This is a genomic window from Klebsiella sp. CN_Kp073 (assembly GCF_040065495.2).
In the GTDB taxonomy this organism is placed as follows: domain Bacteria; phylum Pseudomonadota; class Gammaproteobacteria; order Enterobacterales; family Enterobacteriaceae; genus Klebsiella; species Klebsiella aerogenes.
The window spans coordinates 1492728-1549821 of sequence record NZ_CM198051.1 but is presented as its reverse complement, the minus strand read 5'-3'; the positions used below and the strand labels follow the sequence as shown (position 1 = coordinate 1549821).

The following is a 57094-nucleotide window of genomic DNA, read 5'->3' as shown; positions in this document are numbered from 1 at the left end:
TTCGATGTCGCCAGGCTGGCCTTCGCCGCGCTCCAGGGCGCGCAGGATCTTCACGCTCCACGGCAGACCGTCGCGGCAAGGCGTACACCAGCCGCAGGATTCACGGGCAAAAAATTCTTCGAGGTTGCGCACCAGCGGAACCATGCCGATCTCGTGGTCGACGGCCATCGCCAGCGCGGTGCCCAGACGGCTCCCTGCCTTACCAATGCTTTCAAACTCCATCGGCAAATCGAGGTGCGCTTCGGTCAGGAAGTCGGTACCGGCGCCGCCCGGCTGCCAGGCTTTAAACTTCAGGCCATCGCGCATGCCGCCAGCGTAATCTTCGAGGATCTCGCGCGCGGTGGTGCCGAACGGCAGTTCCCAGACGCCCGGATTCTTCACGCGCCCGGAGAAGCCCATCAGCTTGGTGCCGGCATCTTTGCTGGTTGAAATATTCTGGTACCACTCCACGCCGTTGGCGAGAATGGCTGGCACGTTGCACAGGGTTTCAACGTTGTTGACGCAGGTCGGTTTGCCCCATACGCCCGAGCTCGCCGGGAACGGCGGCTTGGAGCGCGGGTTCGCGCGGCGGCCTTCCAGCGAGTTGATAAGCGCCGTCTCTTCACCGCAGATATAGCGCCCTGCCCCGGTATGCACGAACAGCTCGAAGTCAAAACCGGTGCCGAGGATATTTTTCCCCAACAGGCCCGCTTCGGTGGCTTCGGCGATCGCGCGACGCAGGTGCTGCGCCGCTTCGATATATTCGCCGCGCAGGAAGATGTAACCGCGGTAGGCCTTCAGCGCAAAGGCGGAGATCAGCATACCTTCCACCAGCAGGTGCGGCAGCTGTTCCATCAGCAGACGGTCTTTATAGGTGCCCGGTTCCATTTCATCGGCGTTACACAGCAGGTAACGGATGTTCATGGACTCGTCTTTCGGCATCAGGCTCCACTTCAGACCGGTGGAAAAGCCCGCGCCGCCGCGCCCTTTCAGGCCGGCGTCTTTTACCGCATTGACGATTTCATCCGGCGCCATGCCGCCTAAGGCCTTGCGCGCCCCTTCATAACCGTTTTTGCTGCGATACTCGTCCAGCCACACCGGCTGCTTGTCATCGCGCAGACGCCAGGTTAATGGATGCGTTTCGGCAGTACGAATAATGGTTTTCATTTATACCGCTCCAGGAGGTCAGGAATCGCTTCCGGCGTCAGATAACTGTGCGTGTCGTCATCAATCATCATGGTCGGCCCCTTGTCGCAGTTGCCAAGGCAACAGGTCGGCAGCAGCGTGAAGCGGCCATCAAAGGTGGTTTGACCCGGTTTGATGTCCAGCTTTTTCTCGATAGCCGACTGGATCCCCTGGAAGCCGGTGATATGGCACACCACGCTATCGCAGTAGCGGATCACGTGACGGCCAACCGGCTGGCGGAAGATCTGGCTATAGAATGTCGCCACGCCTTCGACGTCGCTTGCCGGGATCCCCAGCACATCGGCGATCGCGTAGATCGCGCCATCCGGCACCCAGCCGCGCTGTTTTTGAACAATTTTCAGCGCTTCGATGGACGCCGCACGCGGGTCTTCGTAGTGGTGCTTCTCGTGCTCAATAGCCTCACGCTCTGCCGCACTCAGCTCAAAAGCCTCGGTTTGTGGTTGTTGATTCTCGTGCATAATTAGCGGTCCACGTCTGACATAACAAAATCGATACTACCCAGATAGACGATAAGGTCGGATACCAGGCTACCGCGGATCGCCGCCGGGATCTGCTGCAGGTGCGCATAGCTCGGGGTACGAATACGGGTACGGTAGCTCATGGTGCTGCCGTCGCTGGTCAGGTAGTAACTGTTAATCCCCTTCGTCGCTTCAACCATCTGGAAGGATTCGTTGGCCGGCATCACCGGGCCCCAGGATACCTGCAGGAAGTGAGTAATCAGGGTCTCAATGTGCTGCAGCGTGCGCTCTTTCGGCGGCGGCGTGGTCAGCGGGTGATCCGCTTTGAACGGGCCTTCCGGCATATTATCGAGGCACTGCTGGAGAATGCGCAGGCTCTGGCGCAGCTCTTCCACTTTTAGCATCACGCGGGTGTAGCAGTCGGAAACGCCGCCGCCGGTCGGGATTTCAAAGTCGAAGTTTTCGTAGCCAGAATAAGGACGCCATTTACGCACGTCGAAGCCGATACCGGTCGCGCGCAGACCTGCGCCGGTGGTGCCCCACTCCAGCGCTTCTTTCGCGGTGTAGGCGGCAACGCCTTTCGAGCGGCCAATCAGAATGGTGTTGCGCAGCGCGGCTTTCTCATAGGAATCCAGGCGCTTCGGCATCCACTCAAGGAATTCACGCAGCAGGCGATCCCAGCCGCGCGGCAGGTCGTGGGCGACGCCGCCGATGCGGAACCACGCCGGGTGCATACGGAAACCGGTGATCGCTTCGACCAGATCGTAGATTTTCTGACGGTCGGTAAAGGCGAAGAAGACCGGCGTCATCGCGCCGACGTCCTGAATAAAGGTCGAGATATACAGCAGGTGGCTGTTGATGCGGAACAGTTCGGACAGCATCACGCGGATCACGTTCACGCGATCCGGCACGGTGATCCCGGCCAGTTTTTCCACCGCCAGTACGTACGGCATCTCGTTGACGCAGCCGCCGAGGTATTCAATACGGTCGGTGTAAGGGATGTAGCTGTGCCAGGACTGGCGTTCGCCCATCTTCTCCGCGCCACGGTGGTGGTAGCCGATATCCGGCACGCAGTCGACGATCTCTTCGCCATCCAGCTGCAGAATGATACGGAATGCGCCGTGAGCGGACGGGTGGTTCGGGCCGAGGTTGAGGAACATAAAGTCCTCGTTTTCGGTGCCGCGCTTCATGCCCCACTCTTCCGGCTTGAAGGTTAACGCTTCCATTTCCAGATCCTGCTTGGCTTTAGTCAGCTCAAACGGATCGAATTCGGTGGCGCGCGCCGGATAGTCTTTACGCAGCGGGTGGCCTTCCCAGGTCGGCGGCATCATGATGCGGCGCAGATTCGGGTGACCGTCAAAGGTCACGCCAAACATTTCCCAGGTTTCACGCTCATACCAGTTGGCGTTAGGGAAAAGTTTGGTGAAGGTCGGCAGATGCAGATCGTTTTCAGACAACGCCACCTTGAGCATGATATCGCGGTTGCGGTCTACTGAGATCAGGTGGTAGAAAACGGAAAAATCCGCGGCTGGCAAGCCATCGCGGTGCGTACGTAAACGTTCGTCCATGCCGTGCAGGTCAAACAGCATCACGTAAGGTTTTGGCAATCTCTTCAGGAAATCACCCACCTCAAGCAGCTGTTCGCGCTTCACCCATACCACCGGAACGCCGGTACGGGTAGGCTGAACGGTAAAGGCATCCGGCCCAAAACGGTTGCGCAGTTCGCCGATCACCGGGTCATCAAGGTGATCGCGGGTTTGCCAGGCTGGTGCGGCGTCATGCGCGGTTAAATCAGTCATATTGTTCACCATTGCAAAAGGTCCGTGGTGACTGCCGGGCGAGGCTTCGCTGCTTTTGTAGATTGATTTGCGAAGTCTGGTTCCCGCCCGCAGGCGCAAGTTAAATCTCGTCCGGAGTCCGCAGATTGGTCACCGCAATTCGTTCGCCGCGTTTACGCTCGCGCTCGGATTGCATGTTGGCGCGATAGACGCCCTGATCGCCAACCACCCAGGAGAGAGGACGGCGCTCTTTACCAATGGATTCCTGCAGCAGCATCAGCGCCTGCATATAAGCTTCCGGACGCGGCGGACAGCCCGGGATGTAAACATCAACCGGAATAAACTTGTCCACGCCCTGCACGACGGAGTAGATATCGTACATCCCGCCGGAGTTAGCACATGCGCCCATAGAGATAACCCACTTCGGCTCCAGCATCTGATCGTACAGGCGCTGAATTACCGGGGCCATTTTGGTGAAGCAGGTGCCGGCGACCACCATCAGGTCGGCCTGACGCGGAGAGGCACGCAGTACTTCCGCGCCAAAACGCGCAACGTCATGCACCGCAGTGAATGACGTCACCATTTCTACATAGCAGCAAGACAGGCCGAAGTTGTACGGCCAAATCGAGTTCTTACGGCCCCAGTTCACCATGTCATGCAGCGCATGTTCGAGTTTCCCCATATACACGCTTTTATTGACTTCTTGCTCCAGGGGGTCGGTTACGATCTCCTGTTTTTGCAGGGGGTAACGGTCGTTCTCACCGTTAGGATCTATGCGGGTGAGCGTATAATCCATCTTATTGCCTCGCTTTTACTGCATATGACGGTTAGTGGGACTGTCTGTTTCCGGGTTAACCAGCGTGCGACGGGAACGCGCAGGCGTCCAGTCCAGTGCGCCGATGCGAACGAGGTAAACCAGACCAGCCAGTAGCACTAAAATGAAAATTGCGGCTTCCACAAAGCCAACCCAGCCGCTTTCGCGAATGGAGGTTGACCATGCGTAGAGATACAGGGCTTCCACGTCGAAGATAACGAAGAACATGGCGACCAGATAAAACTTCGCAGAAAGACGTAAGCGGGCCGAACCAACGGAGTCGATCCCCGATTCAAACGGCGTGTTTTTGCTACGCGCGCGCGCGCGACCGCCGAGGTACCAGCCGCCGACGAGCATCAGGCAGCACAGACCGATAGCGATGATGAGAAATATAGCGAATGCCCAATGATGAGCGATGACTTCAGTGGATGTTGACATACGCATTGCTTAACCAAAAAAGTGTAGCGCCAAAACCCTCTGCTCTTGATGGCAGATGAACGCCACAGCGTTTCACGGGAGGAATAAAAAAATGACCTTGCAAAAAAGCGTCCCTGGTTGATGAGGAAGCCCAAATGCCGTGGCTTTTTACCCCTTTCTTTAACCTTTTGTCAACTTTAACAAAAGTTTTAACTACATTAATTTACATTGGAATCTTTTCATTAACATTAAATGCCCTTTGTTGCGTAATAACCTTGCATATCATTCGGATTTAGTGTTGTTGAATCGTGTCCGTTTTAGACGTAAATCAGTTTCGCCAATCTATTTTGACAGGATTTGGCCGCGATTCCTCCCCCCAAGTAGGGGTATTTTCTTGATCTGTGACACGCTTTTGTTAATTACATCTGGAAAACGGCAACAATCCGTCCGGTTTTTTAACATTAGCAGGAAGTATTGAAACTGCAGCTAAAAACAGGGAAACAATGGCCGCTTCCTGGCCAACCTATTGATTCATATATCAATAAATTATTAAACTGCTTAAAATCCTTGTAAAATATAAAAAAAAAGAGCCACTGACCTCATTTTGTCGATCGGCGGCTCTTTTTTACACTTACATTTTGTTACCGGATTATTGTGATCGATATATGATAATTTGGCTTTATGAAACCAGGGAGCCGTCTCCCCCTTCCGGGGTATAGAGCGTTTCTGTTTTCCACGGGTTATGGTCCTGGCTCAGCGACTGAAAAATTGCCTGCGCCAGCTCGTTTTCTCGCTGTGGATTACAGCTCAACACATAATGGGTATCCGGCAGGCCGGGCAAACCGTCGCTTTTACCCGGCACGCGCAGCTCAGGGCTCATCATTTCAACCGGTCGCGCGGTGACGCCAAGCCCCGCCTTCACCGCGGCTTTTACCCCGGCCAGAGAACTGGCGGCATGCGCCAGATGCCAGGGGACCTGCGCGGCATTAAGCGCGGAAATGATATCTTCACGGAACGGCCCTGACTCTTCGAGCAGCACCAGCGGAACGGATTCTCCGTGCGCCAGTACGTAATCCGCGGCGCAGTACCACAGCGTCGGCGAGGTACGCAGCGTCAGGACGTCAAATTCGCCGGTTTGATGGGTAGTTAACGCCAGGTCAATCTCGCCGCTGCCCAACTTCGCGACGATATCGGCGTAATTCAGGACCTTAATTTCCAGCGTCAGTTTGGGATAGAAGCTGCCGATTCGATTGAGCAGATAAGGCAGGATGGTATCCGCCGTTTCATCGGCAGCGCCGATAGTCAGCGTCCCCTGCAGGCTGCCAAACATTAGCGACATGCAGGCTTCATCATTAAAACGCAGTATTTTGCGCGCGTAGCTGAGCAGTTGGATCCCCTGCTCGGTCAGTAATTTATTACGCCCATGGCGAGCGAAAAGCTCTTTGCCAACCAGTTGCTCCAGGCGCTGCATCTGCTGACTGACGGCGGACTGGGTACGACATACCGCGGCAGCGGCCGCCGCAAAGGTGCTCAGATCGGCGACGGCGACGAAGGTCCGCAGCAGATCGAGATCGAGATTCAGTATCGGACGATTTGCATTTATCATATTTCTTCACTTACAGGCGCTGATGCTGGCCTGCCTTGTTGATGCTGTATCCAGGTTTCCGGCTATTCCATGAGCCTCGTGCCGAGCGGACAATTGCCGCGGATGACAACTGGAAGAACGTCATTGCATGTGAAAGCACTCGTTCGCGACAAATGTGCGAAAAATTTGAGTAATATTTTGTTCGTAGCTCTACGCATTTTTAATTACTGAGACTTACGTTATGTGATGAATCTCAAACAAAGTCTGCAATAACAAATCTCGTTACGCCCGGAAGCCCGACACGCATAACAACGCCTGCTGGAACACAAACAAAAAAGCCTGCAATAACAATATATTAATAAAATCACGCCGTTAAACAGAGGTTTATACGTCGATATTAACCGTCATATCCTAACCGAAAACCACAATATTTATAAGCGCTAATCAGTATTATCTAAGGTAATTTTAAACATTTTTGCAGCACTATAATTAAATTAACAAAACCCGAAATAATCTATGCAATCAAATATACCTGATTCATTAATTGGCATGTTTTATTAAAAAAAATTAACATAGTTGCTACAGTTATCAGCACCCTCTTTCTTATTAGCATAGTGTCTTTTAGCGGTTAAAATTCAGGCAACCCGCTTTTTCCATCAGCAACAAACCAGATAAATATCCATGTATCTGCGCAATATGCGCAACATAAAACCATTCCAAAACCCATATCAGGCACATTATATAAAGAATAACGCCATTACACAGATAAATTCATTACTCTAAAAAAATACCATTCGCAAAATCTTCTCCTGTTAACCCTTCAAAACAGCGGGGATGCGGAGTACATTGTTCCGTGCTGACTTCCACGGCAGGGAGTGGCGATAACAGCTAAAAGGTCAAAGGTTCATGTCCCCTATCGAAAAATCCAGCAAGTTAGAGAATGTCTGTTATGACATCCGCGGTCCGGTTCTGAAGGAAGCGAAACGCCTTGAAGAAGAAGGCAACAAAGTACTCAAGCTGAATATCGGCAACCCGGCGCCGTTCGGCTTTGATGCGCCTGACGAAATCCTCGTCGACGTTATCCGCAATCTGCCGACCGCCCAGGGCTACAGCGACTCAAAAGGTCTCTATTCCGCCCGTAAAGCAATTATGCAGCACTACCAGGCGCGCGGAATGCGCGATGTTACCGTGGAAGATATCTATATCGGTAACGGCGTTTCTGAGCTGATAGTCCAGGCCATGCAGGCGCTGCTCAACAGCGGCGACGAAATGCTGGTTCCAGCCCCGGACTACCCGCTGTGGACCGCGGCGGTCTCGCTTTCCAGCGGCAAAGCGGTGCACTATCTGTGCGACGAATCCTCAGACTGGTTCCCGGATCTCGACGATATCCGCGCCAAAATTACGCCACGCACCCGCGGGATCGTCATCATTAACCCGAATAACCCAACGGGCGCCGTTTATTCCAAAGAGCTGCTGCAGGAGATCGTCGAGATCGCCCGTCAGCACAACCTGATTATTTTCGCCGACGAAATCTACGACAAGATCCTGTATGACGACGCCGAACATCACTCTATCGCCGCGCTGGCGCCGGATATGTTAACCGTCACCTTCAACGGGCTGTCGAAGACCTATCGCGTCGCTGGTTTCCGCCAGGGCTGGATGGTGCTGAACGGGCCGAAAAAGCACGCCAAAGGCTATATCGAAGGGCTGGAAATGCTGGCCTCGATGCGCCTGTGCGCCAACGTCCCGGCGCAACACGCTATCCAAACCGCGCTAGGCGGCTATCAGAGCATTAGCGAGTTTATCATTCCGGGCGGGCGCTTGTATGAGCAACGTAACCGCGCCTGGGAGTTAATCAACGAGATCCCGGGCGTCTCCTGCGTCAAGCCAAAAGGCGCGCTGTATATGTTCCCGAAAATCGACGCCAAACGCTTTAATATCCACGATGACCAGAAAATGGTGCTCGATTTCCTGCTGCAGGAGAAAGTGCTGCTGGTCCAGGGTACCGCCTTCAACTGGCCGTGGCCGGATCACGTACGTATCGTCACCCTGCCGCGTGAAGATGACCTGGAAATGGCGATTTCCCGCTTCGGGCGCTTCCTCTCCGGCTATCATCAGCTTTAATCGCGCCGCCGCCGGTATTTGCATCCGGCGGCGATCCCTGCGCACAATGGAACCCGATGTTGTCACTGCTTAAGGGTTCCTATGAGTCAGAGTCATTTCTTTGCCCACCTCTCCCGCCTGAAACTAATTAACCGCTGGCCTTTGATGCGCAATGTGCGCACCGAGAACGTCTCCGAGCACAGTTTGCAGGTGGCGATGGTCGCCCATGCGCTGGCGGCAATTAAGAACCGCAAGTTTGGCGGCCAGGTCAACGCCGAACGCATTGCCCTGCTGGCGATGTATCACGATGCCTCCGAGGTCCTCACCGGCGATCTGCCCACGCCGGTGAAATATTTCAATTCGCAGATTGCCCAGGAATATAAGGCGATTGAAAAAATCGCTCAGCAAAAACTGGTCGATATGGTTCCCGATGAGCTGCGCGATATCTTTGAGCCCCTGATTGATGAACACCATTACAGCGAAGAAGAGCAGTCGATTGTGAAGCAGGCCGACGCCCTGTGCGCCTATCTGAAATGTCTTGAAGAGCTTTCTGCCGGCAATAACGAATTTCTGCTGGCGAAAGGTCGGCTGGAAAAAACGCTGGAGTCGCGCCGTAGCCCGGAGATGGATTACTTTATGCAGGTATTTGTCCCGAGCTTCCAGCTGTCGCTCGATGAAATCAGCCAGGATTCACCGCTTTAATATTCAGGCCGGGCAGCCCCTGCCCGGCCTGAATGAATTAAAACGGAAAGAGTACCGGGATCAGCAGTACGCAGACCACCATCACCAGTACGGTGAAGGGCACACCGATTTTGACAAAATCACTGAACGAATATTTACCGGGTCCGAGCACCAGCGTATTAACCGGTGAAGAGACCGGGGTCATAAACGCCGCCGAAGCCGCCATCGCCACCACCATGGCAAAAGGATATGGCGATACTCCCATCGATTTCGCCGCCGCCAGAGCAATTGGCGCCATCAGCACCGCCGTCGCGGTATTCGAGATAAACAGACCAATCGCCGCGCACATCACAAACAAACAACCCAGCATCAAATAGGGGCCTTTACTTCCGGCGACGTCCATTAATCCCTGCACCACTAAATCCACGCCGCCGGTTTTCTGCAACGCCAGGGCGAAGGGCATCATACCCACGATCAAAATGATGCTCGGCCAGTGGATCGCCTTATAGGCGCTCTCGGCGTTAATACAGCGAAACTTGCCCATCAACAGGCAGGCGATGATTGCGGCGATAGGGTTGGGGATTTCATCGGTAAGCATCAGCGCTACCATTAACACCAGGCAGAAAATGGCGTGCGGCGCCTGGCTGTGCGCGGGCGAAGCATCGTTGACCTCTACCGGCATATTCAGCACCACAAAATCGCGGCCGCGTTTTGCCAGCATGGCTATCTGCCGCCAGTTGCCAACTACCAGCATAATGTCGCCTAACTGGAGTTGTTCATCGACTACCGCGCCGTCGAGCGCTTTACCATCGCGCTTCAGGCCAACGATATTCAGACCAAAACGGGTACGGAAGGCCATCTCGCGCACCGTTTTGCCGATAAGCTCTGAGTCAGGGATTAACGAAACTTCCGCCATACCGACGTCCAGCGCCTGGTCGGAAAAGTATTCGCCGCGCAGCACCATCGGCTCAAGCATCTGCTCGCCGCAAAACTGCCGCAGATCGACGTCGGATGCCGACATATCGATCAGCAACACGTCGCGGGCGCGAAACTCCGACACCCCGTTAACGTTGACGATCACCCGGCGAAAACGCCGCCAGCGTTCGACGCCGATAACGTTGGCGCAGTAGCGTTCACGCAGCTTTAAATCATCAAGCCGCTGGCCGATCATCGGCGAGCCCGGACGAATCGCCAGCCGGCGCGCCCTACCGGTGAGGTGGTACTCTTTGATTAAATCGCGGAAGGTGCTTTTCTTGCGGCCATCGCGGGCGGCGCTGTCATCTTCGCCCTTCAGCATAAAGCGCATCACCAGCATATAGACGATACCCAACACCAGCACCACCAGGCCAATCGGGGTCACGCTGAAGAAGCTGAAGCCATGCAACCCCTCGCGCAGCAGCTCACTGTTGACCACCAGGTTCGGCGGCGTCGCCACCAGCGTCATCATGCCGCTAATCAGCCCGGCGAAGCTTAGCGGCATCATCAGCCGCGACGGCGAGGTATTCATACGCAGCGAGACGCTGAGCACTACCGGAATAAATATCGCCACTACGCCGGTTGAGCTCATAAACGCCCCCAGTCCGGCAACGGTGAGCATCAGGTAGACCAGCATTTTGGTTTCGCTATTGCCGGCAACCTTGACCAGCCAGGAGCCCATTTTAGTCGCCACGCCGGTGCGCACCAGGCCGTCGCCAATGATAAATAAAGCAGCAATGAGAATAACGTTCGGATCGCTAAAGCCGGAGAAGGCTTCGCTGAGGGTTAAGGTACCGCTAAGCACAAACGCAACTATCACCATCAGCGCGATGGCATCCATGCGCACCTTGCCGGTCGCAAACAAGACAACCGCGATGGCCAGTAGCGATAACACCCAAATCAATTCACCGTTCACAACTTATCCTTGTCTGAAGAGGGAGCCGAAATTGTGGCACAAAAAGCCCCGGCAACGCGGGGCTAAGTCATGAGATTATGCTTTAAGATTCACCTGAACATTGCCATCCGCCTGCCGCTCAATGCGCAAGCTTTCGAGGGTCGTCAGCACCAGATCGGCCTCATCAAGGCGCGGCGCATCGGCCGGAACGTTGACGGCGATGGTGCGGCATCCGGCAGCCAGCCCGGAAAGCAGCCCCGCCGGCGCATCTTCCACCACCGCGCACTGTTGTGCCGGTATGCCCAGCAGTTCGGCGCCGAGCAGATAGGCATCCGGCGCCGGTTTCCCCTTCTTCACCTGCTCGGCGGTAACGAACACTTTCGGCATCGGCAGACCTGCCGCGCGGTGGCGGGCGTGAGCAACCGGAATGGAACCCGAAGTCACGATAGCCCACGGGATCCCCGCTTCATTAAGCGTATTCAGCAAGCTTAACGCGCCCGGCAGTGCGACAATGCCGTCGATATCGGTGGCTTCAATCTGCTCAAGGAAGCGGAACTCGGCCTGAATATCCTCTTCGCTGCGCCCCGGCATAAAATGACGAATCGAAGTGATGGCCTGTTTACCGTGAATGAAACCGAGAATCTCATCGTGCGGAATGCCGAAACGATCGCCCCATTTACACCATGAACGCTCGACCACCGGCAAAGAATCCACCAGCGTCCCGTCGAGATCGAACAGGAAACCTTTACACTGCACGGGCACCTCCATCAGGCATTGATAATTTGGTTAATTTCGTTACTACTCAAGTGATACTGGCGCGGGCAGGAGTGCCAGGCGGCCAGCATACGCTGGTATTTTTCCCACATCGGCGTCTGCGAGTTAAAGCCGTGAGTACCGGCATCGAAGTGGCTATAGCGCCCTTCTACATTGACCATAAAGCGCACGTAGCCGAGATAGCGGGCCTCGGTGGCGACGTCAAAACCAAGGAAGGTCACCCGACGTTCATCGATAGCGGAGGCGTCCTTCAGGTTGGTCCACGAAACGTGCAGCGCGTGGTACATCTCCATGATATCGATAATGGTCCGGCAGGTTTCTTCCGTCAGTTGGCCAAATTCGCGGTCCAGCTCGCGCATTTGCAGCCCATATCCACGCTCGATGATGGTCTGTAGACGGCGGTAACGTTCGGCGTTGTCCGGGTCGAGCATAGTCATCATCTTGTACTGATTGGACAAAATCAGACGCTGCGCATTGGTCATTTCCATTTTTGACTCCTGTAGCACTTACGGCGTGAAATAAAGAAGGCGCATAAATCATGCGCCTTCTTTTATATGCGTTTTCCGTATGGAATTACAAATCATCAAGGAAAGTTTTATCCAGTTGTTTGAAGGCGCGCTTAAGCGTGTCAGCCAACGCCTGGTAATCCGGCTTGCCGTCAACCGGCGCTAACGCCTGCCCGGCCTCTTGTAATTTGCCGCGCACTTCATAAAACCAGTTCAATATTGATGGCGGTAATGGCGTCACGGAACGCTTGCCCAACCACCACAGTCCCTGCATCGGCAGGCTTAAGGCAAACAACGCGGTGGCGACGGCCGGGCCAAGCTGGCCGCCGAGCGCTATCTGCCAGCATAAGGTGAAGACCGCAACCGGCGGCATGATGCGAATCGCGTAGCGGGTAGCGCGAATAATGCGGTTTTCGACAAACACCGGCGCCAATCGCTTATCGAGGGGCCAGGTCTTCGCATAGTGCTGCCCGCGACGAAACAAGCTGAAAAAGCTAACGGGGCGATTCTCAGGGGTCGACATGGCTATACCTCAACTTTACATATAAAACTTAAAATTTTCGTGCAAAACACCAACTGTGCATGACAACGTTCAAAAGATTTTGGCAATGGATGCGGCAATCAGGTATCCTGTGCCCACCTGAGAGGGCGGTTAGACCCTTTTACCAGGTTAGTCAAATTATCGCATATTCTGCTGCTGGCGGAAAATTATGCAAAATGACATAAAATCATATGTACTTCCCTCATCGTGCCAGAAAACAGAACAAGGCATGATGTTAATCATAAATGTCGATGTCATCCTGCGCTACGCTTTGTGACACACTGATGTTTTTTTAGCCACGTATCATAAAAGGTACTTCCATGTCGAGTAAGTTAGTACTGGTTCTGAACTGCGGTAGCTCTTCCCTGAAATTTGCTATCCTGGATGCCGTTAACGGTGACGAATATCTCTCCGGTTTAGCCGAATGTTTCCATCTTCCTGAAGCCCGTATCAAATGGAAAATGGACGGCGGCAAACACGAAGCTGAGTTAGGCGCAGGCGCCGCTCACAGTGAAGCGCTGAACTTTATCGTTAACACTATTCTGGCACAAAAACCAGAACTGTCAGCACAGCTGACCGCAATTGGCCATCGTATCGTTCACGGCGGTGAAAAATACACCAGTTCCGTTGTCATCGACGATTCCGTTATTCAGGGCATCAAAGACTCCGCTTCCTTCGCACCGCTGCACAACCCGGCGCACCTGATCGGTATCGCTGAAGCGCTGAAATCCTTCCCGCACCTGAAAGACAAGAACGTTGCCGTGTTCGACACCGCGTTCCATCAGACCATGCCGGAAGAGTCCTACCTGTACGCCCTGCCGTACAGCCTGTACAAAGAGCACGGCGTACGTCGTTACGGCGCGCACGGCACCAGCCACTACTATGTGACTCAGGAAGCCGCTAAGGTACTGAACAAGCCGGTTGAAGAACTGAACATCATCACCTGCCACCTCGGCAACGGTGGTTCCGTTTCCGCTATCCGTAACGGTAAATGCGTTGATACCTCCATGGGTCTGACCCCGCTGGAAGGTCTGGTGATGGGTACTCGCTCTGGCGATATCGACCCGGCGATCATTTTCCACCTGCACGACGCGCTGGGTATGAGCGTAGATGCTATCAACAAAATGCTGACCAAAGAGTCCGGCCTGCTGGGTCTGACCGAAGTCACCAGCGACTGCCGCTACGTTGAAGACAACTACGCGGATAAAGCTGACGCTAAGCGCGCAATGGACGTTTACTGCCACCGCCTGGCGAAATACATCGGTTCTTACACCGCGCTGATGGACGGTCGTCTGGACGCGGTTATCTTCACCGGTGGTATCGGTGAAAACGCCGCGATGGTTCGTGAACTGTCCCTGGGTAAACTGGGCGTTCTGGGCTTCGAAGTTGATCACGAGCGTAACCTGGCTGCCCGTTTCGGTAAGTCTGGCTTCATCAACAAAGAAGGCACCCGCCCTGCCGTGGTTATCCCGACCAACGAAGAGCTGGTTATCGCTCAAGACGCACACCGTCTGACCGCTTAATTCCACACCGCCAGCGATAACCCTGACGTCTTCGAGTTACCACTTGAAGCATGACGGTAAGCTGGCGGTGCTGTTTTGTATCCCGCCTAAAACTGGCGGTAACGAAAGAGGATATATCGTGTCCCGTACTATCATGCTGATCCCTACCGGAACCAGCGTAGGCCTGACCAGCGTCAGCCTCGGTGTTATCCGCGCTATGGAACGCAAAGGCGTTCGCCTGAGCGTCTTTAAACCTATCGCCCAGCCGCGTTCCGGTGGCGATACTCCAGACCAGACTACCACCATCGTTCGCGCCAGCTCTTCAACGACGACTGCCGCTGAGCCGATGAACATGAGCCACGTTGAGTCGCTGCTGTCCAGCAACCAGAAAGACGTGCTGATGGAAGAAATCATCGCCAACTACCATGCCAACACTCAGGATGCTGAAGTGGTGCTGGTTGAAGGCCTGGTCCCGACCCGTAAACACCAGTTCGCTCAGTCTCTGAACTACGAAATCGCGAAAACGCTTAACGCGGAAATCGTCTTCGTGATGTCCCAGGGCACCGATACCCCGGAACAGCTGAACGAGCGTATTGAACTGACTCGCAACAGCTTCGGCGGCGCGAAGAACACCAGCATCACTGGCGTTATCGTTAACAAACTGAATGCTCCGGTTGATGAACAAGGCCGTACCCGCCCTGACCTGTCCGAAATCTTCGACGACTCATCTAAAGCGAAAGTCGTGAAGATCGACCCGGCCCAGCTGCAGAACGGCAGCCCGCTGCCGGTGCTGGGCGCGGTGCCATGGAGCTTCGATCTGATCGCCACGCGCGCTATCGACATGGCGCATCACCTGAACGCGACCGTGATCAACGAAGGTGACATCAATACTCGCCGCGTGAAGTCCGTAACCTTCTGCGCGCGCAGCATTCCGCACATGCTGGAGCACTTCCGTCCGGGTTCTCTGCTGGTGACTTCCGCAGACCGTCCTGACGTACTGGTCGCGGCCTGCCTGGCGGCGATGAACGGCGTAGAAATCGGCGCTATCCTGCTGACCGGCGGCTATGAAATGGACGCGCGCATCAGCAAACTGTGCGAACGCGCTTTCGCCACCGGCCTGCCGGTGTTCATGGTTAACACCAACACCTGGCAGACCTCTCTGAGCCTGCAGAGCTTCAACCTGGAAGTACCGGTTGACGATCACGAGCGCATAGAGAAAGTTCAGGAATACGTTGCCAACTACATCAACGCCGACTGGATCGAATCGCTGACCGCGACCTCCGAGCGCAGCCGTCGTCTGTCTCCGCCGGCCTTCCGCTACCAGCTGACCGAGCTGGCGCGTAAAGCGGGCAAACGCGTCGTTCTGCCGGAAGGCGACGAACCGCGTACCGTTAAAGCGGCGGCCATCTGCGCCGAGCGCGGTATTGCTACCTGCGTGCTGCTGGGTAACCCGGATGAGATCAACCGCGTTGCGGCCTCTCAGGGCGTAGAGCTGGGCGCTGGTATTGAAATCGTCGATCCGGAAGTGGTTCGCGAAAGCTACGTGGCGCGTCTGGTCGAACTGCGTAAGAACAAAGGCATGACCGAAGCGGTTGCGCGCGAGCAGCTGGAAGATAACGTGGTTCTCGGCACCCTGATGCTGGAACAAGACGAAGTTGACGGCCTGGTATCCGGCGCGGTTCACACCACCGCCAATACCATCCGTCCGCCGCTGCAGCTTATCAAAACGGCGCCGGGCAGCTCGCTGGTCTCTTCCGTATTCTTCATGCTGCTGCCGGAACAGGTTTACGTTTACGGCGACTGCGCGATCAACCCGGATCCGACTGCAGAACAGCTGGCGGAAATCGCGATTCAGTCCGCTGATTCCGCGATTGCCTTCGGTATCGAACCGCGCGTGGCGATGCTCTCCTACTCCACCGGCACCTCCGGCGCAGGTAGCGATGTAGAAAAAGTACGCGAAGCGACTCGTCTGGCGCAGGAAAAACGTCCTGACCTGATGATCGACGGTCCGCTGCAGTATGATGCCGCAGTGATGGCTGACGTAGCGAAGTCCAAAGCGCCGAACTCTCCGGTAGCTGGACGCGCGACCGTGTTCATCTTCCCGGATCTGAACACCGGTAACACCACTTACAAAGCCGTACAGCGTTCCGCTGACCTGATCTCCATCGGGCCGATGCTGCAGGGTATGCGTAAGCCGGTAAACGACCTGTCCCGCGGCGCGCTGGTAGACGATATCGTCTACACCATCGCACTGACGGCGATTCAGTCTTCTCAGCAGCAGAAATAATCTCCCGCTGAGACAAAAAAGGCAGCCAAATGGCTGCCTTTTTTATGACGCTAACACGTAAAGGAAATTACGCTTCGTCTTCTTCCGGCTCGTCGCGATCGTGGCCGGTATTGCCCGCGTTACGGGTCATCCACAGCGCCAGCGCTTTCAGTGAATCGGCGGTGAACTCATCGCAGCGCGCGGTGATCTCTTCCGGCGTCAGCCAGCATACTTCGCTGACCTCTTCTTCCTGCAGGGCGAACGGGCCATGAGAAACACAGCTAAACAGGCTTCCCCAGACGCGGCAGTGTTTATCTTCGTAGTAGAATTGGCCGTGATCGGCAAAAGGCACGCCCGCAATCCCCAGCTCTTCTTCCGCTTCGCGGCGCGCGGAGTCCAGCAGCTGTTCATCCGCCTGCACCACGCCGCCGGCGGTCGCATCCAGCATGCCCGGCATGAAATCTTTGCTCTCGGTACGGCGCTGCACCAGAATCTTGCCCATCCCATCATGAACCACAATATAGGTCGCGCGGTGACGCAGACACTGCGCGCGCATCTGCTCGCGGCTGGACTGTGCTATCACCTCATTGTTTTCATTAACAATATCGACCCATTCTGTGCTTGCCAAATGCTTCTGTTCCGCCATCAGGAAACCTTACTTTTAAGCGCTCTCGCGGCGCGTCTTTACGATTGAGGGGTAAATTACGGGTAAATTGCGGCCTCTGCAATAACCTGATTATCTTTGAGTGCGAAAACCTGCAGCCGATCATCTTCCAGCATGCCGTAGCTGGCGGCAAAGCCGCCTTTCGGGATGCTCACAGAACCAGGATTGAAGAGGAAAATATCGCCGCGTTTCTCGGCAACCGGAATATGAGTATGACCATAAGCCAGTACATCGCCAGCGACGAGCGGCGGCAAATTATCAGGACTATAGAGATGACCGTGGGTCAGAAACAGGCGGTAGCGTTCGCTGAGCACCTGCTGCCAGGGGGCGGTAATGGGGAAATGCAGCAGCATTTGATCGACTTCGCTATCGCAGTTACCGCGGACGGCGATAATCCGCTGCGCGACGCTGTTCAGCCGCTCGGCGACCTGCGCCGGCGCATACCCTTCCGGCAGCGCGTTGCGCGGCCCGTGATTAAGCACATCGCCGAGGATAACCAGCCACTGCGCCCCGCTCTGCGCGAAGCGTTCCAGAACGCGTTCGGTCGCAGGCAGCGAGCCGTGAATATCGGATGCGAACATCAGTTTCATATCAACCCCTTACCAGACAATACGGTCTGTCTATGATAACGGAACTGCCTGCGCTTATCAGCCGCTACGTTTAGCCGACAGTGCGGCATAACGCTGAACAGATGCCCGCTGCCACTGGAAGGTTGCGTAGTCCGCCAGCGCTTCCGGCACCTCGTCGCCGTTCAGCACCAGACGGTTTAGCATCAGTGCAAGATCGGCATCGGCGATACACCATTCGCCAAACAGATTCTGCCCGCCATGCGCCAAAAGCGCGCCGGCGGTAGCAAAGAGTTTAGCCGCGCTGGTTTGCCCCGCGGCGCTCAGCGCCGGCTTCTTCACACCGCCAAACACCACATCGGTGGAACGTTCTTCGCGTATGGGCATCAGATCGCTGCGCAGCCAGGCCTGCACCTGCCGCGCCCGCGCGCGTTTTTGCAGGTCGTGCGGATACAAGCGCTCCCACTCCGGCGGCGCAAAGCGTTCATCAAGGTATTCGGTAATGGCCGAGGATTCGCTCAGCGAAAAATTATCCACTTCCAGCAGCGGCACGCGCCGTGTCGCGGAGTAGCCCTTCCAGCCTGGCTGCAGATGCTCGCCGCTGTCGAGATTGACGGTCTTAAGAGTGAACGGCAGGCTTTTTTCCTGCAGCGCCACATACACGGACATCACATAGGGGGAGAAAAAATCGGCATCGGACCACAGGGTAATAACAGGCTGATTCATAACATCCTCAATGAAGCCAGGGGGAGATAAATCAACATAGCTGGTCTGCTATAAGATGTCACTGGCAGCCGCATGAGGATTTCGCAATATAATCTTTGCCCCGCGATTGCGCAGGTCGCCTATACTCGAAACGTTTGCGACCTTCGATGGCGGGAGACCTCATGATCGATCTTTACTACGCACCCACCCCCAACGGCCACAAAATCACTCTTTTTCTCGAAGAGGCGCAGCTGGCCTATCGCCTGATACGCGTCGATATCGGCAAAGGTGAACAGTTTCGCCCGCAGTTTCTGGCTATCTCGCCAAATAATAAGATCCCGGCGATCGTTGACCACGTTCCGGTCGACGGCGGCGCGCCGTTAAGCCTGTTTGAGTCCGGAGAGATCCTGCTCTATCTGGCGGAAAAATCGGGAAAATTACTGAGCGGAGAGCTGCGCGAACGGCATACCACCCTGCAATGGCTGTTCTGGCAGGTCGGCGGTCTGGGGCCGATGCTTGGGCAAAACCACCACTTTAACCATCACGCGCCTCAGGCTGTCCCCTACGCCATTGAACGCTATCAGGTCGAAAGCCAGCGTCTGTATGGCGTAATGAACCGGCGTCTTGAAGCCAGTCCATGGTTGGGCGGCGAGCACTACAGTATCGCCGATATCGCCTGCTGGCCATGGATTAACGCCCACCAGCGCCAACGCATCGATCTTAGCCAGTTCCCGGCGGTGCATAACTGGTTTGAACGCATCCGCCAGCGCCCGGCAACGCAACAAGCGCTACTCAAAACGCAACAGTATTAATCCCCTGCTCGCAGGGCGTGCTTTGATGTATGATTGCGGAAATTACTACACGGAGGAAGCCTGCAATGTCTCAGCCAGACGCCATTATTCGTATTAAGAACCTGCGCCTGCGTACTTTTATTGGAATCAAAGAGGAAGAGATCGCCAACCGTCAGGATGTGTTGGTGAATGTGGTGATTCACTATCCGGCCGATAAGGCTCGCGACAGCGAAGACATCAATGATGCCCTGAACTATCGCACCATTACTAAACGCATCATCAGCCATATCGAGAATAACCGCTTCTCGCTGCTGGAAAAATTAACCCAGGATGTGCTCAATATCGCATGCGAACATCACTGGGTCACTTATGCTGAAGTAGAGATCGATAAACTTCACGCGCTGCGCTATGCCGACTCAGTATCGATGACTATGAGCTGGCGGCGCTAAAACGTTTGTAAGGGAGGCGGTATGAAAATCCTGCTCACTGGCGGTACCGGGCTCATTGGTCGGCATCTTATTACCAGGCTGCTGGAACTTGGGCACCAACTCACGGTTTCCACCCGCAACCCTGAACGCGCGAAAGCCCGTCTCGATCCCCGCGTCACGCTGTGGCGCGGTTTCGAGGGGCAAAACAACCTCGATGGCTTTGACGCCGTCATTAACCTTGCCGGTGAACCGATCGCCGATAAGCGCTGGACGGCAGAGCAAAAAGAGCGCCTGTGCCACAGCCGCTGGGACATCACCCGCCAGCTGGTCGCGTTATTTAAAGCCAGCGAAACACCACCCTCCGTGCTGATTAGCGGTTCCGCTACCGGCTATTACGGCGATCTCGGTGAAGTCGTGGTGACCGAGGAAGAGCCGCCGCACAATGAATTTACCCATAAACTTTGCGCCCGCTGGGAGCAAATCGCCTGTGAGGCGCAAAGCGATCGCACGCGCGTGTGCCTGTTGCGCACCGGCGTCGTCTTAGCGCCGCGGGGCGGGATCCTGGCCAAAATGACGCCCGCGTTTAAGCTCGGCCTGGGCGGACCTATCGGCGACGGTCGCCAGTATCTGGCGTGGATCCATATCGATGATATGGTGAACGGTATTCTGTGGCTGCTGGATAACGATCTGCGCGGCCCGTTCAATATGGTCTCGCCCTATCCCGTGCGTAACGAACAGTTTGCCCACGCGCTCGGCCACGCGCTTAATCGCCCGGCGATTTTCCGCGTTCCCGCCGCCGCCATTCGCCTGCTGATGGGGGAATCCTCGGTACTGGTGCTCGGCGGCCAGCGCGCGCTGCCAAAACGCCTGGAAGCCGCCGGCTTTAGCTTCCGCTGGTACGATCTGGAAGAGGCGCTGAAGGATGTGTTGGGCTAGGTAGATAAACGGGGAGTAACGGCTCCCCGTTCTCTTCCCAGGGGCGGAAGCCGCCTCGCAAATCGTTAATTCCTCGTTCTCCTTGCTACGCTTCTTGTGAAGCGCATTCCAACCGCAAAAATATACTCCTGCCATAACGTCCTGACGAGGAATATACCCTCAAAACACGTTGACACCCGTCAACACTCTTTTTATTCTGAGCAGGATTTAACGATGAAGGAACATCCGGTCAAACATATCAGGATGGCGATTGCCACGGCGCTGGCGCGGGGGTGGATATTGCTGCCTGCAGGTAAAAGCGCTCATTGCTTTGGACGTCTCGTCTGCGGCGTGGCTGAACACCGTGAACATATGATGAGCATTTGGTCGACGCCCGCCGTCCCTGAAAACCACGCCCGGCAAATAATCAGAATGGTCGAACGGTGTCCCATCCCGGCTACCGCGCGCATCACGCATAAGGAACGCTAAACGATGCCGATATTTAATTTTACGCTGACGCTGTCCGGCGTCACCAGTCAAACGCCCGGACTGGAAGATGCGCTCTTTGCCGCAGGCTGTAGCGACGCTCTGGTCTGCTTTTACGGTACCGCGGTCTACCTCGAGTTCGATCGCGAGGGCCAATCGCTGGAACAGGCGGCGCTGTCCGCCATCCGCGATGTAGAAACCGCCGCGCTGCCAGATATCCGCGTGGAGTCCATCGATTCGACATTGGTCGGGCTGAGCGATATCGCCGAACTTATCGGCGTCTCCCGCCAGGCGATCGCGCTATTAAAAGAGGGCGCTCGCGGCAGCGGGCGGTTTCCCGGCCCCGTACAGCGTGTGAAAGGCACTTCCCCTCTCTGGCGCTGGAAATCCGTCGTTGAATGGTTAGTCGCGGAAAAGCGCATCGCCGCCGATTCGCCGATGGTGGCTAACGCCCAACTGCTGGATAGCCTCAACCTGGCGCTACAGCTTCGCCGTTCACCTGAAAATCACCGCGTGCAGCGCTACCTGCAGAGTCTGAGCGCCACGTCACCCACGGGCTGATTCGCGAGGACGAGCATGTTACCCGGCGCAGCATAGTGGTAAAGTAGGCTTTCGTTTTAGCTGATTAATCGCTTTATGACTACGATAACAACGCCCCGCCTGTTGCTTTCCCGCTTCACTCCGGCCGATTGGCCCTTTTTTCTGCGTCTGCGTCAGGATCCTGACGTCATGCGTTACATGGGTGAGGTGTTAAGCGAAACGGCGCTACGCAGCGTGTTTGAATGCCGCTGCGAAGATACCGGCGTCTTTGTGTTGCGCGATTCGGCCGGCACGCCGCTGGGAGATATTGGTCTGCGCATCAGTACGAAAAATCCGCACGAGGCCGACGTCGGCTACGCGCTACTGCCGCAAGCGCAGGGCCAGGGCTACGCCAGCGAAGCGCTGCGCGCGATTTGTGATTACGGCTTTACCACCCTTGGCATCCACGCCATTAATGCCTGGGTGCTGGGAGATAACCTGGGGTCGTCGCGGCTGCTGGAAAAGCTGGGTTTTGTACGCATTCAGGTGCTGGAACAGGCCTACCACCTCAACGGCGTGGATTACGATGATTGGATCTACCGACTGGAGCGTTAAGTCATTCCCGGCGAGCAAACCCGCCGGGATAGAGGCGATTACTTCAGTGAACCTTTAAGGAACTGCTGCAGGCGCTGGCTTTTCGGGTTGCCGAACAGCTCGTCGGGATGCCCTTCTTCTTCGATTCTTCCCTGATGGAGGAAAATCACGTGTGAAGAGACGTGGCGGGCAAAGCCCATTTCGTGGGTGACGACCACCATGGTTTTCCCCTCTTCCGCCAGTTTTTGCATAATACGCAATACTTCGCCCACCAGCTCCGGATCAAGTGCCGAGGTCGGCTCATCAAACAACAGTACGTCCGGCTCCATCGCCAGCGCCCGCGCGATGGACACGCGCTGCTGCTGACCGCCGGAAAGATGTACCGGATATTTGATCTGCTGGCGTTCATCGATGCCGACTTTCGCCAGATACTTCACCGCCCGCTCGCGCGCTTCCTGTTTGTTGAGGCCGAGCACCTGAATCGGCGCCTCCATGACGTTTTCCAGTACCGTCATGTGGCTCCACAGGTTGAAGTGCTGGAACACCATCGTCAGTCGCGTGCGCAGCAGACGCAGCTGGTTTTTATCCGCTACCTTCAACTGGCCGTCTTTATCGCGCACCAGGCCAATATTCTGCCCGTTGACGATAATCGTTCCTTCGCTTGGCTTCTCAAGAAAGTTAATGCAGCGCAGGAAGGTACTTTTACCGGAACCCGATGAGCCGATAATACTAATCACGTCTCCGGCCTTCGCTTTCAGCGAGACGCCTTTCAGCACCTCGTGCTCGCCGTAACGTTTATGCAGATCGATAACGCTTAATTTATTGTCGGTCATGGCTTTCTCAGTGCGTCGAAGAAGGTTTGATATGCTGCAGCCAGCGCTTTTCCGCCTTGCGGAACAAGCTAATCAGCACATACGAAATAATTAAGTACAGTACCGCGGCGATACCGAAAGCGGTAAACGGCTGATAGGTCGCCGAGTTAATATCGCGCGCGATTTTCAGCAAATCCGGCACCGTGGCGGTAAACGCCAGCGCCGTCGAGTGCAGCATCAGAATGACTTCGTTACTGTACGCGGGCAGCGCAATACGTAGCGCTGAGGGCAAAATAATGCAGCGGTACAGCTTAACTGACGAAAAGCCGTAAGCCCGCGCGGCCTCAATCTCGCCCGGCGCCACCGAACGAATCGCCCCGGCAAAAATCTCGGTGGTGTAGGCGCAGGTATTTAAGGTCAATGCCAATACCGTACAGTTCAGGCCGCTGCGGAAAAACGCATTCAACAGATCGCTGCCTTTGACGATTTCCAGCGTATACATCCCGGAGTAAAACACCAGCAGCTGCACGTACAGCGGCGTGCCGCGGAAAATATAGGTAAACAGCCAGATCGGAAACTGGATGTATTTATTGCTCGATACGCGCCCGATGGCGAGAAACACCGCGAGGATGCCGCCCATCACCACTGAAGCAATCAACAGCCACAGGGTGATCGCCACGCCGGTAAAACGGTAACCGTCGGTCCACAGCAGGGATTTCCAGTACTCCTGAATAATTTCAATCACAGGTCAGCCCTCTTCACACCCACGGAGTAGCGGCGTTCAAGCAGCAGCAGCACACCATTGGAAATCGTGGTAAACACCAGATAGATCGCCCCGCAGACGATAGCGAAATAGAACGGCTGCCAGGTACTTTTGCCCGCCAGTTGCGTTGCCTTAACCACGTCTTCCAGACCGAGCAGCGACACCAGCGCGGTGGCTTTGAGAATCACCTGCCAGTTGTTGCCGATGCCGGGCAGCGCATAGCGCATCATCGCCGGAAACAGGATGCGACGGAACGTCTGCCAGCCGCTGAAGCCAAATGCCGTCGCCGCTTCAATATGGCCTTTCGGCACCGCCAGAAACGCGCCGCGGAAGGTTTCAGTGAAGTACGCTCCATAGATAAAGCCGAGGGTAATAATACCGGCAATCATCGGATCAATATCAAATTGCGCCATGCCGAATGCATCGGTGATGCTGTTAAGGGCGATTTGTAGCCCATAGAAAATCAGCAGCATCAGCACCAGATCCGGCACCCCGCGGATCAGCGTGGTATAGCCTTCAAACACCAGCGCCATAGGCCGGTTGGCGGATAGTTTCGCCCCCGCGCCCACCAGCCCGATAAGGACCGCCAGCACCACCGAGCTAAGCGCCAGCTCAAGGGTGACCAGCGCGCCCTGAAAAATAACCTGTGAGAACCCGTACAGCATGCTGTCTGCCCTGTCTGTCATCGATCGCCGCACGTGAAAACGCGTGCGGCGAGGTACTAACGATGATTAGTCGCCGTACACGTTAAAATCGAAATATTTCTTCGCCAGCTTGTCGTAAGTGCCGTCTTTACGCATCTCGGCGAAAGCTTTATTTAGCGCCTCACGCAGCTCGGTGTCGTCTTTCCGCAGACCCATGCCGGTACCGACGCCAAACAACTTCTCATCCTTAATGGACGGGCCGCCAAACTGATAATCTTTGCCAATCGGTTGTTTGAGGAAACCTTCGCTGGCGGCGACCTCATCCTGGAACGCGGCGTCAATACGGCCCGCGGTCAGGTCGGAATAGATATTGTCCTGGCCCTGATAGGAGACAATTTCAATGCCTTTCGGCGCCCAGTGCTCGTTGCCGTAGGTTTCCTGAGTGGTGCCCTGCAGCACGCCAATGCGCTTGCCTTTCAGCTTGCTCAGGTCTGGCGTAATATCGCTGCCCTTTTTCACCACCAGACGGGAATCAGCGGCATAAAGTTTGTCGGTGAAAGCAATTTCCTGCTGGCGCTTTTCGGTGATCGACAACGAGGACATAATCGCATCGATTTTCTTCGCTTTTAACGAGGGGATCAGCGCATCCAGCGGGTTTTCAACGAAGGTACATTGGGTATTGATACGCTTACACAGCTCTTTCGCCAGATCGATGTCAAAACCAATCAATTGACCCTGCGCATTCTTCGATTCGAACGGCGCATAAGTAGGATCGGTACCAATACGGATTTTCTGTGGAATGGCTGCGAATACCGTGGAAACGCTGGAAAGGGCCAGCGCCAAAGAAAGAGACAACGCCAGTTTTTTCATAATTCTCCTCAACAGACTGTCATTCTAACGGGTTTATTAGAAGCACTTACGCCAGTTATCGTGCCATTATTCGCCCTGCCAAGGCAAAGCAAAATGCGCATGAAAGCAGATTTTTTTGCATCAGAAACGCTTAACTATGCACTTTCTGAACAAAGAAAAACCGCTATCGCCCCATTCTGGTGCAAGCCATTAACCGCTTGCACCTATCAAGGGCAACAATAACCGCGTCGCAATGGAGCGGCCTGGCATAACCAGACCGCTACAGTCTTAATCGCCGTAGACGTTAAAGTTGAAGTATTTCTTCGCCATTTTGTCGTAGGTGCCGTCTTTACGCATCTCACCCAGCGCTTTGTCGAAAGCGGCTTTCAGCTCGCCATCTTCTTTGCGCAGGCCGATGCCGGTACCATCGCCGAAGTATTTTTTGTCTTTAACGGAAGGGCCGGTAAAGGCGTAATCTTTACCGGCAGGTTGTTTGAGGAAACCTTCGCTGGCCGCGACTTCATCCTGCAGCGCCGCATCGAGACGCCCGGCGGCGAGGTCGGAATAGATCAGATCCTGGTTGGCATAGGCGACAACATCCACGCCCTGGCTGCGCCAGCGTTCGTTGGCATAGGCCTCCTGAGTAGAGCCCTGCAGTACGCCAACATGCTTGCCTTTCAGCGACTCCAGCGTCGGCTGAATCGGCGAGCCTTTTGCCGCGATCAGACGAGAGTCTGCCGCGTACAGCTTGTCAGAGAACGCAATCTCCTGCTGGCGTTTTTCGGTAATCGACAGCGACGAGATAATCGCGTCGATTTTCTTCGCTTTCAGCGAGGGGATCAGCGCGTCAAAATCGCTGCCCACCCAGGTGCACTTCACCTTGATACGCGAGCACAGTTCATTGCCCAGATCGATGTCAAAGCCAATAAAGTTGCCCTTCGAATCCTTCGACGAGAAAGGCGCATAGGTGGTATCGGTGCCGATGCGGATACTTTGCGGCAGCGCCGCAGATACGCTGGCGGCGCTACTGATTCCCATGATTAACGAGAGAGCCAGGATCGTCTTCTTCATAGAAAGCCCTTAAGTGTCGTGATGTTGTTATGTTGTGCGCTGTCTGGTTATGTGTGTTGCCGACGGTTCTTGCAGGTTTTATGCCATTTTCCCGGTGCGTGCCGGTAACAGCGTTAAATTTGTTAATATAAAGTTGCAAGATTGTCTTAGAAGGGAAGATACCAGCATTAACGGATAAACCGCAGCGGCAAAACGCAAAAAAACAAATTAAATGTCGAGGATTTGATCAGGACAACAAAAATGCACCAGTGGAAGGCAAAGGTAAATAAAATGCACCAAACGGGTGCATCAGGCCCCGCCCTGCCAGCGGGTAAACAGGTCCTGCGGCAGGTCAATATCAAACTGATCGATAACCCGGTTAACCGTCTGATTAATCACATCGTCCAGCGTCTGGGGACGATGATAGAAGGCCGGCACCGGCGGCATGATCACCGCGCCCATTTCCGCCGCCTGCACCATTAAACGCAGATGCCCAAGGTGGAACGGCGTCTCGCGTACGCAAAGCACCAGCGGGCGGCGCTCTTTTAACACCACGTCCGCTGCGCGGGTCAGCAGGCCGTCGGTATAGCTATTGACGATGCCGGAGAGCGTTTTCATCGAGCACGGTAGAATAACCATCCCGCTGGTTTTAAACGAGCCGGAGGAGATGCTGGCGGCGATATCGCGCGCGTCGTGTACCACATCGGCCAGCGCCTGCACTTCGCGCAGCGAGTAGTCGGTTTCCAGCGACAGCGTCTGACGCGCCGCCTGGCTCATTATCAGATGGGTCTCGACCTCCGCGACGTCACGCAGCACCTGTAGCAGTCGTACGCCGTAAATCGCGCCGCTGGCGCCGGAAATGCCGATAATGAGTCGTTTCACGATGTTATACCCCTTGCGCATAGTGCCGCAGACTTTGCCGGATTATAGTCTCCGACGCAACCTGGCGGGTAAAAATAAAAAGGCCCGCGGTCTTCGAAAGACGGCGGGCCAGCAACAAGGGACCAATTAGCCTTCGTTATGCATCTCTAAGTTTTCAACTTCGGTTTGCAGTTGCACCGCTTTCGCATCGTCGTTACGCAGAGAATCAAGATAATCGAGATACTGTTGGTCAACGTCTTTGGTGACGTACACGCCGTTAAAGACAGAACACTCGAACTGTTGAATGTCCGGGTTCTCGGCGCGTACCGCTTCGATCAGATCGTCCAGATCCTGGAAAATCAGGCCATCGGCGCCGATGATCTGGCGGATCTCGTCAACTTCGCGACCGTGGGCGATAAGCTCGTTGGCGGTCGGCATATCAATACCGTAGACGTTCGGGAAGCGAATTTCCGGCGCCGCGGAGGCCAGATACACCTTTTTCGCCCCCGCTTCGCGCGCCATTTCGATAATCTGTTCAGAGGTGGTGCCGCGAACGATAGAGTCATCCACCAGCAGCACGTTCTTATCACGGAATTCGGCGCGGTTGGCATTCAGCTTCCGGCGCACGGATTTACGGCGCAGCTGCTGGCCCGGCATGATAAAGGTACGACCAACATAGCGGTTTTTGACGAAGCCCTGACGATACGGTTTATCAAGGATACGGGCAATCTCCAGGGCGATATCGCAGGAGGTTTCCGGGATCGGAATAACGACATCGATATCCAGATCTTCCCACTCACGGGCAATTTTCTCGCCAAGCTTCGTGCCCATGTTCACGCGGGCGCTATAGACGGAAATCTTGTCGATAAAGGAGTCCGGACGCGCGAAATAGACGTATTCGAACAGGCATGGGTTGCTGACCGGGTTTTCCGCGCACTGACGGGTAAAAAGCTGGCCTTTCTCGGTGATGTAAACCGCTTCGCCCGGCGCGACGTCGCGCAGAAATTCAAAGCCCAGAGTATCCAGCGCCACACTTTCGGAGGCGACCATATACTCGGTGCGGCCATCGCCGATATCGCGCTTGCCGAGCACCAGCGGACGAATACCGTTCGGGTCGCGGAAGGCGACCATGCCGTGGCCGATAATCATCGCCACGCAGGCGTACGCGCCGCGGATCTGGCGGTTCGTCGCGGCAATCGCGGCGAAAATGTTATCGGCTTCCAGCGGGTAATGACGGAAATTATCCAGCTCGCTGGCGAAGATATTGAGCAGAATTTCGGAATCGGAGGTGGTGTTGATGTGGCGGCGTTTTTCTTCAAACAGCTTTTGACGCAGCTCGTGGGCATTGGTCAGGTTGCCATTATGGGCCAACGTAATGCCGTACGGCGAGTTAACGTAAAAAGGCTGCGCTTCAGAAGCGCTGGAACTGCCTGCCGTTGGGTAACGGACGTGGCCAATCCCCATATTTCCCTGCATACGCTGCATGTGGCGCGCTTCGAACACATCGCTCACCAGTCCGTTGGCTTTACGCAAACGGAAGCAGTTATTTGCATCAATGGTGATGATGCCCGCGGCATCCTGCCCACGATGCTGAAGCACCGTTAACGCGTCATAAATCGACTGGTTTACCGGCATAACACCGGCGATACCGACAATACCGCACATACGTCTTTTCCTCGTTAAGCTACATCCCAACGCTTATGCTTTGGGCAAGAAACTTGACGAGCTCTGCAGATAGTCAAAGAACCATCTGATAACGAAACTGAACTGCGGGATAAGCTCAGACTTTTGCCAGTCTTCACTTTTTGCCATACCGGTGAAGCTGTCGAGAAAGAACAGAATAGCGGAGACGATCAGCACGCCGCGCAGGGCGCCAAAACAGATCCCCAACACCCTGTCTGTTCCTGACAGACCGGTTTTCTCTACCAGAGCGCCTATCACATAGTTAACGATAGCGCCGACGATAAGCGTTGCGATAAACAATATCGCGATAGCAATCCCATTTCGGACCAGTTCGTCTTCAAAGCCCGTGAACCAGACAGCCAGGTAAGTGTAGTAATGACTGGCGACAAAGAAGGCACATCCCCATGTCACCAGCGATAACGCTTCACGAACAAAGCCGCGGATAAGGCTAACCAAACAGGAAAAACCAATTACCGCAATAATGGCGTAATCAATCCAGACCATATACATCCCACGATTTTACGCCCTGTCGTCCAGTTCGGGGCGCATTCTAACAGAAAAAGAAAACGTTTGCGTAGGGATTTCCGTGCCCTACAGAAATAAAAATGGCGCTGAAAAAACATTCAACGCCATACTGCCTGACGCCTCTTCAGGGCGTATCCGGCAAGGGTTTCAGCAGGTTAACCCGCTTGCTGGCTCACCCAATCGGAGCGGATATGGTTTTTTAATTCGGGCTATATCCCATGACCACGCCGCTCAGGCCAGAAATTTGCTGCAGCTCGCCGAGTTGCCCCTTCAGCTTGTCTTTCGACGCATCCGGCCCCACCAGAATACGGGTAATTTTACCCTGAACCGGGGTGGATGGCGATGTCCAGGCTTTAAAGCCCGAGGAACGCAGTTTACCCACGATTTCGTTAACCTTATCGGCATTCTTCAACGCCCCTAACTGCACCACATAGGCTTTTCCGGTCGGCGCCGGAATAGCGGCCTGCTGCTGTTGCGGCTGTGGTTGCGGCTGCGGTTTCGCCGGAGGCGGCGTCTGCGCGACCTGCTGCTGCGGTTTCTCAACCGGCTTCGGCTGTGGTTTCGGTTGCGGCTTGGCGGCCACCACCGGCTCCTGAACTTCATCGAAGCTATTGTTGTTTACCGGGATGCGCGACGGATCCAGCGATGGCGCTGCGGCGTCTCCCGCTCTCACCTCTTCCGCGGCGCCTTCCGGCGGCTGCGAAGGCAGCGCCTGGGTAGCCGCCGGCAGCATATCCGGCTCATCGCGATCGCCCGGCTTCGGCACCAACGGGATCGCCGCAAATTCATCCTGATAATGTTTTTTCTGACCGTCGAGCAGACCCGGGAGAATAATTACCCCCAGCGCTACCAGTACAATCGTCCCGACTAAACGGTTCTGAAACTTACTCGCCACCGATTCTCCCCGCGTCTATCTCTTCCATTACATGCGCTACCGTGTGGAAGGAACCACACACCAGCACCGTATCTTCGGCTTTGGCATCCGCCATGGCGGCATGCCACGCCTGGGCTACGCTGTCATAACTTTGCCCTGCGCGCAGATGCGCAATGAGCTGATCCGCCGTGGCGCCGCGCGGCCCTTCCAGCGGCGCGCAGTACCACGCGTCTACTTCAGGCGCCAGATTCGCCAGGGTTCCGGCGATATCTTTATCATGCAGCATACCAATAACCGCCAGTACGCGCCCCGTTTTCGCTAAGGTTTTGAGACGCCCGGCGAGATAAGCCGCCGCATGCGGGTTATGCGCGACATCGAGGATCACCCGCGGCGCATCGCTGATAATCTGAAAACGCCCCGGCAGCATGGCGTGATGGATGCCGTCGCGCAGCGCCTGTTCAGCGACGTTAAGCCCGCTGGCGCGTAGCGCCGCCAGCGCCGTCGCGGCGTTCGGCAATGGAACCTGCGGCAGCGGCAGCCCTGCCAACTCGCCCTGACCATCGCTAAAGTTCCATGACTGGCCAGTCACGCTATAACGCCAGTCGTGGTCGCGGCGCAGCAGCGTCGCGCCCTTTTCATCCGCCACGTCGGCAATCGTCTGCGGCATATCGGGTTCGCCCACCACCGCCGGTTTGCCGGCGCGGAAAATACCGGCTTTTTCACGGCCAATGCTTTCACGATCCGGCCCCAGCCAGTCGGTATGATCCAGCGCGATGCTGGTGACCACCGCCACGTCGGCATCGACGATATTCGTGGCGTCCAGGCGCCCGCCGAGGCCCACTTCGAGGATAACCACATCGAGCTGCGCCTGCTTAAACAGCCATAGCGCGGACAGCGTGCCAAATTCAAAATAGCTCAGCGAAATATCGCCGCGTGCCGCTTCGATTTCGGCAAATGAGGCGGTATGCGCCGCTTCCGGCAGCTCTGCGCCCTGAATGCGCACGCGCTCGGTATAGCGCACCAGATGCGGCGAACTATACACGCCAACTTTATAACCCGCCGCCATCAGCACGGATTCCAGCGTCCGGCAGGTGGTGCCTTTGCCGTTGGTACCCGCCACGGTAAAGACAAACGGCGCCGGTTTTAGTATCGCCATCCGTCCGGCGACTTCGCTCACCCGCGAAAGCCCCAGATCGATGGCTTTACTGTGCAGATGCTCCAGATAAGAAAGCCACGTAGCCAGGGGCGACGTGGCCTGAGGAATAGGATCTTTTTCCATGATGTCCGCGAGAGTTAACGGTAAAAAAAAGGGCAGCGCCTGTCGGCCCTGCCCTCTGCATTATCAGGCCTCTGGTTCCTGATCCGGTACCGGTGGCACCACCTCGCCTTCGTGAGGCGCATCGGCCTGCGGCGAAGGAAGATTCATCAGTTTCGCCAGGATGCTGGCTAATTTCAGACGCATTTCAGGACGACGGATAATCATGTCGATCGCCCCTTTCTCAATCAGGAACTCACTGCGCTGGAATCCCGGCGGCAGCTTCTCACGCACGGTCTGCTCGATAACGCGAGGACCGGCGAAGCCGATCAGCGCTTTCGGCTCGGCGATATTAAGATCGCCCAGCATCGCGAAGCTCGCGGAGACGCCGCCCATGGTCGGGTCGGTCAGCACGGAGATGTACGGTAAACCGCGTTCCTGCATTTTCGCCAGCGCCGCAGAGGTCTTCGCCATCTGCATCAGCGACATCAGCGCTTCCTGCATACGGGCGCCGCCGGAAGCGGAGAAGCAGATTAGCGGGCAGTTGTCTTCCAGCGCCTGCTCAACCGCACGGACGAAACGCGCGCCGACAACGGAACCCATCGAACCGCCCATAAAGGCGAATTCAAACGCCGCCGCCACGACAGGCATGCCGTGCAGGGTGCCTTTCATCACCACCAGCGCGTCTTTCTCGCCGGTCTCTTTCTGTGCAGAGGCCAGACGGTCTTTATACTTTTTCGAATCGCGGAACTTCAGCACATCCTTTGGCTCGAGCTCGCTACCCAGCTCCACGAGAGAACCTTCGTCCAGCAGGCTATGCAGGCGATTGCGCGCCGACATACGCATGTGGTGATCGCACTTAGGGCAAACCTCCAGGTTGCGCTCCAGCTCTGCGCGGTACAGTACCTGACCGCAGCTGTCACACTTGGTCCATACACCTTCAGGAATACTTGCCTTACGGGTGGGGGTTATATTGCTTTTAATTCGTTCAATCCAGCTCATTGATAACCTTTCTACCTGAACCTGGTCGATGCCAGTTTTGTCGCAAGGGGCGCATAATGCCACTTTTGCCCCTCACAGACCATGAATGTTGCACATTAAATCATAACATCCCGTAACATGGGATAAAAAAGTGGTCGAACCGCTCACACTTTGCGCGCCGAACGTCATAGCAACGCCCGGCGAAAATGCCGCTAAGGGCTTATTTAGCCTGCTTTGCCGCCGCCCGGCGATGGCGAATCACTTCGATAACACCTGGCAGTACCGACAGGACGATAATCGCCACGATCAGCAGCTTCAGATTTTCCTGCACGATCGGCAAATCACCAAACAGGTACCCGGCATAGGTGAACAGCAGTACCCACAGCAGCGCGCCTACCACGTTATACGCCGCAAAATGACGATAGGACATGTGGCCCATTCCCGCCACAAACGGCGCAAAGGTTCTGACGATCGGCACAAAACGCGCGAGGATGATGGTTTTGCCGCCGTGGCGTTCATAGAAGGTATGGGTTTTGTCGAGATAGCTGCGACGGAAAATCTTCGAGTTCGGATTGCTGAATAGCTTTTCGCCGAACAATCTACCGATGGTGTAGTTCAGGGCATCGCCAACAACGGCGGCAATGACCATCAGCGTGACCATCAGGTGTACGTTGAGATCGTTAGTTGGCAGCGCGGAGAGCGCGCCGGCGACGAACAGCAGAGAATCTCCGGGCAGGAACGGCGTCACCACCAGGCCGGTTTCGCAGAACAGAATCAAAAACAGGATGGCGTAAACCCAGACGCCATACTGTGCGACCAGCTCCGCAAGGTGCACATCAATATGCAGGATGAAATCAATCAAAAAATGAATCAGGTCCATATTTGTCTTAGCCTTTAGTGACAACCGCCCCCTGTTACGGGGGCGCTGATATTAGTCCGCCAAAAATAGCGGGCCCATCGGCATTACCGGCAGATCGAAATGGGCCGGATAATCCACCGACACCAGATACAATCCTTCCGCTTTCGCCGTCGCGGCAGCCAGAGTCCGGTCCTTCGCCGCCAGCAGTTCTGCAATCCAGCTCTCTGGCTGGTTTCCGGCGCCTACTTCCATCAGGCTACCGACGATGTTCCTTACCATATGATGAACAAAAGCGTTCGCCTTGATATCCACCACCACATAAGCCCCGTGACGGGTCACGTTGATATGCATCACGTTACGCCACGGCGTGCGCGACTGACATTGCACCGCGCGAAACGAGGTGAAGTCATTCTCGCCAATTAAACACTGCGCGGCGCGATGCATCCGCCCGGCATCCAGAGGGTGGTAATAATGCGTCACCCCCTGGCTTAACACCGCCGGACGCAGGCGGTGATTATAGATGACGTAACGGTAACGACGGGCCGTCGCGCTGAAGCGGGCGTGAAAATCGTCCGCAACATGCTTCACCCAACGCACGGCGATGTCACCAGGTAAATTCGCATTTACGCCCAGCGTCCACGCGGCGTCTTTACGCTGAGCGCGGGTTTCAAAGTGCACCACCTGGCCGGTACCGTGTACGCCGGCGTCGGTACGCCCGGCGCAGAATACGTGTACCGGTTCGGCCGCCACCTGCGACAGCGCCTTTTCCAGCTTTTCCTGCACGCTGCGCACTTCGTTTTGCCGCTGCCAGCCGTAGTATTTGCTGCCGTCGTACTCGATGCCCAGCGCGATTTTATACACCGGCTGCTGCTGTGCTTCAGACATCAGTACAAATACTCCTGAACCAGCTTCTCGGCGATTTTCACCGCCATCAGCGCGCCGCCAAAGCGCACGTTATCGGCAACCGACCAGAACTGAATCTGCTCGGGCATGCCGTAATCGTTATGCACGCAACCGATGGACAGACGCGCGTTACCGGAAGCATCGCCGACCTGCGTCGGGAACTCGCCCTCTTCAGAAAGCTCGATATCCTCGCCGCGGGTAAAGGCGTCGCGCGCCTCCTCCGCCGCTAGCGGACGCAGCGCTTCAAAATTCACCATCTGCGCATGACCATAGAAGACCGGCGATTGCACGACGCTCGCGGAAATCATCAGGCCGTCATCCTGGAGAATTTTGCGCGCTTCATCGACGATACGTCGTTCTTCGCGCACGCTACCTTCGCGATCCGGCAGAATCGGCAGCATGTTGAATGCCAGCTGGCGACCAAAGAAATCGTCTTCATCAATCGGAATACCGTTCAGCAGCTTCGCGCTCTGCCCCGCCAGCGCATCGACCGCTTTTTTCCCCTGCGCCGAGGCAGAAAGCAGATTGGTAACGGTAATACGCGACAGGCCGCCATCATCGATCAGCGGTTTCAGCGCCGTCAGCAGCTGGCTGGTCAGGCTGTTTGGTACCGCAATCACGTTACGGTTGCGGTAGTCGCCGAGCACGAACGGGTTAACGTCCGGCACCACCAGCGGCACGTCCGGCTCCAGCGCGAACAGGCCGCTGAGATCGATAACCAGACAACCGGCGTTGGTGGCTTCTTCGACATACGCCGCGCTGGCTTCGACACCTGCGGCGAAGAAAGCCAACTGGGCCTGGGTCCAGTCAAATTCGGCGGCGTCCTGCACGATGACCGATTTGCCACCATAACGCAGATGTTCGCCCGCGCTTTCATTGCGCGCCAGCGCATAAATTTCGCCTACCGGAAACTGGCGTTCAGCAAGGGTTTCAAGCAGGGCTTCGCCTACGGCGCCGGTTGCGCCCAGTACGGCAATATTCCAGCCTTCAGACATGGTGGTGTACTCCAGAAAATAGCGACCCTGCCGGATTATCCGACAGGGGCATTAAGAAGATATTAACGAACAGGATGATGTACGGCATTAAAACCGAGCTGACGCAGCAGCGTCGCTGCTTTTTCATCGCTGCACTGTACGTACAGGGACGACCATTCGCGGCGTTCCTGATAATTTTTACGCAGCTTGTCGAATTCGCCGGCAATGCCTGCCACTTTACGCAGCGGCGCATCATCGCGGCGCACATCATACACCAAATGGACCAGCCTTTTCAGCGTCGCCTGATCGAGCGGGCCGTGCAGAGTGATGCGGCCAAATTCCGGCGCCGGGAGTAGCGTATCCAGCGCCACCTGCTGCGGATGGCCAATGAACGCGCTATAGGCTTCAAACACCTGAGTGGTGCCGCGCGCTTTGCCTTCAAGGGTATAACCGGCGATATGCGAGGTACCGATATCGACACGCGTCAACAACTCGGTATTCAGATCCGGTTCGGGTTCCCAGACGTCGAGCACCACGCTCAGTTGCTGCCCGGCCTGCAAGCGCTTGAGCAGCGCCGCGTTATCCACCACCGGGCCACGGCAGGCGTTAATCAGAATAGCTCCCGGCTGCAGGCGGCTAATCAGCGCTTCATTGGCCAGATGCAGCGTTTTATACTGTCCGTCTTTAAACAACGGCGTGTGGAACGTCAGGATATCCGCCTGCTGCACTAACTCGTCCAGGCTGCGGAAATCGCCTTCATCGCCGCGATCGGCGCGCGGCGGATCGCAGAGTAACGTTTTAATTCCCAGCGCTTCCAGACGTTTTTGCAAACGCCCGCCAACGTTGCCGACGCCGACGATACCGACGGTGCGGTCAGCCAGCGCGAATCCATCGCGCTCGGCGAGCATCAGCAGCGCCGAGAAAACATACTCCACCACCGCGATCGCATTACAGCCCGGCGCGGCGGAAAAGCCAATCCCCGCCTGCTGCAGCCACGCTTGATCGACATGATCGGTGCCTGCGGTGGCGGTGCCGACAAACTTAATCGTCTTACCGGAGAGCAGCGCTTCGTTCACCTTAGTAACGGAACGCACCATCAGCGCGTCGGCGTCGGTTAACGCTTCCTGCGGAATGGGACGACCGGGAACGGCCTGCACGTCTCCCAAACGGCTAAAAAGCTCACGCGCATAGGGCATATTTTCATCAACGAGGATTTTCACGGTTCAGTACCTGTCTGAGAACGAGAGTAAACCGGGGAAGTGTGCCATAATCTGGCCGCCAGGAACATCATCACCCGGCTTAAGTACAGCACTACGGTAAGGATTCATCATGACACCACCCGTTTCAGGTATGTCCGATCGCCCTCCGGGGACTGGCCCATCCGGCGCATCCGCCGTGGGTCCAAATGCGCTCACCATGCAGCAACGCACCGTTCTGGAGCGGCTGATAACGCGTCTGGTGACGCTGACATCGCAGCAAAACGCCGAAGTGTGGGCCTGCGTGAAGCACGATCTGGGTCTGAAAGGCGATACGCCGCTACTGGCGAGCCATTTCAGCGCGGCTGAGAGCAACCTGAATCAGCGCTTAAGTATCGCTCAGCAAAACCATCACCACCGGCAAATTCTCGCCCAACTCAGCGAACTGCTGACCCAGGGGAATAACCGTCAGGCGGTGAGCGATTATATCCGCCAGAATTATGGTCAAACCGTGCTGCATGCGCTGACCCAGGCGCAGCTGGAGAACGTGCTGCATCTGCTGCAAAACGGCCAGTTGGCGATCCCGCAGCCGCAGCAGCGTACGCCGACGCTGCGTCCTTTGCTGCCGGCGGAACATAACACCCTGAACCAGTTAGTGACCAAACTGGCCGCCGCAACCGGCGAATCGAGTAAGCTTATCTGGCAATCAATGCTTGAGCTGTGCGGCGTGAAATCCGGCGAGCTGATCCCCGCCACCCACTTCACCCCGCTCTCATACTGGCTGCAGGCGCGACAAACGCTGAGCGCGCAAACCGCACCGACGATGAATTCGCTGCAGGCAGCGCTTAAGCAACCGCTGGAGGCGCAGGAGTGGCAGAAAATCGCCGATTTCGCGCAAAGCAGTTGGCAGGTAACGCCAACGACGACCTTAACCAGCCCGCAAGTGCTAACGCTATTAAATAAAGTCTTTGCGCTACGCGTGGCCCGCGCCCAGGCGACAATGGCAATTACCCCGGTCGAGCCGCTGCCCGCCCCCCATGCGGTGTATAGTAAAAAAGCGTGGACGGTGGCAATTGCGCTGCTGGTGGTGATTATTCTGCTGTGGTTGGTGCTGTAAGCCTAAAACAATAACGGCGGCCTGATAGCCGCCGTTATGCCTTTATTTACGTAGCGTCAACAGAGTGACCACAATCCCTAATACCGCGCAAATCGCCCCGGCAAGAAAAACGGATGCATAGCCCAACGAGGTGGCAAGCAGGCCAGTCAGCGGGCCGGTGACGCCGTAAGAGATATCCTGAAACGCGGCATAGCCGCCAAGCGCGGTGCCGCGAACCTGAGCCGGAACCCGTTTGACTACCTCAACGCCCAGCGCCGGGAAGATAAGCGAGCAACCGCAGCCGGTCAAAGCGGCGCCCGCCAGCGCGACCCAGGCGCCCGGCGCTTGCCACAGCAGCGTCAGGCCAATAGCTTCAATCAGTAGTGACACCATCGCCACCTTAATGCCGCCGAAGCGATCCGGCATCCAGCCGAACAGAATACGCATCAGGACAAAAGCGCCGCCAAACGCGGTCAACGTGAAGCCGGCCATCGCCCAGCCGTGGCTGGCGAAATAGAGCGAAACAAAGGTGCCGATTACCGCAAAGCCGACGCCCTGCAGGCCGAGACCAATTCCCGGCCGCCAGATCATGCCGATGACGCTCCATAGCGAAGGACGCTCGCCGCCGTGAGCGGGAACTTTACGGACCGTGCCGTTAATCGCCCACGCCAGCAACGGCAGCGCCATCGTGACGCAGGCCAGCGTCGCCACGCCGAAACGGCTGTAAATCAGCAGCCCCAGCGGCGCGCCCACCGCCAGCGCCCCATACATCGCCATGCCGTTCCACGACATCACTTTACCGGAACGACGCGGGCCAACCAGCCCTAATCCCCAGCTTAAGTTGCCGGTCAGCAGTTGGCTTTCACCAAAACCGAGAATCAAACGGCCCAGCACCAGCAGGCCAAATTTGGCCATTACCGGCACCGGCAGCAGCGCCGCCGCCAGCCAGGCGCCGCCGGCCAGAGCACAGGCCAACATTCCTTGCAGCACCGAGCGTTTCGCGCCGTACTGATCGGCCAGTCTCCCGGCATAGCCGCGGGTTAAGACCGTGGCGAGAAACTGGATGCCGACGGCCACGCCGACGAGAGTGTTGCCAAAACCGAGATCGTGATGCACAAATAGTGGGATAACCGGTAGCGGCAACCCCACGGTCATATAGGTCAGAAAAACCGCAAAGGTAATGCGAAATAGCGAGAGATTCTCTGAAGCGTTGTTTATCGTTTTTGTCGCTGCGGACATGCGTTACCCCAGTTTTGCAGAGCAAGGCGAGAAGATGGAATGAGAATAATGGCGAGCAATTTGCCTTCTCTCGCCGGGCGCTGTCAAGACGTCAAAAAAAGGGGAGCCTGAGGCTCCCCTGGTTCTGTTTCGTACCAATTAGGCGTTGTATTTACGCATAACCAGAGTAGCGTTGGTGCCGCCGAAGCCGAAGCTGTTGGACATCACGGTGGTCAGCTGAGCATCGGTCGGTTTGGTGACGATGTTAAGGCCGGCAGCCTGCTCGTCCATCTCTTCGATGTTAATGCTTGGCGCGATAAATCCGTGCTCCAGCATCAGCAGAGAGTAGATGGCTTCCTGTACGCCTGCGGCGCCCAGAGAGTGGCCGGTCATCGCTTTGGTGGCGGAGATAGCCGGGCTGTTGTCGCCGAAGACTTCGCGGATAGCGCCCAGCTCTTTCACGTCGCCTACCGGAGTAGAAGTGCCGTGGGAGTTGAGGTAGTCAATCGGGGTATCAACGCCGTGCATCGCCATCTGCATGCAGCGCACTGCGCCTTCGCCAGATGGCGCAACCATGTCCGCGCCATCGGAAGTCGCGCCGTAACCGACGATTTCCGCATAGATATGCGCGCCGCGCGCCAGCGCGTGTTCCAGCTCTTCAACCACGACCATGCCGCCGCCGCCCGCGATAACGAAACCGTCGCGGTTCGCATCATAGGTACGGGACGCTTTGTCCGGAGAATCGTTGTATTTGGTGGACAGCGCGCCCATGGCGTCGAACTCGCAAGCCATTTCCCAGCACAGCTCTTCGCCGCCGCCGGCAAAGACGATGTCCTGTTTGCCCAGCTGAATCTGTTCTACCGCGTTACCGATGCAGTGTGCGGAAGTGGCGCAAGCGGAGCTGATAGAGTAGTTGACGCCGTGGATTTTAAACGGCGTGGCGAGGCAGGCGGATACGCCGGAAGCCATCGCTTTGGTGACAACATATGGGCCCACGGCTTTCAGACCACGCGGGCTACGCATGGCATCGGCGCCGAAGACCTGGAATTTCGGGGAGCCGCCGCCGGAACCTGCAATCAGGCCGACACGCGGGTTATTCTGGTATGCTTCCGGCGCCAGACCGGCGTCGGCTACCGCCTGCTCCATGGACAGATAAGCATAAATGGATGCGTCGCTCATAAAGCGCACTACTTTGCGGTCAATGAGGCCCGTGGTATCCAGTTTGACGTTGCCCCATACGTGGCTACGCATTCCTGAATCCTTCAGCTCCTGAGAGAAAGTGATCCCTGAACGTCCTTCACGCAGAGATGCCAGGACTTCCTGCTGGTTATTACCGATGCTGGAAACGATGCCCAAGCCAGTAATCACTGCACGTTTCATTCAATACCTCTGTAAGTCGCACTATTTTAAGTTTCGAGTCGCACAATAGCGTACACTTGTACGCCGAACAAGTCCGATCAGCCATTTTGTGTATAAATTTGCGCCTTCTGGCACACATCGTTAAGATCGCGCTACGCCTTGTGATTCGAGTAACTTACGTGAAACAAAACGCCATACAACCCGCCAACCTGGAATTCAACGCTGAGGGTACACCTGTTTCCCGAGATTTTGACGACGTTTATTTTTCTAATGACAACGGTCTGGAAGAGACGCGCTACGTTTTTCTCAACGGCAACCGGCTTGATAGCCGTTTCCCAACCCACCCGCGCTCGCTGTTTATCGTCGCGGAGAGCGGCTTCGGCACCGGGCTCAATTTCCTGACGCTGTGGCAGGCGTTTGCTGTTTTTCGTCGCGATAATCCGCAGGCTACGCTGCAAAGATTACATTTCATCAGTTTTGAAAAATTTCCGCTGAAGGCCGACGACCTGCGTCTGGCGCACCAGCACTGGCCGGAACTGGCGCCATGGGCTGAACAGCTACAGGCGCAGTGGCCGCTACCAATCGCGGGCTGCCACCGCCTGCTGCTCGACGATGGCCGCGTCACGTTGGATTTATGGTTTGGAGATATCAACGCGCTTACCGACCAGCTTGATGATTCCCTTAACCGCCAGGTCGACGCCTGGTTCCTCGACGGCTTCGCGCCGGCGAAAAATCCGGATATGTGGACGCCGGGGCTGTTTTCCGCCATGGCGCGCCTGGCCCGCCCCGGCGGCACGCTGGCGACCTTTACCTCAGCCGGTTTCGTGCGCCGCGGGCTGCAGGAGGCCGGTTTTAGCATGCAAAAACGCAAAGGCTTTGGCCGCAAGCGCGAAATGCTAATCGGCGAATTGACCGCCGACGCGCCGACGCTGGCGCGGACGCCATGGTTTGCCCGCAGCGGCAGTCAATCGCGCGAAGCGGCGGTGATCGGCGGCGGTATCGCCAGCGCCCTGCTCTCGCTGGCGCTGCTGCGTCGCGGCTGGCAGGTGACGTTGTACTGCGCTGACGATGCGCCCGCCAGCGGCGCATCCGGCAATCGCCAGGGCGCGCTGTATCCGCTATTAAGCCAGCACGATCCAGCGCTGGCGCGCTTCTTCCCGGCGGCGTTTACTTTCGCGCGCCGCCTCTACGACGCGTTGCCAGTGGAATTCGATCATCAATGGTGCGGCGTAACCCAACTCGCCTGGGATGAAAAAAGCGCGCAGAAAATCGCCCAAATGCTGGCGTCAGATTTACCGGCGGAGATCGCCCGCGCGGTGACGGCGGATCGGGTCGCTGAACTTACCGGCGTTGATACCGGCTGCGGCGGCATTACCTATCCTGCCGGCGGCTGGCTGTGCCCGCAGCAGTTGACGGCAGAATTGCTGTCGCTGGCGGCAACGCAGGGGCTACGCAGCCACTTCGGTTATCCCGTTGAAACGCTCAGCGCGGAGGGCGACGGCTGGTTGCTCAATCAGCAGCATCATCATCAGGCGGTGGTACTGGCGAACGGACATCGCCTGACTGATTTTGCCCAGACCGCGCAGTTGCCGGCTTATCCGGTCGGCGGCCAGGTTAGCCATATCCCCACCACGCAGGGGCTTTCCGCCCTGCGCCAGGTGTTATGCTATGACGGCTATATGACACCGCAGAATCCCGCGAATCAGCAACACTGTATCGGCGCCAGCTATCATCGCGGCAAGACGGATACCGATTTCAGCGCCGAAGATCAGTGGCAAAATCGCCAGCGCCTGATTGATTGTTTCCCGCAGGCGGCATGGGCAAAAGAGGTGGATGTTAGCGGCAACGACGCCCGCTGTGGCGTACGCTGCGCCACCCGCGACCACCTGCCGATGGTGGGCAATGTTCCGGATTATGAGAAAACGTTGACGCAGTACGCCACGCTTCACGAACAGCAGGAAAATGTCGACAGCGCGCCGGTTTATCACAATCTGTTTATGCTCGCGGCATTGGGATCTCGTGGGCTGTGCACCGCGCCATTGAGCGCCGAACTGCTGGCCGCGCAGATGAGTGAAGAACCGCTGCCGCTGGATAGCGACACGCTGGCGGCGCTGAATCCGAATCGGTTGTGGGTGAGAAAACTGCTGAAGGGAAAAGCGGTAAAATAACGGCGACTTGCGCCTTATCCGGCCTACGGTCCGTGCGGTCTGCCGTTAATTTATTCACTACGCAGGCTAAAACTGCCGGCGCTGGTGGCCTAAAAACCCCCGGTGGCGCTGCCGCTTACCGGGGCTACCGCGCTGTGCGATTTGGTAGCCCGGAAGGCCCTGTGCGCTCTCTGCGCCACGGAAAACATCTTGCAGAAGAATTAACCGGGAGCGCAAGATACTCTGGAGCGAAACGAGATAAATGCTTTCTCAAGATAAAAATTGCAAACCGATAACAGTATCTACAGCCTGGTAGCCCCGGTAAGCGCAGCGCGACCGGGGAGAGTCTCCGGATGTCGGCTAACGCCTCATCCGGATGACATCAGTTATCAGGCCTGATTTTTCGCCTGCTGGTACAGGTTATTCCACATTCCCTGCACCAGAATCTGATCCGGCGGCGACAGTTCACCCGCGCTGATGGCCTTTTCCAGGCTGCTGGCGACTTTATCATTAATCGCCTGCGCCGAGTGCTCCCCTTCCCCTTCCAGCTCGGCCACCGCCAGCGTCAGGTGGCCGCGCAGATAACCGCCAGCAAACAGTTCGTCATCACTGGCGTGGTCTACCATATCGTCAATTAACGCCAGAATGCGTGATTCAAACTCCGCGATCATCGTCTTTCCTCTTTCATTTGTAATTCGTGGCTTTAGTGCAGGTCTTCCGGCCACGGAAATTGTTCTGCCGTCAGCGGCGGCGTTTGGTAATACTGTTGCAGCGCGCGAATAAAGCGCGCCGGGCGCTCAGGGATCCCCTGCTCCAGATAAGTCATCACCTGGGCATGCACGCGCCGCTGAAACGCAATACGGTCGGGTTCAAAGTCGCCTTCCAGGTTGTCGCAGCTGACGTTAAATGGAAATCCCGCCGCCGTACAGAACAACCAGTCAAAAGCCTGTGGCTTAACCTCGACGTCTTCGAACTTGCTTTGCGTCATTGCATCGCGGCCGTCCGGGCAGTACCAGTAACCAAAATCCACCAGCTCGCGCCGCGCCTTGCCGGCGATACACCAGTGGGAAATTTCGTGCAGCGCGCTGGCGTAAAAGCCGTGGGCAAACACGATCCGGTTATAGGGCACTTCGCTATCTGCAGGAAGATAGATCGGTTCGTCGTCGCCTTTAATCAGACGGGTATTAAAATCATCGGCAAAGCAGCCGTCAAAGATCTCGACCAACTGCTGATAATGGTGTTGCTGTTGCATTAGTGAATTCCCAACCACTGCAAAATCTCAGCCCCGTGGCTGTCGTAAAGAAGTTTAGCGCTCATCACCGCGGAGACGATGACGATCATTGGCCGAATCAGCGACTGTCCTTTACTCAGCACCAGCCGCGAACCGGCGCGAGCGCCGATAAACTGCCCGGCCATCATCACAAAACCGGTAGCCCAAATCACTTTGCCGCCGATAATAAACAGCAGCAGGCCGCCAATATTGGAGGTGGCGTTTAGCAGTTTGGCGTGAGCGGTGGATTTCGCCAGATTAAACCCGGCGAGCGTCACAAAGGCCAGCGCATAAAAAGAACCGGCGCCGGGGCCAAAAAAACCATCGTAGAAACCAACGCTGCCGCCAGCGACCAGCGCGAACGGCAAGCCATACAGGCGACGCTGACGATCGGATTCCCCGAGCTTCGGCATCAGCAAAAAGTACAGCCCGATGCCAATCACCAGCAGCGGCAGGATTTGCTTTAAAATATCGGACTGCACGTGCTGCACCAGCAGCGCGCCCGCCGTCGAGCCGATAAAAGTCATCAGAATATTGAGTTTCTGATCGGCGAGATTCACTACCTTGCGACGGATAAAATAGAGCGTCGCGGAAATGGAACCGCCGCAGGCCTGTAGCTTGTTGGTCGCCAACGCCTGAGCGGGCGGCATACCCGCCGCCATCAGCGCCGGGACGGTCAACAACCCGCCGCCGCCGGCTAAGGAATCAATAAATCCGGCCAGAATCGCGACAAAAAAGAGCGCCACCAGAACCATTGGCGACACCATAAACAGCTCGGCAAAACTATCCATTAGAGAAGATGCTCATCCAGTAGCGCCTGGCAGGAAGGCGGCAGCGGAGGCGGCGTCTTCTTCACAGGTGGGGTTGACCCAGGTTTAGGCGGTTCAAACCAGCTTTGCAGCTCGGCTCCGCAGCCATCGCCAGCCGGCGGCGGTGCTTGATCTTCGCACTCAAGGCTGCCCGCCGGGCAACGCAGGCGCACGTGCATATGAGCGCGATGCTGGAACCACGGGCGGACTTTGCGTAGCCATTGGCGATCGTTACCGGCATCGAGGCACAATTGCTGTTTGATAGCCGGGTTGACGAAAATACGTGTTACATCGTTATCTTCCGCCGCCATTTTAATCAGGTTGCTGATTTGCGGGCTCCACAGCGACGGCACCACCCGCTTACCATCGCGGGCGACTAAGTCCAGAGCCTGCGGTTTCAGCAGCTGTGCGGAGGTCCAACGGGTCTGCGGCAGTTGCAGGAAAATATCAACATCCAGACCCGACTGATGGCTGGCGTGGCCGCCGTTAAAGCGCCCGCCGGCAGGCATGCCCATATCGCCAATCAGCACCGTCCCCATACCTTTATTGTGCGCCTGCAGGCTCAGTCGCTGAATAAACTGCACGAGATCCGGGTGGCCGAAGTAGCGCCGCTGATCGGTACGCATCACCTGGTAATCAGGGGAGTTCAACGGTAACGGCTGGGCGCCGACGATGCAGCCATTGGCAAACGCGCCAATAGACTGAGCGCTGCCGCTAATCGGCTGGTATATTTTCTGCCACGGCGTCGCCGCCAGGCTGGCGGTGCTGGCCAACAGCGCCAGCACCGCGATAACGGTATTTTTCATCGGTTACCAGCGTGGAATTGATGTCGTCACGTCGCCATTCTGCGCGCGCTGACGCATAAAGTGATCCATTAACACGATAGCCAGCATGGCCTCGGCGATTGGAACCGCGCGAATGCCGACGCACGGATCGTGACGCCCTTTGGTGATCATTTCGACTTCTTCGCCGAAGCGGTTAATCGTATGACCGGGAACGGTAATACTGGAGGTTGGCTTCAGCGCGATGTTAGCAACAATTTGCTGGCCGCTGCTGATACCGCCAAGAATGCCGCCGGCGTGGTTACTCTGGAAGCCGTCTTTGGTGATTTCGTCGCGGTTTTCACTGCCGCGCAGTTTGACCACCTCAAAACCATCGCCGATTTCTACCCCTTTCACCGCGTTGATGCTCATCAGCGCGTGGGCGATATCGGCATCCAGACGGTCGAAGACCGGCTCGCCGAGGCCCGGAGGAACGCCATCCGCCACGACGGTCACTTTCGCGCCGATCGAGTCGCCCTCTTTTTTCAGGCCGCGCATCAGTTCATCCAGCGCCTCGATTTTATCCGGATCCGGGCAGAAGAATGGGTTCTGCTCAACCTGATCCCAGTCTTTGATAGCCAGCGGAATATCGCCCATCTGCGTCAGGCAGCCGCGGATAACAATACCGAATTTGGCCGCGAGGAATTTTTTGGCAATCGCCCCGGCCGCCACGCGCATCGCGGTTTCACGCGCGGACGAACGCCCGCCGCCGCGATAGTCGCGCAGGCCATATTTCTGCTCGTAGGTGTAATCCGCATGTCCCGGACGGAACACATCTTTGATAGCGCCGTAGTCCTGAGAACGCTGATCGGTGTTTTCAATCAGCAGGCCAATGCTGGTGCCGGTGGTCACGCCTTCGAAGACGCCAGAGAGGATTTTCACCTGGTCCGGTTCGCGGCGCTGGGTGGTGTAACGCGATGTCCCAGGGCGACGGCGATCCAGGTCGTGCTGCAGGTCGGCTTCGGTCAGCGGAATGCCTGGCGGCACCCCGTCGACGATGCAGCCCAGCGCCAGGCCGTGCGATTCGCCGAAGGTGGTGACGCGAAAGAGTTGTCCAATTGTATTTCCTGCCATCACGGCTCCGTTCTTTTCGTTATGTTTGCGTGTTGTTTTTTTAGTCTTTATAAATGCCGAAATGCGCGCGCGCGTCAATGAGCTGCTGTTTAGTCAGCATAAAGACGCCATCACCGCCGTTATCAAACTCAAGCCAGGTGAACGGCACGTCCGGGTACTGCTCCATCAGATGTACCATGCTGTTACCGACTTCACAAATCAGAATACCGTCGTCGTTGAGGTAATCCGGCGCGCAGCCAAGAATGCGGCGCGTCAGCTTCAGACCATCGCTGCCGGAAGCCAGACCCAGCACCGGCTCATGCTCATACTCGTCCGGCAGGTCAGCCATATCTTCTTCATCAACGTACGGCGGATTGGTCACGATCAGATCGTACTGCAGCTTCGGCAGATCGCGGAACAGATCGGAGCGGATCGGGGTAACCTGGTTAATCAGGCCATGCTCTTCAACGTTATGTTCGGCAACGGCCAGCGCGTCCGGGGAGATATCGACAGCGTCGACTTCGGCTTCCGGGAAGGCATAGGCGCAGGCGATGGCAATGCAGGCGCTACCGGTACACATATCGAGAATATGTTGCGGTTTATGGTTTATCAGCCCGGCGAACTGGTTATTGATCAGTTCGCCAATCGGCGAACGCGGTACCAGCACGCGCTCATCGACATAGAATTCATGGCCGCAGAACCACGCTTTGTTGGTCAGGTAAGCGACGGGAATACGTTCGTTGACGCGGCGAATCACGCGCTCAACGATACGATGTTTTTCGCTGGAGGTCAGGCGCGCGGCGCGCATATCTTCCGGTATATCTAACGGCAGGTACAGTGAGGGTAATACCAGCTGTACGGCCTCATCCCACGGGTTATCGGTACCATGACCGTACCAGATGTTGGCGGCGCTAAAACGACTTACCGCCCAACGCAGCATGTCCTGAATGGTCTGCAGCTCATTGACCGCTTCATCAACAAAAATTTTATCCACGCAATCCTCCAGGGCACGCTCTGCTATAAATTCGGCGGCTAGTTTGCCACGACGGCGGCGATAAATCAGCATTCTTGCGCAGCCGGAGTGGGGAAAAATAGGTTTTCCTTGCCTGAAGCGCGGGCGAGTCGGGTAAACTACCGAAAAGAAATAGTGAGATTGGGCAATGAAAAAGAAAACACCGCTAAGCGCGGAGGATCAGGCGCTGTTCCGCCAGCTAATGACCGGCACCCGGCAAATTAAACAGGACACCATCGTACACCGCCCGCAGCGCAAGAAACTCAGCGAGGTACCGCCCAAGCGATTGCTGCAGGAACAGGTGGATAACAGCCACTATTTTTCCGACGAATTTCAGCCGTTGCTCAATACGGAAGGCGCGATGAAGTACGTGCGCGCGGATGTTAGCCATTTTGAGCTGAAAAAACTGCGCCGCGGCGACTATTCGCCGGAGCTGTTTCTCGATCTGCACGGTTTAACCCAACAGCAGGCGAAACAAGAACTCGGCGCGCTGATTGCCGCCTGCCGCCGCGAACACGTCTTCTGCGCCTGCGTGATGCACGGGCACGGCAAACATATCCTCAAGCAGCAAACGCCGCTGTGGCTGGCGCAACATCCGCATATTATGGCGTTCCATCAGGCACCAAAAGAGTACGGCGGCGATGCCGCGCTATTGGTACTGATTGAAGTTGAAGAGTGGTTGCCGCCGGAGCTTCCGTAAACGGAAGCTCCGGGGGGAAAGCCTTAGATTGCTTTCGCCATTCTCAAATTGCAGGGGCTCATCTGCCAGGTGAATTCGCCCTTGCCGTCGGCGTCGAGGGTGACGCAGGCAATGGCTGAGGTCGTAAACATCGGGGGCGTTTCCCCCGGGCACAGCTCTGAGACGAGGTACCCCACCAGCGGCAGGTGTGAAACGACCAGCGCCGTTTTCACGCCTTCATTTGCCAGCGCCTGAAGATAAGCGCTGACCATCCCTACATCGCCGCATGGCGTGAGTTCCGGCATCACGTCGACATCTTTCGGCAGGTTCATGCACTCCCCTACTATGTCCAGAGTTTGCTCTGCACGCAGGTAAGGGCTGACAAGCACCCGCTCAATATCCACTTTTTGACCTTTCAGCCAGGTTGCCATCTGACGAGATTCGTCACAACCGCAAACGGTTAAGGGACGAACGGAGTCACTGGCTGCATCGAGGGCAGCGTCGCCGTGACGCATGATAAAAACTTGCATATTGCACCGCTTTTGTTAACCAGAATCACCGCAACTCGCTCTGCGTAAACAATACGCAGGCGACCCGGTGGCCGGGCATTGTGCCTGATCCATCCAACGAATGAAACGCTGTTTTTTACCTCAATGGCGTAAGTATAGTCAATGTTTGTTTACAAAACAGCCAATCAACAGCGCCAGCCAACGTTGGATTTACCTTCTTTTGACCACAACTTAGGTCGTCCGTTCACCAGTGGGCCAAAAGGTCGCCCCCTGCTCGGCCATGCGCAATAAGGTGTCGCACGGAGAAAAACGAGGGCCGTACTGTGCGGCCAGACGCTGCAAGATTGCGGCGACTTCACCCGCGCCGAGGCTATCCATATAGCGGAACGGGCCGCCGAGAAACGGCGGAAAACCTATACCAAAGACGGCGCCGATGTCGCCATCGCGCGCGCTGCGCACGATCTGTTCATCAAAACAGCGCGCCGCTTCGTTGAGCATCATCATCACGCAGCGTTCAGCAACCTGCTGAGCAGACAAACGCGCCTGCGGACTGGCTACTGCCAATAATGGGTAAATAGCGGGGTCAGCCCGTTTTTTGCTTTTACGCCTTTTTGTCTCATAAAGATAGAAACCGCGATTATTTTTTCTCCCTTTGCGATCGTCCTTCAAAATCGCGTCAATGATGTTTGCAGGCGGGCTAAAACGTTCACCAAAAGCGGTCTCCAGTACCGGGATAATCTTAGTGCCGGTATCAATGCCGACTTCATCCAGCAACTGAATAGGTCCGACCGGGAAACCAAATTTAACCAATGCATTATCAATATGTTCGACCGGCTCGCCTTCCAGCAGCAGGCGCATGGATTCATTGATATAGGGCGCCAGAATACGGTTAACATAAAAACCGGCGCGATCCGCGACCACGATTGGCGTTTTCCCCTGCAGCTTCGCGAGCTTGACCACCGTGGCGATAGTTTGCTCATCGGTCGTTGCGTGCGGGATAACCTCAACCAGCGGCATTTTTTCGACCGGGCTGAAAAAATGCAGACCGATGACCTTCTCCGGCCGGGCGGCCTGAGCGGCGATCTCGCCGATCGGTAACGATGAGGTGTTAGAGGCAAAGATCGTTTGCGGCCCGCAGCATTGTTCGATCTCGCCCACCATCCGCTGCTTGAGCGCCAGATCCTCAAACACCGCTTCGATCACCACATCGCGATGGGCAAAGCCATGATAATCTGTGGCCCCGGAAATCAGCGCCAGCTGACGATCGCGTTCACTGGCGCGCAGATAGCGGCGACGCACCTGCTTATCCAGCAGATCCCAGCTGTACTTCAGCGCATGATTGATGCCTTTCGCCTGAATGTCTTTTATGCGTACCGGCAGACCGCCTTTACAAGCGGTGACGTAAGCAATACCGCCTCCCATTAAACCACCGCCTAGCACGCCGATGCTTTTAAGCGCAGCAGGGTCAGCCTCGGCGCCACGATCTTTTTTCAGATCGGTACTGGCAAAGAAAATAGAGCGTAACGCTTGCGATTGCGGCGTCATCGCCAGTTCGCCAAACGCCCGCGCCTCTTCTGCATAACCGCTGCTGCAGCCGTACGCCAGTCCGTTTTCTATCACCTGTAAAATACGCTCTGCCGCCGGGTAATTACCCTGCGTTTTTTGCCGGGTCTTTTTTGCCGCCATGCGGAACAGCAGCTGACGGCCCAGAGGCCCGGCAAGCCCCCGTTCGCGCGCCGGTACTGTGCGGCTCGCCGGCCGGCCCTGTAGCGCCAACTCAACCGCGGTCTGTAGCAATATCGATTGCGGGACAACATCGTCCACCAGACCGGCTTTCAGCGCCTGACGCGGACGCAATTGTTTACCGGTGAGGATCATTTCGAGCGCCGTACTGACGCCAATCAGCCGCGGCAGGCGTTGAGTGCCGCCCGATCCCGGTAACAACCCCAGCTGTACTTCCGGCAATCCCAACCGCGTTTTATCATCATCGCTACAGACTCGCCCATGACAGGCCAGCGCCAGCTCCAGGCCGCCCCCAAGGCAGGCGCCGTGAATGGCGGCAATCACCGGGATAGAAAGCGCGTTGATCTCGGCCATGATCTGCTGACCCTGACGCGCCAGCGCTTCGGCTTCTGCGGCGCTGGTACAACGAGCAATCATGTTGATATCGGCGCCGGCGATAAAGTTATCGGGTTTAGCGGAGATAAATACGGCGCCGCGCAGCGCTTTATTCTCGCGGAGCTGACGGATAATCGCCCGTACCTCGCCGCCGAACTCGGCTTTCAGTGTGTTCATCTTTTCGCCGGGCGCGTCGATGGTGATAACGGCGATATTATCCGGGCGAATTTCAAGCGTAAAAGCTGTTGCCGCTTCCATTATTCGGCCTCCAGAACCATAGCGGAACCTAAACCCCCTGCCGCGCAGGCAGTGACCAAACCAAATCCGCCGCCGCGGCGCCGGAGTTCATGCAAGGTCTGCGTAATCATGCGCGCGCCGGTCGCCGCAAAGGGGTGTCCGTAGGCGATAGAGCCGCCCAGCACATTGAACTTGCTGGCATCGACTTCCCCGGTCGCCTGCGCGCGGCCCAGAACTTCCCGGGCGAAACGATTGCTGGCTAAACATTGTAAATTCGCCAACGTCTGCGCCGCGAAAGCCTCATGCATATCAATCAGCGTGAGGTCTGCAAGGGTAATGCCGGCCCTGTCGAGCGCCAGGGGAGTCGCCCACGCAGGGCCCAGCAGCATATCCTGCCAGACATCAATAGCGGTGAAAGCGTAGCTACGCAGATAGCCCAGCGGCGTTAACCCCAACTCTTTGGCTCGGGATTCGGTCATCATGATCACCGCGGCGGCGCCGTCGGTGAGCGGCGTACTGTTTGCCGCCGTGACGCTACCGTGTTTGCGATCGAACGCCGGACGTAACTTCTGGTAATCCGCGAGGGTTGAATTTTTACGAATATTGTTGTCCTGTTCCAGCGGCTCGCGATAAGGCGGCACATAGGCCGTCATCACTTCACTGGCCAATTTGCCCTCTTCCCAGGCGCGGGCGGCAAGCTGATGCGAACGCAGCGCCAGCGCGTCCTGATCTTCACGGCTGATGCCCCAGGTTTTCGCCATCTGCTCAGCGGTGTCGCCCATCCGCAGGCCGGTTGAGTATTCCGCGACAGCAGGCGGCACCGGTAAAAGATCGCGCAGGCGCAGGCGGGAAAAGAGTTTTAGCCGTTGACCAAGGGTACGCGCTTTATTGGCATCCACCAGGGTGCGGGCCAGTTTTTTACTCACGCCGATGGGGAGAACGGAGGAGGAATCCGCGCCGCCGGCAATGCCCGCGCGGATCGTGCCGGCCATCAGGCTTTCGGCAATATTGGCTACCGCCTGAAAACTGGTGGCGCAGGCGCGACTAACACTATAGGCGTCGGTATGCACATTCATGCCGGTACCGAGCACGATTTCACGAGCAATATTAGGCGCTTCCGGCATCTGCACAACCTGGCCAAAGACCAGCTGTTCAATCACTTCCGGGGGAACTTCACTGCGCGCCAGCATTTCGCCGACGACCATTTTACCCAGATCAACGGCCGGAACGCCGTGATACGCCGTCGCCTGACGGGCAAATGGGGTACGTAAACCGCTGACAATGGCAATGCGATCGCCCTGACGGGTGATAAGCGGTAATGCCTGACTCATAACACTCCCCTGTTAACCGATAAAACCAAGTGGTCTGACCTGATAACTAGTCTTAACTAATTTTTTACATTAAGCCAATCGGGGAAGAGAAAAAGTGGGAGCCAAAACACATTGAATAGAAAAGATAACGCCTCAGGAAAGAGGCGTTAAGAGAGAGGATTAACGTAACCCCAGCTGGAAGATCAGCGATTCCGCTTCGCAGCTAAAAACAAAATCGATATTCAGCTGCACGCCGCCGTCAACATCGGTGAACGTCGAGTTAATTTTGCACGGTTCAGACTCAACATTGCGGGCTTTTTCGCTCAGCGCGGCGAGCGTCGCTTCCGCTTCTGCGCGGTTGGCAAACACGCGGCTGTAGGAGGCGGTGCAGTCGGTGTTGTCCACAATGGTGCCAACATCCATACAGCAGCAAACTGGGGTTTCATCAGCGCTACATTTACTCATCGTAGATTTCCTCTGTATATGCACCTTTGGTGCCAGACAAATAATGCGCCTATTTTACGCCCGCCCCCGGCCGCCCTCCAGTTGTTAATAGCAAGAAAACGGTTAAGTGACAGAAATCACACTTAAAAATGATCCAAAACAAAAATGCCCCACTTTGGGCATGACGCACCGGGGCAATTTTGCCAGCTGGATCGCGTTTCTGTTATCACAATTGAAAAATCTCATAAACAAACTTGCAACAACTCATCTGGTCAGACCTATACTCAGGCCACTGGTCTGATTTCTCTGTCGTAAAGCAGACCCTACACTTCGCGCTTCTGTTACGGCATGTAACATAGTTTAAATAAAAATAACTCAATGAGGTTATGGGCATGAGCCAGAAAACCCGCTTTACCCAATCTGCCCTTGCAGTGGCTGTAGCACTTGTTTCAACCCAAGCCTGGTCCGCAGGATTCCAGTTAAATGAATTCTCCTCTTCAGGTCTTGGTCGTGCCTATTCCGGTGAAGGGGCAATCGCTGACGATGCGGGCAACGCCAGCCGTAACCCCGCGTTAATCATGATGTTTGACCGCCCGACGATGTCGGCAGGCGCCGTCTTCGTCGACCCGGACGTTAATGTTTCTGGTACCTCGCCTACCGGTAAAAGTCTGAATGCAGACAATATTGCCCCAACGGCATGGGTACCAAACTTCCACTTTGTTTCGCCAATAAACGAGCAGTTTGGTTGGGGTGCATCTATTACCTCTAACTATGGTCTCGCGACTGAGTTTGCTGATGACTATGCTGCCGGCAGTATGGGTGGCAAAACCGATCTCACCACCGTTAACCTCAATTTAAGCGGCGCCTATCGCCTGAACAGCAACTGGAGCTTTGGCTTAGGGTTTGATGCGGTGTATGCGAAAGCGAAAATCGAACGCTACGCAGGTGATTTAGGACAAATCGTTGCCGGTTCCGGCAAGCTGCCGCCAGCGCTAGCGGGCCGGGTCTCCCAGATCCCTGCAGACACTCAGATTGCGCATTTGAACGGCAACGAATGGGGCTTCGGCTGGAACGCCGGTATCCTGTATGAGCTGGACAAAAACAACCGCTACGGTTTCACCTACCGCTCTGAAGTTAAAATCGACTTTGATGGCAACTATAAGAGCGATCTGCCGTCCGCGTATAACCAGATCCTCGGCAACTTCGGTCTACCGGCCGGTACCGATGGCCGTACCACTAACGGCGCGCTGACTCTCAATCTGCCAGAAATGTGGGAGCTGTCGGGTTATAACCGCGTCGCGCCGCAGTGGGCAGTGCACTATAGCCTGACCTACACCAGCTGGAGCCAGTTCCAGGAGCTGAAGGCCACCGGCAGCAATGGTCAGACGCTGTTCTATAAAGATGAAGGCTTTAAAGATGCTTATCGCATCGCGCTGGGTACCACCTATTACTATGACGATAACTGGACCTTCCGTACCGGTATCGCCTTCGATGATAGCCCGATTCCGGCTGGCACCCGCTCCATCTCTATCCCGGATCAGGATCGCCTGTGGCTGAGCGCCGGTACCACCTACGCGTTCAATAAAGATGCTTCAGTGGATGTCGGCGTCTCTTACATGCACGGTCAGCACGTAGAAATTAAAGAAGGTCCTTACACCTTCCGTTCTGAAGGTACCGCCTGGCTGTACGGCGCGAACTTCAACTACCGCTTCTGATAAGCAAACGATATAAAAAAAGGGTGAACATCATGTTCACCCTTTTTCTTTTATGAATCGCGTGGATTACTGCGAATCGATATCTTTCAGCTCATCCTGAATCGCCTGCGCGTTCGGGTTGTCTGCCGGCGTCAGCTTACCGCCGTTAGCGATAAAATCGTGCCGCTGGAAGTAGGCTTCACGCATCAGGATGTACGGATCGGAAGACTGGCGCAGCAGGCCATCGGAATCCAGCAGCTGAGCGCGAGTTTCAATCCCTTCTACCGCCCATTTACCGATAGACATCGGCCAGGTCAGCCAGGAGAGTACCGGATACAGGCCATCGGCCATGTCGCCGCCCTCATCACGCAGGGTGAAACTGCCATAGAACGGTAACTGTACGTACGGGCCGTAGCCCACGCCGTAGTGGCCCAGCGTGCTACCGAAACGATGCGGTTCAACGCGCTGCAGCTGCGGGTTCGCCATACCGGCCACGTCGATCAAGCCGCCCATCCCAAGAATAGTGTTAAGGAAGAAGCGAGTGAAATGCACCATGCCTTTATAGGGATCGCCCTGCAGGAAGGAGTTGACCATTACCGCCGGTTCTTCAAGGTTGCTGGTGAAGTTGCTTAAACCATTACGCGCCGGTTGCGGCACATAATCACGCCAGGCGACGGCAACGGGGCGCAGTACATAAGGATCAACCACATTAAAGTTGAAGTTGAACATGGTACGGTTAAACCCTTCAAGCGGATCTGAACGCCCCTGCGACCGATCGTCAGTGCTGGAACTGGCGCATCCCACCAGCAATGTGGCGCCAAGCGCAAGCGCCGACAGGCGATAATTCATAGGTTTCTCCCTGTTAATTCTGGCTATCGCTGGAGGCATCCGGGACGGCGCCCCCATTAGCATTTTATCGTTGGGTAGCTGCTTTCAGCATAGCCTTCTTTGGCATCAATGTAGCTTCCCGATTCTATACATATTTTGCAATATTCGTATTGCTATTCTTGCCATTGCGCTGAATTTAGGAGCATATCCTGTGCCGCCGCGCTGATTTCTCTCTACGCTTAGTAACAAATACAAAGGGAGAGCAGCCATGACCCGACAAAATAGCGCCACCGGCACACATGATAGCGATGAACGCGAAGTTGAAAGCGAAGAGAAGCAACATGGCGAGAAAATAGAAGTGGATGAGGAGCGTCTGCCTTCGCAGGCAATGGCCACCCATGAGGTGATTCGCCAGGAGGGAGAAAAGGAGCTCGAGCGCGATGCCATGGCGCTACTGTGGTCAGCGATTGCCGCCGGCTTATCAATTAGCGCTTCGCTGGTGGCCAAGGGAATTTTTCATGTTCACCTCAGCGCCCTGCCCGGCGGTTATCTGCTGGAGAATTTGGGTTACACCTTCGGCTTTATTATCGTCATTCTCGCCCGTCAGCAGCTGTTTACGGAAAATACCGTTACCGCCGTGCTGCCGATTATGCATAAACCCAGCGCCGGTAATATTGCGCTATTGCTACGCCTGTGGGGCGTGGTGTTATTAGGTAATTTATTGGGTGGCGCTATCGCCGCCTGGGCGTTTAATATCATGCCGATTTTCGATGACGCCACTCGTGAGGCGTTTCACAGCATCAGCCAGAAAGTCATGGAGAATACGCCTGGCGAGATGTTCGCCAATGCGATTATTTCCGGCTGGCTGGTGGCGACAATGGTCTGGATGTTCCCGGCCGCTGGTTCGGCGAAAGTCATCGTCATCATCCTGATGACCTGGCTCATTGCACTGGCGGACACCACGCATATCGTCGTCGGCAGTGTGGAAATTTTCTATCTGATTTTCAGCGGCGCCCTGCCCTGGCAAGAGTTCATCTGGCCCTTCGCGCTGCCGACGCTCGCCGGCAACATCTGCGGCGGCACCTTTATCTTCGCCCTGCTAAGCCACGCCCAGATTCGCAACGACATGACCCAGGAACAGAAAGCCAAAGCGAAGGCCGAAGCAGATAAAAAGGGCTAAACGGCTGCAAATTAAGCAATTAATCGCAATGCGCTTAACGGGCGGCGGAAAAAACGCTATAATCCCGCCGCCTTGTCCCCTTAGTTAAATGGATATAACGAGCCCCTCCTAAGGGCTAGTTGCAGGTTCGATTCCTGCAGGGGACACCATGTTTACCTCATCTTACGGCTATTTCAATTCTCTTCCCCACCCGGTTTAACGATCCCAAGTGCCAGCGTATGTTGCGGATCGCGGGCTATCCAACTACAAGGTCGGCGAAAATACTCAGCACTTATCGCGGCAAGCGCGATGACTATTAACATTTCCATCTCGCCACAGTTGCCCCAATAAACATCCTGCCGATGGCGGGTAATATTCCAGCCGCAGCCAGATAGCGTAGGCTGCGCAAACAGTATGCAGGCGTCAGGCGCCTCTTCGAGCCCGATTTGCCGCTCCGCTCGAGAGCAAGTCTCTGATAATGTTTCTTTATCTGTAACATCGTACACTTCACCGCGAGTGAGGCAGACGGAGCCGCCCTTACCAACCAGCCATAATGCCGCCGACTCGCCGGCTGGCAGTACCGAGTAAAAGGAAGCCATTAGCGAGTGGCACCCGGCCACCAGAATCGCTTCATTGCTCGCTAAGGTGTCGCTTATCGCAGCAAATTCCGCAAGGCTCTGTTCGCCTCGCCACAACCGTGGCTCAGCAGGCAACCCGACTGTAGGAAATGTCGCCTGCATCTGAGCGCAAAATGCCTGCCAGGCGCGGCGCGAACCCTGCCAGTAACAGCACCGTAAATCGGGTAACCCAGCGTGGAGGCGTTGTTCCTTCCATTGCAGCACCAGCATTTTCACGAGCTGTACCTCGCGTTCATGCGCAGGCTCAACCAAGGTACGGGCAACTCGTAATGCCTTGCCGCTCGCCTCGTTTTTTACCTCTGCGGGACGCTGTTCA

At 56.1% G+C, this 57094-nt stretch carries 57 protein-coding genes, 1 tRNA gene and 1 pseudogene (2 of these 59 only partly in view); 17 read left to right on the top strand and 42 right to left on the bottom strand.

All coding sequences use genetic code 11. The features are described 5' to 3' along the window. The 6 genes from nuoF to ABLV66_RS07540 form a co-directional block, all read right to left on the bottom strand. On the bottom strand, nucleotides 1–1146 hold the 5' portion of the coding sequence (gene nuoF, locus ABLV66_RS07565) for an NADH-quinone oxidoreductase subunit NuoF (protein ID WP_045391464.1). 192 nt of this gene lie to the left of the window's left edge; 1146 of the gene's 1338 nt are visible here — the first part of the coding sequence; its start codon is at nucleotides 1144–1146; its stop codon lies off the left edge, out of view. Then, nucleotides 1143–1643 (bottom strand): NADH-quinone oxidoreductase subunit NuoE, encoded by a 501-nt coding sequence (gene nuoE, locus ABLV66_RS07560; RefSeq protein WP_015365586.1) that lies wholly within the window; start codon nucleotides 1641–1643, stop codon nucleotides 1143–1145. Before nuoE ends, nuoF begins: the two co-directional genes overlap by 4 nt. A 2-nt stretch (nucleotides 1644–1645) precedes the next feature. Next, nucleotides 1646–3454, bottom strand: coding sequence for an NADH-quinone oxidoreductase subunit C/D (nuoC, locus tag ABLV66_RS07555; protein WP_015365585.1), 1809 nt, complete (start codon nucleotides 3452–3454; stop codon nucleotides 1646–1648). Between the two features lie 88 nt (nucleotides 3455–3542). After that, nucleotides 3543–4217: an NADH-quinone oxidoreductase subunit NuoB gene (gene nuoB, locus ABLV66_RS07550; protein ID WP_002913178.1), complete on the bottom strand. Its 675-nt coding sequence runs from the start codon at nucleotides 4215–4217 to the stop codon at nucleotides 3543–3545. A gap of 15 nt (nucleotides 4218–4232) precedes the next feature. Then, complete coding sequence (gene nuoA, locus ABLV66_RS07545) at nucleotides 4233–4679, bottom strand: NADH-quinone oxidoreductase subunit NuoA (protein WP_002913181.1); 447 nt, start codon at nucleotides 4677–4679, stop codon at nucleotides 4233–4235. Between the two features lie 652 nt (nucleotides 4680–5331). Then, entirely contained in the window at nucleotides 5332–6258 is a 927-nt protein-coding gene (locus ABLV66_RS07540; RefSeq protein WP_045391466.1) for a LysR family transcriptional regulator, read from the bottom strand. A gap of 885 nt (nucleotides 6259–7143) precedes the next feature. Between ABLV66_RS07540 and alaA the strand changes: the two genes are divergently transcribed. Beyond that, nucleotides 7144–8361, top strand: a complete 1218-nt coding sequence (gene alaA, locus ABLV66_RS07535; RefSeq protein WP_015365583.1) for an alanine transaminase AlaA — start codon at nucleotides 7144–7146, stop codon at nucleotides 8359–8361. 81 nt (nucleotides 8362–8442) lie between these two features. Then, a complete protein-coding gene (yfbR, locus tag ABLV66_RS07530) occupies nucleotides 8443–9042 on the top strand; it encodes a 5'-deoxynucleotidase (protein WP_032712094.1) in 600 nt (199 codons plus the stop codon). Nucleotides 9043–9079: 37 nt separating this feature from the next. Here the strand turns inward: yfbR and ABLV66_RS07525 are convergent, their stop codons facing one another. The 4 genes from ABLV66_RS07525 to yfbV form a co-directional block, all read right to left on the bottom strand. Next, complete coding sequence (locus tag ABLV66_RS07525; RefSeq protein ID WP_045391469.1) at nucleotides 9080–10912, bottom strand: SLC13 family permease; 1833 nt, start codon at nucleotides 10910–10912, stop codon at nucleotides 9080–9082. Nucleotides 10913–10987: 75 nt separating this feature from the next. Then, a complete protein-coding gene (locus tag ABLV66_RS07520) occupies nucleotides 10988–11647 on the bottom strand; it encodes a sugar phosphatase (RefSeq protein WP_047043353.1) in 660 nt (219 codons plus the stop codon). Between the two features lie 11 nt (nucleotides 11648–11658). Next, on the bottom strand, nucleotides 11659–12153 hold the full coding sequence (locus ABLV66_RS07515; protein ID WP_045391472.1) for a YfbU family protein: 495 nt from the start codon (nucleotides 12151–12153) through the stop codon (nucleotides 11659–11661). A gap of 85 nt (nucleotides 12154–12238) precedes the next feature. Continuing rightward, nucleotides 12239–12694 (bottom strand): terminus macrodomain insulation protein YfbV, encoded by a 456-nt coding sequence (gene yfbV / locus ABLV66_RS07510; protein WP_045391475.1) that lies wholly within the window; start codon nucleotides 12692–12694, stop codon nucleotides 12239–12241. Nucleotides 12695–13032: 338 nt separating this feature from the next. Between yfbV and ackA the strand changes: the two genes are divergently transcribed. Then, a complete protein-coding gene (gene ackA, locus ABLV66_RS07505) occupies nucleotides 13033–14235 on the top strand; it encodes an acetate kinase (RefSeq protein WP_045391478.1) in 1203 nt (400 codons plus the stop codon). A 118-nt stretch (nucleotides 14236–14353) separates the two neighbouring features. After that, complete coding sequence (pta, locus tag ABLV66_RS07500; protein WP_026612251.1) at nucleotides 14354–16501, top strand: phosphate acetyltransferase; 2148 nt, start codon at nucleotides 14354–14356, stop codon at nucleotides 16499–16501. Between the two features lie 67 nt (nucleotides 16502–16568). Here pta and yfcD read toward each other — a convergent pair whose 3' ends face one another. From yfcD to yfcF, 3 genes are read right to left on the bottom strand one after another with little or no spacing between them, the layout of a single operon-like run. Then, nucleotides 16569–17126: an NUDIX hydrolase YfcD gene (gene yfcD, locus ABLV66_RS07495; RefSeq protein ID WP_015365574.1), complete on the bottom strand. Its 558-nt coding sequence runs from the start codon at nucleotides 17124–17126 to the stop codon at nucleotides 16569–16571. A 56-nt stretch (nucleotides 17127–17182) separates the two neighbouring features. Then, the gene (gene yfcE / locus ABLV66_RS07490; RefSeq protein ID WP_348876095.1) at nucleotides 17183–17734 is read right to left on the bottom strand and encodes a phosphodiesterase; all 552 of its coding nucleotides are present in this window, start codon (nucleotides 17732–17734) and stop codon (nucleotides 17183–17185) included. A gap of 57 nt (nucleotides 17735–17791) precedes the next feature. Beyond that, nucleotides 17792–18436 carry a glutathione transferase gene (gene yfcF / locus ABLV66_RS07485; RefSeq protein WP_047043298.1) on the bottom strand — a complete coding sequence of 215 codons (645 nt, stop codon included), beginning with the start codon at nucleotides 18434–18436 and terminating at the stop codon, nucleotides 17792–17794. A 161-nt stretch (nucleotides 18437–18597) separates the two neighbouring features. Between yfcF and yfcG the strand changes: the two genes are divergently transcribed. The 6 genes and pseudogenes from yfcG to ABLV66_RS07455 all read left to right on the top strand — a co-directional run bounded on the left by yfcG (nucleotide 18598) and on the right by ABLV66_RS07455 (nucleotide 22227). Further along, nucleotides 18598–19227: a GSH-dependent disulfide bond oxidoreductase gene (gene yfcG, locus ABLV66_RS07480; RefSeq protein ID WP_047043304.1), complete on the top strand. Its 630-nt coding sequence runs from the start codon at nucleotides 18598–18600 to the stop codon at nucleotides 19225–19227. A gap of 65 nt (nucleotides 19228–19292) precedes the next feature. Beyond that, a complete protein-coding gene (gene folX / locus ABLV66_RS07475; RefSeq protein WP_015365570.1) occupies nucleotides 19293–19655 on the top strand; it encodes a dihydroneopterin triphosphate 2'-epimerase in 363 nt (120 codons plus the stop codon). Between the two features lie 21 nt (nucleotides 19656–19676). Then, nucleotides 19677–20570, top strand: coding sequence for a TIGR01777 family oxidoreductase (locus ABLV66_RS07470; protein ID WP_045391489.1), 894 nt, complete (start codon nucleotides 19677–19679; stop codon nucleotides 20568–20570). Nucleotides 20571–20783: 213 nt separating this feature from the next. Continuing rightward, nucleotides 20784–21038 (top strand): hypothetical protein, encoded by a 255-nt coding sequence (locus ABLV66_RS07465; protein ID WP_348876097.1) that lies wholly within the window; start codon nucleotides 20784–20786, stop codon nucleotides 21036–21038. A 3-nt stretch (nucleotides 21039–21041) separates the two neighbouring features. After that, a complete protein-coding gene (locus ABLV66_RS07460; protein ID WP_320482568.1) occupies nucleotides 21042–21596 on the top strand; it encodes a DNA-binding protein in 555 nt (184 codons plus the stop codon). 75 nt (nucleotides 21597–21671) lie between these two features. Continuing rightward, a pseudogene (locus tag ABLV66_RS07455) lies at nucleotides 21672–22227 on the top strand (GNAT family N-acetyltransferase). On the opposite strand, the gene hisP reads toward ABLV66_RS07455, so the two are convergent. The 5 genes from hisP to argT all read right to left on the bottom strand — a co-directional run bounded on the left by hisP (nucleotide 22208) and on the right by argT (nucleotide 26287). Beyond that, complete coding sequence (hisP, locus tag ABLV66_RS07450; RefSeq protein WP_015365566.1) at nucleotides 22208–22981, bottom strand: histidine ABC transporter ATP-binding protein HisP; 774 nt, start codon at nucleotides 22979–22981, stop codon at nucleotides 22208–22210. The pseudogene ABLV66_RS07455 and the gene hisP sit on opposite strands and share 20 nt — an antisense overlap. A 7-nt stretch (nucleotides 22982–22988) precedes the next feature. Beyond that, nucleotides 22989–23705: an ABC transporter permease gene (locus ABLV66_RS07445; protein WP_015365565.1), complete on the bottom strand. Its 717-nt coding sequence runs from the start codon at nucleotides 23703–23705 to the stop codon at nucleotides 22989–22991. Beyond that, nucleotides 23702–24388: a histidine ABC transporter permease HisQ gene (locus tag ABLV66_RS07440; protein ID WP_045391496.1), complete on the bottom strand. Its 687-nt coding sequence runs from the start codon at nucleotides 24386–24388 to the stop codon at nucleotides 23702–23704. Before ABLV66_RS07440 ends, ABLV66_RS07445 begins: the two co-directional genes overlap by 4 nt. Before the next feature lie 66 nt (nucleotides 24389–24454). Beyond that, entirely contained in the window at nucleotides 24455–25237 is a 783-nt protein-coding gene (hisJ, locus tag ABLV66_RS07435; protein WP_015365563.1) for a histidine ABC transporter substrate-binding protein HisJ, read from the bottom strand. 267 nt (nucleotides 25238–25504) lie between these two features. Next, on the bottom strand, nucleotides 25505–26287 hold the full coding sequence (gene argT / locus ABLV66_RS07430; protein ID WP_348876098.1) for a lysine/arginine/ornithine ABC transporter substrate-binding protein ArgT: 783 nt from the start codon (nucleotides 26285–26287) through the stop codon (nucleotides 25505–25507). A gap of 49 nt (nucleotides 26288–26336) precedes the next feature. Here argT and ABLV66_RS07425 point away from each other — a divergent pair, with 49 nt between their 5' ends. Continuing rightward, a complete protein-coding gene (locus ABLV66_RS07425; RefSeq protein ID WP_161801912.1) occupies nucleotides 26337–26465 on the top strand; it encodes a hypothetical protein in 129 nt (42 codons plus the stop codon). Between the two features lie 110 nt (nucleotides 26466–26575). On the opposite strand, the gene ABLV66_RS07420 is transcribed toward ABLV66_RS07425, so the two are convergent. From ABLV66_RS07420 to pdxB, 10 genes are all read right to left on the bottom strand, one after another. After that, nucleotides 26576–27148: a UbiX family flavin prenyltransferase gene (locus ABLV66_RS07420; RefSeq protein WP_047043317.1), complete on the bottom strand. Its 573-nt coding sequence runs from the start codon at nucleotides 27146–27148 to the stop codon at nucleotides 26576–26578. A gap of 126 nt (nucleotides 27149–27274) precedes the next feature. Next, entirely contained in the window at nucleotides 27275–28792 is a 1518-nt protein-coding gene (gene purF, locus ABLV66_RS07415) for an amidophosphoribosyltransferase (protein WP_047043320.1), read from the bottom strand. A 33-nt stretch (nucleotides 28793–28825) separates the two neighbouring features. Continuing rightward, the gene (gene cvpA, locus ABLV66_RS07410) at nucleotides 28826–29314 is read right to left on the bottom strand and encodes a colicin V production protein (protein WP_015706172.1); all 489 of its coding nucleotides are present in this window, start codon (nucleotides 29312–29314) and stop codon (nucleotides 28826–28828) included. Between the two features lie 220 nt (nucleotides 29315–29534). Then, nucleotides 29535–30230: a cell division protein DedD gene (gene dedD, locus ABLV66_RS07405; protein WP_348876100.1), complete on the bottom strand. Its 696-nt coding sequence runs from the start codon at nucleotides 30228–30230 to the stop codon at nucleotides 29535–29537. Further along, complete coding sequence (gene folC / locus ABLV66_RS07400; protein WP_348876101.1) at nucleotides 30220–31488, bottom strand: bifunctional tetrahydrofolate synthase/dihydrofolate synthase; 1269 nt, start codon at nucleotides 31486–31488, stop codon at nucleotides 30220–30222. Before folC ends, dedD begins: the two co-directional genes overlap by 11 nt. Before the next feature lie 63 nt (nucleotides 31489–31551). Beyond that, the gene (gene accD, locus ABLV66_RS07395; RefSeq protein WP_015365554.1) at nucleotides 31552–32466 is read right to left on the bottom strand and encodes an acetyl-CoA carboxylase, carboxyltransferase subunit beta; all 915 of its coding nucleotides are present in this window, start codon (nucleotides 32464–32466) and stop codon (nucleotides 31552–31554) included. A 199-nt stretch (nucleotides 32467–32665) separates the two neighbouring features. Continuing rightward, a complete protein-coding gene (locus ABLV66_RS07390; protein WP_047066227.1) occupies nucleotides 32666–33325 on the bottom strand; it encodes a DedA family protein in 660 nt (219 codons plus the stop codon). Between the two features lie 51 nt (nucleotides 33326–33376). Continuing rightward, on the bottom strand, nucleotides 33377–34189 hold the full coding sequence (truA, locus tag ABLV66_RS07385; protein ID WP_032708800.1) for a tRNA pseudouridine(38-40) synthase TruA: 813 nt from the start codon (nucleotides 34187–34189) through the stop codon (nucleotides 33377–33379). After that, nucleotides 34189–35202, bottom strand: coding sequence for an aspartate-semialdehyde dehydrogenase (locus ABLV66_RS07380; protein ID WP_045364476.1), 1014 nt, complete (start codon nucleotides 35200–35202; stop codon nucleotides 34189–34191). Before ABLV66_RS07380 ends, truA begins: the two co-directional genes overlap by 1 nt. A 62-nt stretch (nucleotides 35203–35264) precedes the next feature. After that, nucleotides 35265–36401 (bottom strand): 4-phosphoerythronate dehydrogenase PdxB, encoded by a 1137-nt coding sequence (pdxB, locus tag ABLV66_RS07375; RefSeq protein WP_348876102.1) that lies wholly within the window; start codon nucleotides 36399–36401, stop codon nucleotides 35265–35267. A gap of 109 nt (nucleotides 36402–36510) precedes the next feature. Here pdxB and flk point away from each other — a divergent pair, with 109 nt between their 5' ends. After that, entirely contained in the window at nucleotides 36511–37494 is a 984-nt protein-coding gene (gene flk, locus ABLV66_RS07370; RefSeq protein ID WP_020078229.1) for a flagella biosynthesis regulator Flk, read from the top strand. Nucleotides 37495–37536: 42 nt separating this feature from the next. Here the strand turns inward: flk and ABLV66_RS07365 are convergent, their stop codons facing one another. Beyond that, nucleotides 37537–38712, bottom strand: coding sequence for an MFS transporter (locus ABLV66_RS07365; RefSeq protein ID WP_045391503.1), 1176 nt, complete (start codon nucleotides 38710–38712; stop codon nucleotides 37537–37539). A 138-nt stretch (nucleotides 38713–38850) separates the two neighbouring features. Next, the gene (fabB, locus tag ABLV66_RS07360) at nucleotides 38851–40071 is read right to left on the bottom strand and encodes a beta-ketoacyl-ACP synthase I (RefSeq protein WP_015706178.1); all 1221 of its coding nucleotides are present in this window, start codon (nucleotides 40069–40071) and stop codon (nucleotides 38851–38853) included. Nucleotides 40072–40229: 158 nt separating this feature from the next. Between fabB and mnmC the strand changes: the two genes are divergently transcribed. Beyond that, a complete protein-coding gene (gene mnmC, locus ABLV66_RS07355) occupies nucleotides 40230–42218 on the top strand; it encodes a bifunctional tRNA (5-methylaminomethyl-2-thiouridine)(34)-methyltransferase MnmC2/FAD-dependent 5-carboxymethylaminomethyl-2-thiouridine(34) oxidoreductase MnmC1 (RefSeq protein ID WP_348876103.1) in 1989 nt (662 codons plus the stop codon). Between the two features lie 368 nt (nucleotides 42219–42586). On the opposite strand, the gene ABLV66_RS07350 is transcribed toward mnmC, so the two are convergent. The 6 genes from ABLV66_RS07350 to prmB are packed head-to-tail and all read right to left on the bottom strand — an operon-like array spanning nucleotide 42587 to nucleotide 47144. Next, nucleotides 42587–42868: a YfcL family protein gene (locus tag ABLV66_RS07350; RefSeq protein ID WP_045391507.1), complete on the bottom strand. Its 282-nt coding sequence runs from the start codon at nucleotides 42866–42868 to the stop codon at nucleotides 42587–42589. A gap of 32 nt (nucleotides 42869–42900) precedes the next feature. Then, entirely contained in the window at nucleotides 42901–43449 is a 549-nt protein-coding gene (locus tag ABLV66_RS07345; protein ID WP_045391509.1) for an elongation factor P hydroxylase, read from the bottom strand. Further along, complete coding sequence (locus ABLV66_RS07340; protein ID WP_045391512.1) at nucleotides 43449–44258, bottom strand: sulfite exporter TauE/SafE family protein; 810 nt, start codon at nucleotides 44256–44258, stop codon at nucleotides 43449–43451. Before ABLV66_RS07340 ends, ABLV66_RS07345 begins: the two co-directional genes overlap by 1 nt. Next, the gene (mepA, locus tag ABLV66_RS07335; protein ID WP_348876104.1) at nucleotides 44258–45082 is read right to left on the bottom strand and encodes a penicillin-insensitive murein endopeptidase; all 825 of its coding nucleotides are present in this window, start codon (nucleotides 45080–45082) and stop codon (nucleotides 44258–44260) included. Before mepA ends, ABLV66_RS07340 begins: the two co-directional genes overlap by 1 nt. Before the next feature lie 3 nt (nucleotides 45083–45085). Beyond that, nucleotides 45086–46171, bottom strand: a complete 1086-nt coding sequence (aroC, locus tag ABLV66_RS07330; RefSeq protein ID WP_348876105.1) for a chorismate synthase — start codon at nucleotides 46169–46171, stop codon at nucleotides 45086–45088. A gap of 40 nt (nucleotides 46172–46211) precedes the next feature. After that, nucleotides 46212–47144, bottom strand: a complete 933-nt coding sequence (prmB, locus tag ABLV66_RS07325) for a 50S ribosomal protein L3 N(5)-glutamine methyltransferase (RefSeq protein WP_047043358.1) — start codon at nucleotides 47142–47144, stop codon at nucleotides 46212–46214. A gap of 166 nt (nucleotides 47145–47310) precedes the next feature. Between prmB and smrB the strand changes: the two genes are divergently transcribed. Next, the gene (gene smrB, locus ABLV66_RS07320; RefSeq protein WP_045391516.1) at nucleotides 47311–47862 is read left to right on the top strand and encodes an endonuclease SmrB; all 552 of its coding nucleotides are present in this window, start codon (nucleotides 47311–47313) and stop codon (nucleotides 47860–47862) included. Nucleotides 47863–47885: 23 nt separating this feature from the next. Here the strand turns inward: smrB and sixA are convergent, their stop codons facing one another. The 4 genes from sixA to ABLV66_RS07300 form a co-directional block, all read right to left on the bottom strand. Further along, on the bottom strand, nucleotides 47886–48371 hold the full coding sequence (gene sixA, locus ABLV66_RS07315) for a phosphohistidine phosphatase SixA (RefSeq protein WP_045391518.1): 486 nt from the start codon (nucleotides 48369–48371) through the stop codon (nucleotides 47886–47888). A 210-nt stretch (nucleotides 48372–48581) separates the two neighbouring features. Then, entirely contained in the window at nucleotides 48582–50726 is a 2145-nt protein-coding gene (fadJ, locus tag ABLV66_RS07310; RefSeq protein WP_348876106.1) for a fatty acid oxidation complex subunit alpha FadJ, read from the bottom strand. Next, nucleotides 50726–52036: an acetyl-CoA C-acyltransferase FadI gene (gene fadI / locus ABLV66_RS07305; protein ID WP_045391522.1), complete on the bottom strand. Its 1311-nt coding sequence runs from the start codon at nucleotides 52034–52036 to the stop codon at nucleotides 50726–50728. Before fadI ends, fadJ begins: the two co-directional genes overlap by 1 nt. A 159-nt stretch (nucleotides 52037–52195) precedes the next feature. Beyond that, the gene (locus tag ABLV66_RS07300) at nucleotides 52196–52480 is read right to left on the bottom strand and encodes a YfcZ/YiiS family protein (RefSeq protein WP_015706185.1); all 285 of its coding nucleotides are present in this window, start codon (nucleotides 52478–52480) and stop codon (nucleotides 52196–52198) included. A gap of 365 nt (nucleotides 52481–52845) precedes the next feature. Between ABLV66_RS07300 and fadL the strand changes: the two genes are divergently transcribed. Further along, nucleotides 52846–54174: a long-chain fatty acid transporter FadL gene (fadL, locus tag ABLV66_RS07295; protein WP_072251408.1), complete on the top strand. Its 1329-nt coding sequence runs from the start codon at nucleotides 52846–52848 to the stop codon at nucleotides 54172–54174. Nucleotides 54175–54240: 66 nt separating this feature from the next. On the opposite strand, the gene mlaA is transcribed toward fadL, so the two are convergent. Continuing rightward, a complete protein-coding gene (gene mlaA, locus ABLV66_RS07290) occupies nucleotides 54241–55002 on the bottom strand; it encodes a phospholipid-binding lipoprotein MlaA (protein ID WP_045376992.1) in 762 nt (253 codons plus the stop codon). Nucleotides 55003–55249: 247 nt separating this feature from the next. Between mlaA and ABLV66_RS07285 the strand changes: the two genes are divergently transcribed. Then, a complete protein-coding gene (locus ABLV66_RS07285) occupies nucleotides 55250–56161 on the top strand; it encodes a formate/nitrite transporter family protein (RefSeq protein WP_045391527.1) in 912 nt (303 codons plus the stop codon). A gap of 74 nt (nucleotides 56162–56235) precedes the next feature. Beyond that, nucleotides 56236–56310, top strand: a tRNA-Arg gene (locus ABLV66_RS07280). A gap of 24 nt (nucleotides 56311–56334) precedes the next feature. Here the strand turns inward: ABLV66_RS07280 and ABLV66_RS07275 are convergent. After that, on the bottom strand, nucleotides 56335–57094 hold the 3' portion of the coding sequence (locus tag ABLV66_RS07275; protein WP_316423358.1) for a KPHS_23130 family T6SS system protein. The gene runs 362 nt beyond the window's last position; the window shows 760 of its 1122 coding nt (coding positions 363–1122); the start codon falls outside the window, past its right edge — the gene reads right to left on this strand; its stop codon occupies nucleotides 56335–56337.

Coding starts and splice junctions, on each gene's coding strand:
- yfbV (WP_045391475.1), bottom strand. CDS start 12,694: ATGTCGACCCCTGAGAATCGCCCCGTTAGCTTTTTCAGCTTGTTTCGT.
- ABLV66_RS07300 (WP_015706185.1), bottom strand. CDS start 52,480: ATGAGTAAATGTAGCGCTGATGAAACCCCAGTTTGCTGCTGTATGGAT.
- yfcE (WP_348876095.1), bottom strand. CDS start 17,734: ATGAAACTGATGTTCGCATCCGATATTCACGGCTCGCTGCCTGCGACC.
- ABLV66_RS07285 (WP_045391527.1), top strand. CDS start 55,250: ATGACCCGACAAAATAGCGCCACCGGCACACATGATAGCGATGAACGC.
- mlaA (WP_045376992.1), bottom strand. CDS start 55,002: ATGAATTATCGCCTGTCGGCGCTTGCGCTTGGCGCCACATTGCTGGTG.
- fadL (WP_072251408.1), top strand. CDS start 52,846: ATGGGCATGAGCCAGAAAACCCGCTTTACCCAATCTGCCCTTGCAGTG.
- mepA (WP_348876104.1), bottom strand. CDS start 45,082: ATGAAAAATACCGTTATCGCGGTGCTGGCGCTGTTGGCCAGCACCGCC.
- ABLV66_RS07340 (WP_045391512.1), bottom strand. CDS start 44,258: ATGGATAGTTTTGCCGAGCTGTTTATGGTGTCGCCAATGGTTCTGGTG.
- ABLV66_RS07425 (WP_161801912.1), top strand. CDS start 26,337: ATGTGTGTTGCCGACGGTTCTTGCAGGTTTTATGCCATTTTCCCGGTG.
- hisJ (WP_015365563.1), bottom strand. CDS start 25,237: ATGAAAAAACTGGCGTTGTCTCTTTCTTTGGCGCTGGCCCTTTCCAGC.
- truA (WP_032708800.1), bottom strand. CDS start 34,189: ATGTCTGAAGCACAGCAGCAGCCGGTGTATAAAATCGCGCTGGGCATC.
- ABLV66_RS07465 (WP_348876097.1), top strand. CDS start 20,784: ATGAAGGAACATCCGGTCAAACATATCAGGATGGCGATTGCCACGGCG.
- yfcD (WP_015365574.1), bottom strand. CDS start 17,126: ATGGCGGAACAGAAGCATTTGGCAAGCACAGAATGGGTCGATATTGTT.
- ABLV66_RS07350 (WP_045391507.1), bottom strand. CDS start 42,868: ATGATCGCGGAGTTTGAATCACGCATTCTGGCGTTAATTGACGATATG.
- smrB (WP_045391516.1), top strand. CDS start 47,311: ATGAAAAAGAAAACACCGCTAAGCGCGGAGGATCAGGCGCTGTTCCGC.
- nuoE (WP_015365586.1), bottom strand. CDS start 1,643: ATGCACGAGAATCAACAACCACAAACCGAGGCTTTTGAGCTGAGTGCG.
- fadJ (WP_348876106.1), bottom strand. CDS start 50,726: ATGGAAGCGGCAACAGCTTTTACGCTTGAAATTCGCCCGGATAATATC.
- ABLV66_RS07460 (WP_320482568.1), top strand. CDS start 21,042: ATGCCGATATTTAATTTTACGCTGACGCTGTCCGGCGTCACCAGTCAA.
- ABLV66_RS07345 (WP_045391509.1), bottom strand. CDS start 43,449: ATGCAACAGCAACACCATTATCAGCAGTTGGTCGAGATCTTTGACGGC.
- folX (WP_015365570.1), top strand. CDS start 19,293: ATGTCTCAGCCAGACGCCATTATTCGTATTAAGAACCTGCGCCTGCGT.
- yfcG (WP_047043304.1), top strand. CDS start 18,598: ATGATCGATCTTTACTACGCACCCACCCCCAACGGCCACAAAATCACT.
- folC (WP_348876101.1), bottom strand. CDS start 31,488: ATGGAAAAAGATCCTATTCCTCAGGCCACGTCGCCCCTGGCTACGTGG.
- accD (WP_015365554.1), bottom strand. CDS start 32,466: ATGAGCTGGATTGAACGAATTAAAAGCAATATAACCCCCACCCGTAAG.
- fadI (WP_045391522.1), bottom strand. CDS start 52,036: ATGAGTCAGGCATTACCGCTTATCACCCGTCAGGGCGATCGCATTGCC.
- hisP (WP_015365566.1), bottom strand. CDS start 22,981: ATGACCGACAATAAATTAAGCGTTATCGATCTGCATAAACGTTACGGC.
- ABLV66_RS07540 (WP_045391466.1), bottom strand. CDS start 6,258: ATGATAAATGCAAATCGTCCGATACTGAATCTCGATCTCGATCTGCTG.
- cvpA (WP_015706172.1), bottom strand. CDS start 29,314: ATGGTCTGGATTGATTACGCCATTATTGCGGTAATTGGTTTTTCCTGT.
- aroC (WP_348876105.1), bottom strand. CDS start 46,171: ATGGCAGGAAATACAATTGGACAACTCTTTCGCGTCACCACCTTCGGC.
- alaA (WP_015365583.1), top strand. CDS start 7,144: ATGTCCCCTATCGAAAAATCCAGCAAGTTAGAGAATGTCTGTTATGAC.
- argT (WP_348876098.1), bottom strand. CDS start 26,287: ATGAAGAAGACGATCCTGGCTCTCTCGTTAATCATGGGAATCAGTAGC.
- ABLV66_RS07390 (WP_047066227.1), bottom strand. CDS start 33,325: ATGGACCTGATTCATTTTTTGATTGATTTCATCCTGCATATTGATGTG.
- ABLV66_RS07515 (WP_045391472.1), bottom strand. CDS start 12,153: ATGGAAATGACCAATGCGCAGCGTCTGATTTTGTCCAATCAGTACAAG.
- flk (WP_020078229.1), top strand. CDS start 36,511: ATGACACCACCCGTTTCAGGTATGTCCGATCGCCCTCCGGGGACTGGC.
- sixA (WP_045391518.1), bottom strand. CDS start 48,371: ATGCAAGTTTTTATCATGCGTCACGGCGACGCTGCCCTCGATGCAGCC.
- purF (WP_047043320.1), bottom strand. CDS start 28,792: ATGTGCGGTATTGTCGGTATCGCCGGTGTTATGCCGGTAAACCAGTCG.
- nuoB (WP_002913178.1), bottom strand. CDS start 4,217: ATGGATTATACGCTCACCCGCATAGATCCTAACGGTGAGAACGACCGT.
- ABLV66_RS07365 (WP_045391503.1), bottom strand. CDS start 38,712: ATGTCCGCAGCGACAAAAACGATAAACAACGCTTCAGAGAATCTCTCG.
- ackA (WP_045391478.1), top strand. CDS start 13,033: ATGTCGAGTAAGTTAGTACTGGTTCTGAACTGCGGTAGCTCTTCCCTG.
- yfcF (WP_047043298.1), bottom strand. CDS start 18,436: ATGAATCAGCCTGTTATTACCCTGTGGTCCGATGCCGATTTTTTCTCC.
- fabB (WP_015706178.1), bottom strand. CDS start 40,071: ATGAAACGTGCAGTGATTACTGGCTTGGGCATCGTTTCCAGCATCGGT.
- nuoA (WP_002913181.1), bottom strand. CDS start 4,679: ATGCGTATGTCAACATCCACTGAAGTCATCGCTCATCATTGGGCATTC.
- yfbR (WP_032712094.1), top strand. CDS start 8,443: ATGAGTCAGAGTCATTTCTTTGCCCACCTCTCCCGCCTGAAACTAATT.
- nuoC (WP_015365585.1), bottom strand. CDS start 3,454: ATGGTGAACAATATGACTGATTTAACCGCGCATGACGCCGCACCAGCC.
- ABLV66_RS07440 (WP_045391496.1), bottom strand. CDS start 24,388: ATGCTGTACGGGTTCTCACAGGTTATTTTTCAGGGCGCGCTGGTCACC.
- ABLV66_RS07380 (WP_045364476.1), bottom strand. CDS start 35,202: ATGTCTGAAGGCTGGAATATTGCCGTACTGGGCGCAACCGGCGCCGTA.
- ABLV66_RS07470 (WP_045391489.1), top strand. CDS start 19,677: ATGAAAATCCTGCTCACTGGCGGTACCGGGCTCATTGGTCGGCATCTT.